The sequence below is a fragment of the Actinomycetes bacterium genome, assembly GCA_035506535.1.
In the GTDB taxonomy this organism is placed as follows: Bacteria; Actinomycetota; Actinomycetes; order DATJPE01; family DATJPE01; genus DATJPE01.
This window is the reverse complement of record DATJPE010000082.1, coordinates 1-48,942: the sequence shown is the minus strand read 5'-3', so window position 1 is coordinate 48,942 and position 48,942 is coordinate 1. Positions and strand designations below refer to the sequence as shown.

Genomic DNA, 48,942 nt, shown 5'->3' with positions numbered 1-48,942 from the left:
GATGCCGGGTCCAGCAGGCTGCCGGAGCCGCCGGCCACGACGGTGATCACGCGCGCGTGCGCGACGACCTGGGCGTGGGGCAGCGAGGACGCCGTCCCGGCCGCGAGCACGACGTCGACCGTGTCGCCGGTGCGCAGCAGGTTCGCCACGTCGGCGTCCGCGAGACGTACGGGCGCTGCTACGTGGCCCTGCCGAGCGAGCGCGGTGGCCAGCCCGGGCCCGACCAGACGCTGGGCCGTCAGCGCCTCGCCCGCGCCGACCGGCGCGGCGAGCACCCGGCCGAGCGCCTCGGCGGCGGAGCGCAGGGCTGCGGGCGAGGTGGACGCCGGACGGTGGGCGACGCGTACGTCGGACGCGGCGAGCACCGAGCCCGCCGGCAGCGAGCGTGCCGCCACGAGCACGGCGACCGTCGGCTGCCGGGGCGGGGCCAGGACGTCGAGAGCGCAGACGACGGCGCCCGCGAGCAGGGCGGATGCGAGCAGGCGCCGATGCCGCAACGCGCGCCGGAGCAGCCCGTGGACCAAGGGTGCGGTCGGCCGGGACAGCCCCAGGCTGCTCACGGCAGGACGAAGGGCAGCCGCAACCCGTCCAGCGAGCCGCGGCACGGGCAGGTGAGCTCGCCCTCGGCGGGCAGGGCGGCGACCACGTCGAGGAGCAGGGCACGCAGGCGTACGACCTCCCGGGCGAACACCTCGAACACCTCGGCGTGGGTCACGCCGGAGCCCTCCTCGACGCCGGCGTCGAGGTCGGTGACGAGGGCCACCGTGGTGTAGCAGAGGGCGAGCTCCCGGGCCAGGACCGCCTCGGGCAGGCCGGTCATGCCGACGATCGTCCAGCCGTTGGCGGCGTACGAGCGGGACTCCGCCCGCGAGGAGAAGCGCGGCCCTGGGATCACCACGAGGGTCCCGCCGTCGATGGCGTCCCAGCCGCTGCGAAGGGCGGTGTCCACGACCGCCTGCCGCCCGGTGGGGCAGTACGGGTCGGCGAAGGAGACGTGGACCGCGGCGTCGTCGTAGTAGGTCGATTTCCGGCCGACGGTGCGGTCGACCACCTGGTCGGGCACGACGAGGCTGCCGGGGCCGAGGTCCGGCCACAGGCCGCCGACCGCGCTCGGGGCGAGGACCTGGCGTACACCGAGCGCGCGCAGCGCCCACAGGTTGGCGCGGTAGGGGACCCGGTGCGGCGGGAAGCGGTGGTCCTTCCCGTGGCGGGGGATGAACGCGACCCGGCGGCCGGCCACGGTGCCCACGAGGGGTGGCTCGGACGGGTCGCCGTACGGCGTGTCGACGACGACCTCTTCGACGTCGTCGAGGAGGTGGTAGAGGCCGGAGCCGCCGAGGATCCCGACGTCCGCCGTCGCAGTCATGCCCGCGAGGCTAGCGACCAGGCCGGCCCCCGCCTCCGCGTCGTCCACAAGGTCCCGAGCCTCGCGACCGTGTTAGGCGTCCACCGGTCGATAGCCCCACGAACGCCTAACAGAGCGCCGGCCCGGGCCGGCTCAGGTGGCGGACCCGGAGGAGCCGCCGGCGGGGGAGCTGCCGGAGGAGGAGCCGCCGGAGGAGGAGCCGCCGGCGGAGGAGCCGCCGGACGTCGAGCCGCCTGAGGACGAGGCAGCGGAGGAGGCGCCGGCGGCGGAGCTCGAGCTCGACGTCGCGCCGCCGTCGGCCGATGCCGCGGCCTTGTCCTTGCCTGAGGCGGGCTTGCCGGAGCCCGACGTACGGCTGTCCGTGCGGTAGAAGCCCGAGCCCTTGAAGACGACGCCGACCGCCGAGTAGACCTTGCGCAGCCGTCCCTCGCAGACCGGGCACGTGGTCAGCGCGGGGTCGCTGAAGGACTGGACGGCCTCGAGGGGCTGGCCGCACTCGGTGCACACGTACTGGTAGGTCGGCACCGTCCACTCTCCGCAGGTCTGGGGTTGGCATCACGTTCGAGTGCCGCTGGCACTCTCGGGTGTCGAGTGCCGGCTGGCACTCTCGGGTGTCGAGTGCCAATCGTAGCGAACGCCGCGGCCCTAGGCTGTGCCTCTCGGGCCAGGCCCCGTCCGAGGGTCCCGGCGCCGGTGGAGGCCCAGATGGCGGCTGCGATCGGTTATCTCGTCATCGACTCGAGGGACCCTGCCCGGCTGGCCCCGTTCTGGTGCGCGCTGCTCGGCGTTGCGGTCGACACCGAGATCGGCGCGGGGGAGTTCCTCGTGCTCTCACCCACCGAGAGCGGGCTGACGGTCGGCTTCCAACGCGTGCCCGAGGCCAAGACCGGCAAGAACCGGCTCCACCTCGACCTGGTCGTCGACGACCTGGATGCGGCGACCGCCGAGATCGAGTCGCTCGGTGGCCGCTGGCTCGAGCCGGGCCGGACCCGAGAGCTCGAGGGCTTCCGATGGCGGGTGATGGCCGACCCGGACGGCAACGAGTTCGACATCGACGTGCTGCCGCCGGGCTGACCCGGCCTGGGCTCGCGACCTGTTAGGCGTCCACAGGCGGATAGCCCGACGAACGCCTAACAGGTGCGCTGGGCAGCGCGGGTCACCAAGTGCGAAGCTCGGCCGGGCTGCCCCAGGTCTCCGCGAACGCGATCTCCTCCAGCGGCAGCCGCTGCCTCGGTGCCCGCTCGCGCTCCCGCAGGAAGTCAGGGAGGTGGTCGTCGGAGCCGCGACGTCCGACGGCCAGCACGACGACGGCGGAGAAGTCAGACGGTACGTCGAGCCCGAGGCTCAGCGCCTCGGAGTCGAACCCGCCCATCTGGTGGACCGACAGGCCGTCGGCGTGGGCCTGCATGCTCAGCTGGGCGACCGCGAGGCCGAGCTCGTAGGGCGCGACCGGGCGCGGCCGCCCGTCCGGGTCGGTCGTACGGGCGAGCGCCGCGATGAGCAGCGGGGCACGGTCGGCCCACAGCCGGTTGCCCTCGGCGAGGCTGTCATGCAGTAGCTGCCACGTGCGGTCGGGGCCGAGCTCGTCGCGCCGGCCCACCAGGAAGCGCCACGGCTGCGCATTCATCGCGCTCGGCGCCCACCGGGCCGCCTCGAGCAGCGCGACGACCTGGTCGTCGTCGACCGAGGAGGCGTCGAACGCGCGGGTGCTCCACCGCTCCGCCAGCACCGGGTGGAGCGGGACGGTGGTGAGGGCGGTTCGCTCGTCGAGGACGGTCATCGCGGTCCTTTCGTGGTCCGTAGTGTTGACACTTCAACTATATAGCTCTCAAACCTCGACCGCCTCCGGGGCATTCCCCTGCCGGGCTCTGTTGGGCCGGGTCCCTACGCTGGGCCCGTGCCGCGGGCCCGTGACCTCGACGTGGTGGCGGTCGTCGCCCTCGGGGGCGCGCTGGGCTCGCTGGCCCGGTACGCGCTCGCGCTCGGGCTACCCCACCGGGATCCCGCCGCGTTCGCCTGGGCGACGTTCCTGACCAACGTCAGCGGTTGCCTGCTCATCGGCGTGCTCATGTGGTTCGTGCTCGAGGTCTGGGGACCGCGCCGCTACGCCCGCCCGTTTCTGGGCATCGGCGTGCTGGGCGGGTTCACGACGTTCTCGACGTACGCCGTGGAGACCCAGGGGATGGCGCGCGCGGGCGCCTGGGGGACGGCGACGGCGTACGTCGCCGCGAGCGTCGTCCTGGGACTGCTGGCGGTCCGTGTCGGCTACGCCCTGGGCCGGCAGGTCACCCGAGGGAGGCTGTGAACATGCTCGACGCCGGAACCAACGCCCTGCGGCTGACCGTGATCATGGGCGACAGCGACCAGCACCACCACCACCCCGCCTATCACGAGATCGTCCAGCGCGCCCACGCCCAGGGCCTGGCCGGGGTCTCGGTCTTCCGCGGCATCGAGGGGTTCGGCGCGTCGCGGCACGTCCACACCACGCGGGTGCTCAGCCTCAGCGAGGACCTGCCGGTGGCCGTCGTGATCGTCGACCGCGAGGACCGGATCCGGGCCTTCCTGCCGGAGATCGAGGAGCTCGTCGCGGGCGGGCTGGTGCTCGTCGACCCGGTGGAGGTGGTCGTCTACACGGCGCATCCCGAGCGCGAGGAGGGATGAACTGGCTGCTCGTCCTCGTCGGTGGTGCGGTGGGGGCCCCGGTGCGCTACCTGGTCGACCGGGCGGTCTCGGCGCGCAGCCGCACGCTGGTCCCGCTCGGTACGTTGGTGGTCAACGTCGCGGGCTGCTTCGTGCTCGGCTGCCTGGCCGGGGCGGCCTCCGCCGACGTTCGGCTGCTGCTCGGGACGGGCTTCTGCGGCGCCCTCACGACGTTCTCGACCTTCGGCTACGAGACCTCGCGGCTGGTCAGCGAGGGTTCGGAGCGCGCGGCCCTGCTCAACGTGCTGGTCTCGGTCGCCCTCGGCGTCGGGGTCGCGGCGCTCGGCGTCAGCCTCACGGCCTGACGTCGCCGGCTCGAGACCGCGCGACGATCCAGGCGGTGACGGCGACGTCGTGCTCGTCCGACGGCAGGGACTGCAACACCTCGCCCTCGTGGAGGAGGGCCAGGGTCGGTACGCCCTCCGGAACTCGCGGCAGCGCCCGGTCGTAGGACCCGCCACCGCGCCCGAGCCGCACGCCCGTCGCGGAGACGGCGAGCGCCGGGACCAGCACCACGTCGGCGTGGGCCACGGCCCCGCGGCCGAGCCACGGGCCGGCGGGCTGCAGGATGCCGAAGCGTCCGGCGACCAGGGACGCGTCGCCCTGGTCCTGGGCCCAGTCCAGGTCGCCGTCGGGGAGCAGGACCGGCAGCAGCACGTTGACGCCGCGGCTGCGCAACGCCGCGCGCAGCCGCCCGGTCGGGGGCTCGTTGCCGGCGGAGACGTACGCGGCGACCGTCCGCGCGCCGGCGACGTCCGGGCGCGCGAGGACCTGCTCGGCGAGGGAGCTCCCGGCGGCGGCGAGGCGCTCGGGGGTCAGCTCGGCGCGGGCGGCCAGCAGCCGCTGGCGCAGCTCCCGCTTCGTGACGGCGCGGTCCACGGCGGACGTGTGCACGCGCACATGGTGGCAGCCCCGAGCCGGCTCCGCGCGACGCTCCGGCGAATTTCGCTGAGCGCGCAACAAACCCCCTCGACGGCGCCTGGGCGCGGACGCCACGTCGCCCCGAGGCGGGGCCATAGGGTTCGGCCATGACCGTGACCAAGGCCGTGATCCCCGCGGCCGGGTTGGGGACCCGGTTCCTGCCCGCGACCAAGGCGACGCCCAAGGAGATGCTGCCCGTCGTCGACAAGCCCGCGATCCAGTACGTCGTCGAGGAGGCGGTCTCCGCGGGCCTCGACGACGTCCTGCTGGTGACCGGGCGGAACAAGCGGGCGCTGGAGGACCACTTCGACCGGGCGTATGAGCTCGAGGAGGCGCTGACGGCCAAGGGGGACCTGGCCCGGCTGGCGGCCGTACGCCGCTCCGCGGAGCTCGCGACCGTCCACTACGTGCGCCAGGGCGACCCGCTCGGCCTCGGCCACGCCGTGCTGTGCGCGGCCCAGCACGTCGGGCAGGAGCCGTTCGCGGTGCTGCTCGGCGACGACCTCATCGACCCGCGGGACCCGCTGCTGTCGGTGATGACGGCCATCCGGGGCCGCTTCGGCGGCTCGGTGCTCGCGCTCATGGAGGTGCCGCCGGAGCAGATCCACCTCTACGGCTGCGCCGCCGTGGAGCCCACCGGCGAGGACGACCTGGTGCGCGTCACCGACCTCGTCGAGAAGCCCTCCCCCGGCGAGGCGCCGAGCTCGCTCGCGGTGATCGGGCGCTACGTGCTCGACGCCTCGATCTTCGAGGCGATCCGGCGGACACCCCCGGGGCGTGGTGGGGAGATCCAGCTGACCGACGCGCTGCGCGAGCTGACCGTGGCGCCGCCGGAGGCGGGCGGTGGCGTGCACGGCGTGGTCTTCCGGGGCCGGCGCTACGACACCGGTGACCGCCTCGACTACCTCAAGGCGGTGGTGCGGCTGGCGCTGGAGCGCGACGACCTCGGCCCGCCGCTGCGGGCCTGGCTCGGGGAGCACCTCGCGAGCAGCCGGTGAAGAGCGTCGACGCCCACCTCGCGGACTGCCTGGAACCGGTCAGCCCGCTGTCCCCGCTGTCCCTGCAGCTGCTCGACGCCCTGGGGTGCTCGCTGGCCGAGGACGTCGTGGCGCCGTACCCGCTGCCGCCCTTCGACAACTCCGCGATGGACGGGTACGCCGTCCGCGCCGAGGACGTGACCGGCGCCACGGAGGACTCGCCTGTCGTGCTGCCGGTGACGGGGGACCTGCCCGCCGGTGTCGTCTCGGCCTACGCGCTCACCCCCGGGTCCGCCGTCCGCATCATGACCGGCGCTCCTGTCCCCGCGGGCGCGGACGCGATCGTGCCGGTGGAGCTGACCGACCAGGGGATCGCGCGCGTGTCGGTGAAGGCGCCGGTCGAGGTGGGACGGCACATCCGCCGGTCCGGGGACGATGTGAGCGCGGGGGACGTCGTCCTCGCGGCGGGGACGCGGCTAGGCCCGCGCCACCTGGGGCTGCTCGCGGCGGTGGGCCGCGACCGGGTCCTTGCCCGGCCGAGGCCGAGGGTCGTCGTGCTGTCGACCGGCAGCGAGCTGGTCGAGCCCGGCCAGCACCTCGGCAGCGGGCAGATCAACGAGTCCAACTCGTTCATGCTCACCGCGGCGGCCCAGGAGGCGGGGGCGACCGCGTTCCGGGTCGGCATCGTCGCCGACGAGCCACAGGCCCTGATGAACGCGATCGAGGACCAGCTCATCCGCGCCGACCTCGTCATCACGACGGGCGGGGTGAGCAAGGGTGCCTACGACGTCGTCAAGGAGGTCCTCGGCCGGCTCGGCACGGTGAGCTTCGACGCGGTGGCGATGCAGCCCGGGCTGCCGCAGGGCCGAGGGACGATCGGACCCGACGAGACGCCGATCCTCACCTTCCCGGGCAACCCGGTGAGCGCGTACGTGTCCTTCGAGGTCTTCGGTCGGCCGGTCCTGCGCAAGATGCTCGGGTCGGAGACGCTGACCCGCCCGGAGGTCCGCGCGGTGTGCCTCGGGTCGTTCTCCTCCCCGGAGGGCAAGCGGCAGTTCGCGCGCGGCGTGCTCTCGGTCGAGGAGGGGCGCTACGTCGTGCGCCCGGTCACGGGGCAGGCGAGCCACCACGTGCGCGCCCTCGGCGACGCCAACGCGTTCATCGTGGTGCCGGAGGCGGTGACCCGCGTGGTCGAGGGCTCCCCCGTCACCGTCATGGTCCTCGAGCGGCGCGGCATATGACGCGGGGCCCTGACGACGTGTCAGGCGTTGTGACAAGGCCCCTTGTCGAAACGTCTGACACGTCGGTGGATCCGGCCCCTGGTGGTTCCGGGGCCGCGCCGTCGGGGCTGACGCACGTCGACGAGCGGGGCGCGGCCCGCATGGTCGACGTCACGGCGAAGCCGGTCACCGCGCGCACGGCCACCGCCTCGGGCCGGGTCCGGGTCTCGGCCACCGTGGTCGAGCTGCTGCGCGGCGACGGCGTACCGAAGGGCGACGCGCTCGCGGTCGCGCGGATCGCCGGGATCCAGGCCGCCAAGCGCACGCCGGACCTGGTCCCGCTGTGCCACCCCATCGCCATCCACGGGGTCGAGGTCGAGCTGTCCGTCGAGGACGACGCGGTCGCGATCCGCGCGACGGTGCGGACGGCGGACCGTACCGGCGTCGAGATGGAGGCGCTGACGTCGGTGGCGGTCGCGGGCCTGGCCCTCATCGACATGGTCAAGGCGGTCGACCCGGCGGCGCAGATCACCGACGTGCGCGTGGAGTCCAAGACGGGCGGTACGTCGGGCGACTGGAGCCGGCCATGAGCGTCCGCCGCCGCTGGGGCGGCGCACGCGTTCGGGCGGGGGGTCGGCGATGAGCCTGCGCGCCCTCGCGGTGACCGTCTCCTCCGGGGTGGCCGCCGGCCGCAAGCCGGACGTCAGCGGGCCGTTGCTCGTCGAGGGTCTGCGCGAGCTCGGGCTCGCCGTCGACGGCCCGTCGGTGGTCGCGGACGGCGTACCGGTCGAACAGGTGCTTCGGGCGGCCGTCCTCGCCGGCTACGACGTCATCGTCACCACCGGCGGTACGGGCCTCACGCCGGACGACCTCACCCCCGAGGCGACGCGCGCCGTCATCGACCGCGAGGTGCCGGGGATCGCGGAGGCCGTGCGGGCGTACGGCGTCGCGCACGGTGTCCCGGGCGCCGTGCTGTCGCGTGGCCTCGCCGGCCTCGCGGAGGGCACGCTGGTCGTGAACCTCGCCGGGTCCCCGGGCGCGGTCCGCGACGGGCTCGCCGTCATCGGTCCGGTGCTGCACCACCTGCTCGAGCAGGCCCGGGGACGGCACGGGCACCCGGGTGACAGCACGGCCGAGGCGCCGTGAGCCGCGGCTGGCCGGTCCGGTTGAGCGACGGGCGGGTGGCCCTGCGACCCCTGCGGCAGCGCGACCGGGCGGCCTGGCGCGAAGTGCGTTCGCGCAACGCGACGTGGCTGCGGCCGTGGGACGCGACCAGCCCGGACCCGGTCCACGAACCGGTGCCGACCTTCAGCGCGATGGTGCGCCACCTCAGCGGCGAGGCCCGCGCCGGGCGGGTGCTGCCGTTCGTGGTGACCTACGACGACCGGCTGGTCGGCCAGCTCACGGTCGGTGGCATCTCCTGGGGATCCCTGCGCGCGGCGCACATCGGCTACTGGGTTGACCAGGCCGTCGCGGGCCGAGGGGTGATCCCGACCGCGGTCGCGCTGGCGTGCGACCACTGCTGGTACGGCCTCGGCCTGCACCGCATCGAGGTCAACATCCGTCCCGAGAACGTCGCCTCCCGCCGGGTCGTCGAGAAGCTGGGCTTCCGCGAGGAGGGCCTGCGCACGCGCTACCTGCACATCGACGGCGACTGGCGCGACCACCTCGTGTACGTGCTCAACGCGGAGGACGTACCGCAGGGCCTCCACCACCGCTGGGTGGCCACCCGCCCCGCGCCACCCTGACGCCGCTGCCCTTCGCTGCGTCATCCGTACGGCATCGGTGGCGCCAAGGCTCGCAGTGGCGTTGGTCACGACACACCGGGCAGATGCGCGGTACGTCGGCCCGTCGGACGTAGCGTCGGAGCCCGTGACGGATCCGGCGCACCGCGTGAGGGGGATCACGTGCTCTATGCGGTGATCATCGCCCTCTGGGCCTGCGTCCTTCTCCCCATGTGGCTGTGGCGGCACGACCGGATCGTGGAGGAACGACGCTCTGTGGACAGATTCGCCAACGCCATGCACCACCTGTCGAACCGCAGAGCCGGCGACCGCCGCGAGGTGGTGATGCCCGCCCGGCACGACGAGCCGGTCACCGTCGACGGTCGTCCCCTGACCGTCGCCGCTGCGCGCTCCCGCCTCGCGGCCCGCCGGCGACGGACGATGGCGGTCCTCGCGGGTCTGCTGTTCGTGATCGCCGGCGCCTCTCTCATGGGCTTCGCGCCCGTGTGGGCAGTCGCCGTGCCCGCCCTGCTGATGCTGGGCTTCCTCGTCCACCTGCGCCGGCAGGTGTCGCAGCAGCGCGCGGTGGACCGCCGGCGTCGCCAGCACGCGACGACCCAGGCCCGACGCGTGGCTCGCCCGGCCGCGCCGCGGGAGTACGAGGTCGAGACCGTCCTGCCGGTGACTCGCCCGGTCGCCGCACGCACGCTGGACCCGGCCCATGGTGAGGCGTCCGCGACGACCGCGGGCGTCGGCGCGGAGCCGGCCGTCGCCGCTGCCGACGGGTTCTACGACGCCCAGGCCGACGACGGCACCTGGGAACCGGTCCCGGTGCCGCTGCCGACGTACGTGCTCGCGCCGAAGGCACCGCGTTCCGTGCGTGTCATCGACCTGACCGCCCCCGGGGCATGGACCTCGGGCCACCTCGACGAGGACGAGTTGGCGGCCCTGGAGGAGGAACGCCGCGAGCAGGCGCGGCTGGAGGCCGAGGAGGCCAGCCAGGTACGCCTGGAGCGGGCCTCCGGCGACAGCATCGTGACCGGTCAGGTGGTCATCGAGCGCCGGCGAGCGGTCGGGGACTGAGCCCCCGCTGGGCACCTCGCCCCGGCCTCGGCACCGCGCGCTCCTGGTAACCTCGTGTCTCCCGATTCAGGGGGCTGTGGCGCAGTCCGGTAGCGCACCTCGTTCGCATCGAGGGGGTCAGGGGTTCAAATCCCCTCAGCTCCACCATGTATGGCCTGGTCAGAGGCCATTCGCACACCAGCCGGCGGCTGCACTTCAAGGCCTTGACCCTCGTTTGACCCTTGAACTGGGCGGCACTTCGCGGGTCTGACCACGCTCACTCGGTGGCGCGCATCAGTCAGCGCTTCGTTGGGCTGTCGATCCCCGGCGTCTCCTAGGCGGACTCTCGCTGGTGGTCCGCTCCTCCGTCGTCGATCAGCTTCAGGAGCGGTGCGCTGGGGATCTTGATCAGCTTGCCGACACGGAGGACCGGGGTGGGCCAGCGGTTGGTGCGGACGAGTTCGTAGGCGAGGGTTCGCCCGATGCAGAGGACGCGGGCGGCGGCTGGGACGTCGAGCATCGGGGGGAGGTGGTCGAGCTCGTCGCGGGTCATGGTCTGCTCCTCTCGGACGGGGCGGGTCGCCGGCTGACGTCCCGTACCTAGAGGTGTGCAAAGAGACCCCTGAACATCGAGGGTCACTGCCCGCCAGTCCTCGAGTCTTGCGGCCGCAGGGTCGCCCTGCTCGTGCCGGCGCATCGCGGGTGGTGTCAGGAGGTGTGCGCCTAGCGGGTCAACATGCGCGTGTCGTCGCCTGGCGGCGCCACAACGGGGTCGCGGCGCCTCGCCTGGTCTGCGGCCAGCCTCAAACTTCGCTGGCGCGACGTCTGGGTACGGCCGATGACGGCGTGCGCCGCCTGGCCGCTGCCTGAGGTGGCCAACGCGCGCGCCAGGAGGCTCACGGCGGCCTGTTGTTCGTCGACCGGCACGGGTCCGGCCGTGATGGCCGAGGTTCGCGTGCGGTGGGGTCCGGCGTCGCCGGTGTCGGTTTCGGGGGTGGTGTGGACGTGGTTCTCGTTGCGTCCGCGGGTCATCGCGACGTAGAGGTGTTCCCGGTCGAGTCCGGTGCGGGCGAGCAGGACAGCGATGTCGGTGGTGGCGCCTTGCCCGGCGTCGATGGTGGTAGCCCACCCGTACTCGGCGTGCCGGGCGAGGTAGTCGACCGGCAGGTCGGTGATCGCGTCGTCGTGGAGGGCTTGGACCCGCAGCCCGCCGCCGGGTGCGCCGTCGAGGACGCGGAGCCGGTCCCCGTTCCGGAGCTGCCGGCGCCCGAGCCGGATGCTCGTCGTGTTGCGTTTCGCGAGGAGCAGGTCCCCGGCCCGCCAGCTGCGGGGTTCCGGGTGCCCGCGGGTGCTCGCGCTGCGGGAGACGACGGTCAGGAGATCGGGGCCGTGCACGTGGCCTTGGGCGATGGCGGCGGCTCGGGCGCGGGTGTTCAAGGCCGTGACGTCGGCCCAGGACTGGGCGAGCATCAACGCGTCCCGCCCGGCGTCCACTACTTCCTGCCAGCGGTCGAAGACAGCGTCGGCGGCGTCCTGGATGTCGCTGGCGGGGTGGATCCGGTCGTGGTCGAGGTACGCGCGCAGCGCGGCCGGGTCGCCGGCGCGTAGCCGCAGCGACGCGTCGGCCTCCCAAGGGTGGGTGAAGCGGTGCAGCTCATTCAGGTCCACCCGATCGCGGGCGAGAAGCTCGGTGAGGTGGGCAAACATGCCGCCGGGTGCGTTGACGGCGCCGATCTGCGCGGGGTCGCCGACCAGGACCACCTGGGAGCCGCTCACAACGGCGTGGGTGAAGACGCGGTCCAGGTCGAGGGTGGACAGCATCGACGCCTCATCGACCAGGATCACCGACCGCCCGCCCCCTGGCGCGCGGCGACGGGATTGGTTGTCATGGGTGAGCAGCCACCGGGCGACCGTGGTCCCAGCCTCCCCTGTGCCCCCGGCGCCCGCTGCAGCCGTGGTGAGTTCGGCGGCGGCGCGGGCGGACGGAGCGAGCAGGCTGACCTGGACACCGGTGGCGCGCCAGGCGCGGACCGCGGCGCCGATCGTGGTGGTCTTCCCTGCCCCGGCGGGGGCGGTCATCACGCTGATCCGGTCCTGGGCGGCGAGCAGCATGACCGCCGCCTCGCGCTGCTCCGCGGACAGGCCCGACCCTGAGTCTGCGATGCCCGCGGTGGCGGCGTCGAGGTCGAGGGCGGCCTGCGCGAGCCGGGCGGCGGTGAGCGGGATGCGCAGCATGGCGTGGCCGATGATGCGTGCCTCCATGGCGACCAGCTCGGCGGAGGCGTACCGGGGGTCGGAGGCGCGGGCGGTGTCGCCGGCCTGGTCCAGGCCCAGGGGCACCACACCGCTCCGGCCGAGGGGGCCGACACCACGGTTCGCCCGCCATCTCCGGCCACCCGGGCCGACCTCGAGAGCGGTGTCGGTGAGGTCGCTGACCAGTGCGACAGTGTCGGCTGCGGTCGCTGGCTTCGGCTCATCCAGGCGGTCGATCCGGGCGGCGATGGCGATGGTCAGGTCCGCGCGGGACCACACCGCCTTCGACCGGCCGACCACGGACACCGCGTCGGCGAGCAGCGCGTCCCGCGCTAACACTTCGGGCCGTGTCGCCACGGGTGGGGTTGCGCCGGGGCTTGCCTTAGGGCTTGCCGCCGACGCTCCTGCCACGGCGTCGAGCAGACTCCCCGGCGTGATGCCGTGCGCCGCGGCCTGCGCGGCCCAGGTGGTCCGGCGGTCCGGGCCGCCGGCGTGGTGCTCCTTGCGCGGTCGGGTGGCGAGGACCGCGGCCTTGATGATCCGGGCCCGCTCATCCGCGGTGACCGATCGACCGAGGGCCTCCTCGGCGTCGGCGATCGTCGGGACCGCGTCCGACATGACGGCGCTGGTCCGACTCGACCACGCCTGCAGGAGCTGCTCGGGCACGGCGGTGATGTCGGCCTGCCCGTGCTCGGAGACGTCCCCGAACAGGACGGGGAGCCGGTGGGTGAGCTCGGCGCGCAGTGCCGCCTGGTACAGCGCCCCGGCGGCCTTCTTGTGGTGGTACACCTCGTGCCCGTCCAGGGTGCGCCACGCCCCGTCGGCGCAGCGCGCCTTGTTCACGACCAGGGCGTGGGTGTGCAGCTGCGGGTCTCCGGTGCGGGAGGTTCCGTGGTCGAACAACGCGGCCGTGTACCCGGCGGTCGGGACCTGGTGGATGCCGTTGCGGCCGCGCCGGGAGTACCCCGCGACCTGCTGCAGGTAGTCCAGACCCGCCTTCACGGCGGCGGCGTGCGCGGTCTCGATCTCCGTCACCCAGTGCCCGTCACCGAGCGCCCAGAGGGCGCTGACGGACTTCGGGGCGGAGAACGTCAGGTCGTACCCGGTGACCGACCGATCGCCCCACGCCGCACCCAGCTGCTCGCCCGTGGACGGGGAGAGGGCGCGCCCGAACAGCGCCTCCAGCTCCCGCTCCTCGACCACCCCGCCCGCCAGCAGACCAAGCTGAGGGAGGCCGCTGCCGTGCCAGCGGCCGGGCGCCTCCCCGTTCTCGCTGTAGTACTCGCACGCACCGCCAGCGACCGTGGCCTGGTAGTACCGCCACGACGATCGGCCGATCTTCGCACTGGACAACACGAACCGACACCAACCAGAATCACGTTACGGGACAACGGTTTCCGGCTTCGACGGTAGCACCCACGATGCACATGTCTGACGCCAGAGGTCCATTCCCCGTTGAGGCCCGCGCACACCGAGGATGCGGCGATGCGGTGCGGCTCCTACCGTCGGCAGTACCGCAGCTTGACGATCCGCCATTTCAGCCGTCGCGGGCAGCGAGACGGGCTGCGCCGCGGACGCGTCGGTCATCGGCAGCCCATCGCGGTAGCGCGCCGCCCACTTCGACGCCGTCGCCGACGACACCTGGAACCGTTCGGCGGCCCGACGCACCGGCCACTCGTGCACCACGATCGACTCGGCGAGGCGCTGACGACCGATCGGGGTCAGCGGGGCGTTGGCGTGGATCAACGAAGACCTCCGGGCGAGGGTTGGTGTGGTAACCCCCTCCGTACCGGAGGTCTTCGTCTATCCGCTCACGCCACGCTGATCACAACGTCCTCGGGACTACGAACCAGGCAAGTCGGTGCAGCGATCGCCCCGGGGTGCCGTTGACGGCCTGGCTTAGCAATAGCCTCCTCAGATTCGACGAATATTGGTGGGTTGTTAGAACTATCAACTATGCGCGTTGGTGGCTCCAGATATCTGCCAGTTGTGACCATTCCAGGAAACGTAAGAGTGCGCATCACCGCTTGGTTTTGTGTTGTCAAAGTAAACGACGCCAAGGGTATGCCCGCTGTACCAGCCACCGCTGTAGAAGGAAAATGGAGAGACTCGTGAGCCCGAAGTAGTCGTGCAGATGGTCTCCTCGCGCCCTGAGGTGTCTGTGATGACAGTGCCGTCTTGCTCGTCAAAGAGCCGGATACCGCCCACTATAAAGAAGACGCCCTCTCCGGTTCCGGAGGAATTGTCGAACGATGCCTCTTGTGCGGAACTCGGCACTCCATAAACCGTCTGATCTCCGTACGAGGTTGCCTGCGCGCTAACGGCCGGTACGAGGACGGCCAGCATTGCCGTCACGACGACACCGGTAAGCGCCGACAATGACTTGTGAGTTCTCCGGCTTCGTTCGCGAATTCCAGGGTCCATTGGACTTTCTACGCTGATCGAATTTGGTGTCACATTCGCCTCCGGTATCGAATGGTTTTCTGAAGAAACTTGTTGCGTGGCTATGCTGCACAAGCAGAATTCGAGTTATGCGCAGTACTTGTTTTGGATCGGCTGCTTCTTCGTGAAGCGGCGCCCCTTCGAGCGCCACGGCCAGGAGGCTACGCCGAACGGGTGAAACTTGTCACTCAGGCCAAGTGACGAAGGTGGTCGCGTCGGCCAGGCGCAGCGATGATCCTCGGGTGAGGGGGAACTACTCTCGCGGCGGCTCGCCCCGCTCGTGCAGACCGGTACAGATAGACCGGTACAGACAGACCGCACATGTACCGATGACCAGTATGTGACGGTTGGTTCGGGGGCCCTGTCGGCGTCGACCTGGCGGTTGGGCAAGGACTGGCGCCGGATTTGGGCCAGCGGTGTAATCCTGCCTGCGTCAATGTTGGGGTGGGTGCTCTTGCAGTGCCTTCTCTACACGCACACGGCATCCCTGCCACCTGCGAGCTACCGCTATCAGACGCCTGCTTGGGACTGGCTCCGACATGGATTCCGCTACGACCTAGCATCGATTGCATTCTGGACTTGCGTCGCGACGGCAATCGCCATTAGCGCAGCTCAAATTCCCATACGTGGACACCTGCCTTCCCCTAGGTTGGCTTCCGCGATCGCGCTCGCTATCACTGTCGCGCTGGTTCACCGGGACCGGACATCGCCGAGTGGGCGGCTTCCTGGCTGGCCAGCTGGAATCTCTCACGGATGGGAGCACTACCAAGGTTGGCACGAGCGGTCCAACGCGGCGGTGGTGGTGTCAGGTCTGCTGGCGCCGATTGTTGACTTCGGACTGGTCTGGCTCTTGGCATTCACGGCATGCAAGGCGATCACCGGGTCACGAGCGATCGTCCCCGCCCAGGGGGCACCTCCATCTAAGCCTCCGTCTCGGGAGGTTCGCCTCGCCGCTGTCGCCACCACGGCCTTCCTACTTTGGTTGGTGTCAATGGTTGCCACCAACGCAGTGCTCGGGCGTGCCGGTGACGTGCCAGGCTGGCTTGGATGCATGCTTCCCACCTTGGCCATCGGAGCTGCCGGGGCCGGGGCCGCCCTGTATATGCCTGGCGACGGGTTTCGGTGCAGATTGCGAATAGTCGCGGCCGCCGTCGCAACGATTGCGGTGTTGACGTTGTGGCAGTGGCTGTCGTGGCGCGGTCTCGTGCCAACGGGCGCGGACACAGTCCTTGATGGGCATCCGTTCAGCGCACCGCAGTCGGTAGCGGGAACCAGCGGAGCCGCGTTCACCTGGGCGGCGGTTACAACATCAATCCCGGCAGTCGTTGCGTTTCCTTGCTTGGTGTTCTGTGAGTCCCTCAGCGCGAGAATCATGCTGGCGCTCGCGATCCTGCTTGCTGCCAACGGAGTTGATGCAGCTGCCACTTGGGTCGGCATCGCATCGCATCGCGTCGCTGAGGCGAACCCCGTTGTTCGTCTTGTGGGCTTCGGTGCCAAGCTAGCGGTGGTTACTGTCGGGGCCCTCCTCATATGGCGCCATCGTCCGCGGCTGCTGTGGCCCCTAGCGCTCGTCCTACTTTGCGTTGTCGCGTATCACGCGGCCGGCCTCGTCATCGGACGCTGACAGCGCGCCGGTCAGACAGCGCCCCTGCGCATCGCGTCCAACACGGTGACGGCCGCTTGGTCGGCGTTAGGGAGCGTGTGCAGGTATTTCTGAGTCGTGGTGATGCTTGAGTGCCCCATGCGTTCTTTGACGATCTGGATGTCGGCTCCGCCGGCGAGCAGCCAGGAGGCGTGGGCGTGTCGGAGGTCGTGAAAGCGGACGTGGAACCCGACACCGGCGGCTCGAAGTGCGGGAGTCCAGACTTGTTGACGGAACCAGGCGCGGGGGATGTGGCCGTCGGTGTCCAAAGTTCGGGGTCGCCTCGGCTGGTCCTTGCCGTCGGCGCGGCGTTGGGCTCGGTAGGCGGCGACTGCGTCTTTGCAGTACTGGCAGCGGCATCTCCCGGCGCTGTAGGCGGAGAGGGTGCCGTGCAGGTAGCAGCGACCCAACTCGTTCGGAGCGGTCACGCCCAAAGTGACGGGGTCGGGCAGAGTCTCGGGTCGGCGCCGGCGAGCGGCTCCGACGGGATGGGGCGCGCGGAACAGCAGGTCGTCGTCTCCGAGGGGCGCCGCGTGAGCTTCGAGCTGTCGCGCGATGTGAGTGGAGAGGGTGAGGGCCCGCCATTCGGTGTCCTTGGGGTAGGCCTTGACGAAGAAACGCTGGCCGTCAGGGGTGAACCGGGACGCGAGTTCCCCTGCGACCCGTGAGACCGTGAGCACTCGTGTGTCCCAGTCGATGTCACCTTTGCGCAACTCGATGAGCTCGCCCCAGCGCAGCCCCGTCTCGATGTCGGTCTCCACCAGCAGCTGCAACTCACGTGACGGCAGCGCGGCGAGCAGGTCGGCGAACTGCTCCGGGGTGATGATCCGCCGGCGTTTCGTGGCAACCGCTGGGGTCTTCACGCCCATGCACGGGTGCAGGAAAGTGATCTGGTCGTTGAGGGCGGTGGTGAAGACCGCGGAGAGCACGGTCATCGCGTAGCGGATCGTGGGCGGCTTCACCCCAGCGGCTTGCAAGCCAGTTACCCACTCGCGGACATCGCCCGGCATGACGTCGACCATCCGGAACTCACCGAAGAACGGCAGCACGTTCCGCTCAAGGCAGTAGGTGTAGTTCTGGCGGGTGCTCAGCTCGATCACATGGTTCGGAAACCACTCCTCGCGCACGTATCGCTCGAAGGTGAGCCGGCCGCGCTGGCTCTGGCCACCACGGCCCTCGGCGACCCGGGCTTCGGCCTGCTGCCACGCCTTGTCCGCGGCCTTCTGACTGGGGAAGGTCCCAGCGGAGCGGCGGCGACCCCGGCCATCGTCGTAGTAGGCAGTGAAGCGGGGCTGACCGTCTCGGCCGCGCCGTCTGCGTGAGTGGCCCAGGGCGGCTCACCTCCAGTCCCGCGCGCCTTGCTCCGGGTCGAGTGTAGGCGTCCTTGACCCTCATTTGACCCTCGCCGGGTGAGATGGTGCGAGGCGACACGAAGCAACACTGGACATCTCTGAGCGGCCATTTATGAAGTCATTACAAGGGTTCTGACCTTAGCGACATCGGGGCTCGCGACGGCGGGAGGTGTCCGTTTTACCGTTCGCATCGAGGGGGTCAGGGGTTCAAATCCCCTCAGCTCCACAAGTGTGATGTCTCGCGACATCGGTGCCACCTGTGTCGCGTCATAGTGCACACCTTGAGGTCTTGGGGCTGGCAGCCGCGCGCCCGACATCCGCAGGTGCGGTCCAGCAGCCGCAACGGCCGATCTGGCGTCTCCATGACAGATGTCATGACGTGATCAGGACGCCTCGCACTTAGCAGATCGCGGCTCGCCGACCAGTCTCGTGGGCATGACAGCCATGCATGCGCCCGTGATCGCCCTTCGTGACGTACGGAAGGCGTACGGCGGCTCGAAAGCCGTCGACGGCATCGACCTGACGATCGCGCCCGGAGAGGTCGTAGCCCTTCTCGGCCCGAACGGCGCCGGCAAGTCGACGACCCTGGACATCGTGCTCGGCCTGGGTAGAGCCGACTCCGGTGCGGTGGAGCTGTTCGGCGGGTCCCCAGCCGAGGCGATCGCGGCCGGCAAGGTCGGAGCCATGCTCCAGACCGGTGGTCTCATCATGAACACGACGGTCCGTGAGCTGATCGGGGTCATGGCGTCGCTGTACTCGCGGCCGCGCGAGGTGGACCGAGTCCTCGAGCTCACCGGCCTGGCAGAGGTCGCGGACAAGCAGGCGAACAAGCTGTCGGGCGGCCAGACCCAACGGGTCAGGTTCGCGATCGCGATGGTCAGTGACCCGGACCTGCTCATCCTGGACGAGCCCACCGCCGCACTCGACGTACAGGCCCGTCACGCCTTCTGGGATGCAATCAGGGGATATGCCGCCGAGGGGCGGACGGTTGTCTTCGCCACTCACTACCTCGAAGAAGCCGACGAGTTCGCGGATCGCATCGTGCTGATGGCACAGGGGAGGATCGTCGCAGATGGGTCGGCGACCGAGGTGAAATCGATCGTCGACGTCCGGACGATCCGCGCCACCCTTCCCGACATCGAACCGTCCGAGCTGCTGAAGCTCCCGGGCGTCACGGGTGCTGACCGACGCGGCGACTCGATCGTTCTCGCGTGCAGCAACTCCGACGAAGCCCTGCGCGCGCTGCTCCCGAGATATCAGCAGCTGCGCGACATCGAGGTTCGAGGCGGCGGCCTCGACGAGGCCTTCCGGCAGCTGGTTGGCGACGGTGCCGAATCGGTACGGCCCACCGGGTCTTCGGCCCCTGACAGCGAGGTGTCGGCGTGATCACGGCGACGTATGTTCGCTTCGAGGTGCTACGGAGCTACCGCAACTGGCGATTCTTCGCGTTCTCCTTGGCGTTTCCGTTGATCCTGTACGTCATCACGGTGAGTGCCAACCGGGACGCCAAGGACTTCGCCGGAACCGGGATTCCCCTCGTGTTGTACTCCATGGTGGGAATGGTGGCCTGGGGCTCGATGACAGCGACCATCGCCGGCGGCGCGCGGATAGCCGCTGAGCGGGCCGTCGGCTGGGTGCGCCAGCTGCGCTTGACGCCGCTGAGCGTGCGGACGTACTTCGGGGCGAAGGTGCTCAGCGGCTACGCGGTGGCGGTGACCAGCATCGTCCTCCTCTACACGGCTGGCATCGCCTTCGGCGTAACGCTCTCACTCGGGTCATGGGTACGAATGACCCTGCTGATCCTCCTCGGCCTCGTCCCCTTCGCTGCCATGGGCATCTGGTTCGGGCACGTGCTCACGATCGATTCGATGGGGCCGGCCCTCGGCGGAACCTCGGCACTGTTCGCGTTGCTCGGCGGTGCGTGGGGACCGGTCGGCGGTGACACCGGATGGCTGCATGACGCGGTTCAGCTGTTGCCGTCGTACTGGCTGGTACAGGCGGGGCAGTCGGCGTACACGCAGGAGTGGTGGCCGTTGAAGGCTTGGCTCGTGCTGGCCGTATGGACGGTTGTCCTGGCCAGGCTCGCCCGGCGGGCCTACGTTCGCGACACCCTTCGGATCTGACATGTCCCCGACGTACCCTGCCACCGTGGCTCGTGCTTGGTATCAGCTGCCGTCCGGGACCGTTGATCGGGGCGCTTCCCGCCGCCCCGGCTGGCGCGTCGGGATCGTCTTCGCGGCGGTGTGGCTGGTGTTCCTCGTGCAGCCGCTGCAGGACATCGTCGACAGCGGACAGTCGATCTGGTTGAGGGGTCTGGGCGTCGCGCTCCTCGGCGCCTTCGCCCTGATCTACCTGATCGGGGTCTCCGGACCGTTCCGGCTCAATCGTCATCCGCGTGCCTGGGTGTTCCCGCTGGCCATGTTCGTCATCGCGCTGGCGATCCTGCCGTTGGCTGGACAGTCGGGTCTCAACACGCTGGTGTTCGTCGGAGTCGCTGCACAGGCGGCGCTCCCCGTGGACCGAGCTATCCCGGCATCGCTCCTCCTCGTCGTGATCGCGGTCGCGCTGACGCTGGTCGTGCCAGGGTGGACCGACCCCGCCAACCAAGCGTTCTCGATCCTGGCCGCCTCGATGGCCATGTTCGGAGTCGTCCGGATGGCTGAGCGCAACCGCGCCCTGGTGGCCGCGCAGGAGGAGGATGCGCGACTGGTCGTCCTCGAGGAACGCGAGCGGATGGCTCGCGACCTGCACGACATCCTTGGCCACAGCCTCACCGTCATCACCAAGAAGGCTGAGCTCGCCCGACGTCTCACCTCCATCGACCCTCAGCGGGCGGCAACCGAGATCGCGGATGTCGAGCGCCTCGCGCGGGAAGCGTTGCGAGACATTCGGGCGACGGTGACCGGGTCACGCGAGGTCTCGCTGGCCAGTGAGCTCGCGTCGGCGCGCAGCGCTCTGGACAGCGCGGGCATCGCCGCGCGCCTGCCCGACCCCGACACGACGGTGGCGGTGCCTCCCGAGTCGCAGCGTCTCTTCGGGTTCGCCGTCCGCGAGGGGGTCACGAACGTGCTCCGGCACAGCGGCGCCCGTTCCTGCACCGTGGTCATCACACCGGAGACCCTGGAGGTGTCTGACGACGGGCGCGGGTCGGTCGGTGCCGGCACCGACGGGACCGGCCTTCGCGGTCTGCGGGAACGGGTCGCCCAGGCCGGGGGGCGGCTGTTGACCGACTCGCCACCCGCCGGTGGATTCCGACTCCTGGTCGACCTCGGTCGGCGGGCCCCGGACCCTGCGTGATCAGGCTCCTGCTCGCCGACGACCAGCATCTCGTGCGCGGTGCTCTTTCCGCACTGCTCTCCCTCGAGGCCGATCTCGAGGTCGTGGCCGAGGTCGGTCGCGGCGATGAGGTCGTGTCGGCAGCTCTCGAGACTCACCCGGACGTGGCCCTTCTCGATGTCGAGATGCCTGGCTTGGACGGCATCTCCGCGACCGCTCGACTCCGTCAGTCGCTCCCGAGCACTCGTGTCCTGGTCGTGACAACGTTCGGTCGGCCCGGCTACCTGCGTCGGGCGATGGAGGCTGGGGCCACTGGCTTCATGGTCAAGGACACACCTGCAGACCAGTTGGCCGACGCGATCCGACGGGTGCACGCAGGACTGCGAGTCGTCGACCCCGCGCTCGCCGCCGAAACCCTCGCGACCGGCGACAACCCGTTGACGGCTAGGGAACGCGAGGTGCTGCAGGTGGCCCGGGATGGCGGCACCGTGGCAGACATCGCCAGCGCGCTCGTGCTGTCCGAGGGAACGGTGCGAAACCACCTGTCCTCGGCGATCGGCAAGACAGGCGCGCGCACGCGGGCGGAGGCCGTCCGGGTGGCGGAGGACCGTGGCTGGCTCTAGCCCTTGCGTCGCCAGACGCGCAGGCCGCGTAACCAATTGTCACGGAAGTGTTCAGCAGGCTCTTTCGCTGATACCTGCCCGACGTCAGGTGGTTAGGTGACTCACGTGGATGACCTCGAGCTGCCCTTCGGGTACGCGTTCGGTCTCGATGAGAGCTTCACCGGGAAGAGGTGGCTGGAATCAACTAGCTATCGGCCGAACACTCGGTTGATCGAGTACGCGGTTCTTCGTCACGAGGACGGCACCGGCTGGGTCCAGATCGCGACCGCGTTTCATCGCGAGAGGTTCCCCACGGGGCCGCACGGGGGACTGGGAGAGATTACGAGCCTCCATAGCTTCACGATGGGCGCGGGCGCAGCCATGGACTTCTTGGGGCTGCCTCACGATGAGTTGGACAAGATGAGAGAGCAGGAGCGACGCGTACGGTCCGGGGAGGAGCCGGAGTCGGCATCGGGGTGGCACACGAGGAGTTTCGTGATCGATGGGTGCCGACGTGAGTTCCTGTACATGGATCTGGCGCCTGACGTCTGGGCGTCGACGGTCGAGTTCGGGTCGATGTACGTCGGGCTCAGCGGGGGTGGCATCAAGGCGTCCGACCACGAGATCCAACGAGTCGAGCTATCCGGGTACCGAACGTATGGTTCTCGGCGCATTGGCATCAGAGTGAGTTCGTTGACTCGGCTTTGGAAGAGGGGCACTAGCACGGGCTAGCGGATGGGGGGCAAAGTGCCGCATCGTCCACCAGAGCCCTCGCCGGTCGATACTCTGTTTCACGCTGGCGCGATGACCCGTGAAGCTCCGACACTGGGCTGGCTGTAGGCAGGGGACATGCCGAGGACGTGCCGACGCCCACTCCAAGCTCATGCGCGGACTGGCTCCCGAGTGGCCGGCTCCTTGATGGCGGAGCAGGTTCGATGACGGCTCACTCCGGCAGCTTGAGGGACCTCGTCGGAACCGTCCCTCGATGGCTCGGCGCTCTGATCGCCTACCTGGTGCTCGTCATGGGCCTGACCGCATGGGAATACATCGTCTACCTGACACCGTCGGCCGACGCGAGCTTCGCCGGGATCTGGCTGTTCATCGCGGCCCCGCAGGCCGCGGTCCCCGTTGCGGTCCTGATGCCGAGTCTGGTGGGCGGAGCCTTCCTTCTGGCTTTCTTGATCGTCCTTCTTCTTGAATTCGCGGCTGTTGTTGGTATCGGTCTCAGATTCGCGCGTCGAGGTACGCCGCGAGAGGTCGTCCCGGAGGACGGCCAAGGCCGGACGTCGTCCCCAGTCGATCATCTGCCCGGCATAGCACTGCTGCTGGGCGGTCTCTCTCTGGCTTGCGTGCTGCTGTTCCTGTCTCCGTGGCTGTGCGTGGCAGCGGGTGTGGTGGTCGCGGCCCTTGGCCTGCTCGGAGCGGTTCCTCGAAGGTTCCGGACGTGGACGCTGACGTGCGGGGTGGTCATGCTGGCGGCAGGCATCTACTTCTCTGTGGGGTAGCGCGTCCTTCCGGCCCGACGCAAGGATCTTCCGCGATGGGTGACCCCACGTCCTGCCGGTCACTGGGGAGCGGGGCTGTCACAGACGCCCGAGGTCGTCGCGGAGCTGGCCGATCCGCAGGTTGTTTCCGGACGGGTCGCGGAAGCCGGTGTCGATCCCGTAGGGCTGCTCCTCGGGCTCGCCGAAGAACTCGACGCCGCGCGACTTCATGTCCTCGTAGGCCTTCCAGCAGTCGTCGGTCGTGAGGAACACGGTGCCGGCGAAGCCCTTGCCCATGAGGGTTCGCACGTCCTCCCTCGTCGCCTCGTCCATGACGGGCGGACTCGGGATCGCCATCAGCACGATGGCCACGTCGTCCTGGCCGACCGGGCCCACGGTCAGCCATCGGAAGTTCCCGAGCTCTGGGAACGTCACGTCCATGCGCACCTCGAAGCCGACCTTGCGCGTGTAGAAGTCGAGCGCGACGTCCTGGTCGTGCACCCACAGCTGCGCCGTCGAGATCCTGATCACCCTGTGCCTCCTTGGTGGCGTCACTTGCCGGAAGGCTAGGCGGGCGTGAGGACCCTGGTCTTCTCCTGGTGTGCTGTCTCCTCCGGCGAAAGGGCGCGGGTCGTGCCGACCGGCGCCGGACGGCCGTACGCCCGCAGGACGCACGTCGGCAGCCTCGCGTGGGTCACCGCCGGCGGGTACGTCGCGCGGTAGGCCGTCGGCGGCATCCCGTATGTCCGCGTGAACGACGACGTGAACGAGCCCACGCTCGCGAGTCCCACCGCCATGCAGATCTCGGCCACGGAGCGGTCGGTGTTGCGCAGCAGGGCGGCGGCGCGTTCCAGCCGTCGAGTCAGCAGGTAGGTATGCGGCGACTCGCCGAACCAGCGCCGGAACTCCCGACTGAAGTGCGCGCGCGACAGCCCGGCCGCCCGGGCCAGGTCGTCGACGCCCAGCGGCTCGAAGAAGCGCGCGTCGGCGAGATCCTTGGCCCGCATCAGATGACGGACGGGCGGGACCGCTGCCATGGGATGGAGTGTCGCAGACTAGGGGCATGGCGACGTGGCCGGCGACCGACCCCGACCCCGGGCTGGTCGACGTACCCGCCGACTCGAGGTGGGAACCGGCGGACTGGGCGGACGGGGTCCGGGTCGACGACGACGTCGAGGTGCTGGCCGGCAGCCCCCGCACCGGCATGAGCCGACGGCTTCGTGTGGTCACCTCGCTGGTCGCGGTGCTGGCACTGGTCCTGTCCTCAGGGGCGCTCTGGGCACAGCGCCACGAGCGCTCCCGCGAGTACGCGGCGCTGATCTCGTGCATCGGCTCGGCGCAGGGCGCGGTGTCCACGGCAGCCCTGGCGACGATCGGGGCACGTTCGGACCCGACGGCCCCGGTCAGCACGGACCGGGTGCTCTCCTCGTCGCTGGTCCGGCGAGCCGCCGCGTCCGGCGCGGCCGACGTGCGCAAGGCGCAGCGGGCGTGCTCGCGCCTGCGGGTGATGCCGTGGAACCGCGGCCTCGTACGAGCCAAGCAGGCCTATGTCGCCTATGTCGCGCGCGACCTGGCCTGGCTCGAGGCGGTGCGGCGAGAAGGCGCCCTGGTCACCGACCCCGGACTCATCACGTACTTCGAGCGGGCGATCCGGCTCGTACGCGCCGCCGCCCCGGACGCGCAGTGGCGGACGAAGGCCTCGCAGGACCTGCCTCTCGGCTAGACCCGCGCGGGCGTTCTCCGCCGGCGCGCGGCGTCCGGCCAGACCGGCCGAATCTGTTTCCACAGCCTGGGATCTGGGGCTTGGGTCTGTCGGTGGGCTCCCCTACTGTTCATACAGACGTTCGAATACCGGGGGAGTCGTGATGCAGGTCCTCAACGAGCTGGCGGCTATCACCGACCGGCTCGCCGCCCTGGATGTGGCGGCGATGTCGGGCAGTGAGGCGCAGGAGCTCGCCGCGGGGATCGGGGGTGTGATGAGCCGCCTGGCCGGGGTACGTGCGGCCGCCCTGGCCAACGTGTCCTCCTCGGGGTCGTGGGCGCTGGACGGCTCCCGCTCGATGCCGGCCGCGCTGGCGCGCAGCGAGGACACCACGCTCGGCACCCAGCGCGGCGACCTGGCCTTCGCCGAGACCCTGCGCGAGCACCTGCCGCTGACCGCCGCCGCGCTGTGCGCGGGTCGGCTCTCCCTGGACAAGGCCAAGCTGCTCGCCCGGCACGCCCCGACCTCCCCCGCGCGCATCGCCGCTCTCGAGGACCCCGAGACCGGGGAGGCGTTCCTGCTCGACAAGGCCGCCGAGCTGGACTGCTGGGCATTCTCGCGCGCGCTGCGGTACTGGGGCTACCGCGTCGATCCCGACGCCGACGACCGCAGCTACGCCGCGCGTGAGCGCAGCCGGGACGGGTACTGGCTGGAGCTCGCGGACACCACCGACGGCACCGACATCAGTGGCTTCGTCTCGCACGAGAGCGGTGAGCTGCTGCGCACCGCCCTGCGTGCCATCACCGGCGTTCCGGACGCCGGCGACACCCGCACCCCGCGTCGTCGTGCCGCCGACGCGCTGACCGCGATGGCCCGCTTCGCCCTCGACAGCGGGCAGCACGCCCGCGACGCGGTCGTGCGCCCCCACCTGAACGTCACCGTCGACTACCCCACCCTGGTCGCCGCTGCGCACGCCGCCGGCGTCGACCCCGCCACCCTCACCAACACCCAGACCCCGATCCCCAGAGTGGTGCTGGACCGCATCGCCTGCGACGCCGAGGTCACGCGCATCGTCTTCGGCCCCGCCAGCGAGCCGCTCGACGTCGGGCGCGCCCGTCGCACCGTCACCCCGCAGCAGCGGCGCGCTGTGATCGCCCGGGACGAGCACTGCACCTACCCCGGCTGCCACGCCCCGCCAAGGATGTGCGAGGTGCACCACGTCATCCCCTGGGCGCTGGGCGGACCGACCTCGGTCGCGAACTCGATCCTGCTCTGCTGGGCCCACCACGACCACGCCCACGCCCAGGACCTGACCATCACTCGATCCGGTGACCAGTGGCGCTTCAGGCGCCCCGAACGATCACCGCTGCGACGGTGACCCGCCCGCAGCGGTCCAGCGGCCGGTCAGCCGCGCGCGACGACCTCGACGAAGGGGGTCGCCGGGCGGCCGAGCACGCGCGGGATCGCATCGGTGACCTCCGCCATCTCGCCGGCGGCGATGGCGACGTACATGCTCACCCACGCGTCCACCTGCCACGCCGGGGCGGCGTACCTGGCACGCGAGGCGTACGCCTCCTCCAGGGTCTCGTCCTGATAGCTGATCGGGCGACCCACGGCGCCGGAGAGCAGGTGCCCGATCTCGTCGAAGGACAGCGCTTCCGGTCCGGTGAGGCCGTACGTCGTCCCGTCGTGACGGCCGACGTCGAGCAGGACCCGCGCCGCGACGGCGCCCACGTCATCGCGCGCGACCACCGAGACCCGACCATCCCCGCCGGGACCGCGGATGACGCCGTCCTCGCCGACCATGAGAGGCAAGAAGTCCGCGTAGAGGTTGTTCCGCAGGAACGTCCAGCCCAGTCTGCTCGCCCTGATGTGCTCCTCGGTGGCCCAGTGGTCGCGGGCCAGGGTGAAGGTGGCATTAGGTGCCGCCCCGAAGTACGACGTGTAGACGATGCGCCGGACGCCCGCGGCCACCGCGGCGTCGACGCAGCGCAGGTGCTGCGCGAGGCGGTCGGGGTTCTCCTCGCCCGAGACCATGAAGAGCGTCTCGACGCCGCCGAACGCCGACCGCATGGCCTCGGCGTCGTCGTAGGACGCGACGGCCACTTCGGCACCCGGGAGCCTCGGCGCCCGGGAGGAGTCCCGGACCACCAGCCGCTGGGCAGCCCCGGCCGCTGCGAGGGCTCTCGCGACCCGTCCGCCGATCTGGCCGGTGGCTCCGGTGACGGCGTACGGCGGTGCCGGCATGAGTGCCCCCTAGATCCAGCTGCGGAACCACATGAGGTGGTTCCAGTGGACCCGCGTGATCAGCTCTCCCGTCCACACCGGGAAGAGGATGTGGGAGACCACGAGGACGACCAGAACCCAGCTGCCGGCGACGGCCGCTCCGATCGTGCGCCGCATCGGCGAGGCACGGGCGGGACCGATGACCGACGCGAGCGCGATGACGCAGGCGAGCACGACGTAGGGCACGAAGATGACGGCGTACGTCGTGAACGTCGTGCGCTTGAGGTTCCAGAACCACGGCAGCCACCCGGCCGCGAGGCCCATGAGGGTGGCGCCGGCCCGCCAGTCCCACCGGCTCAGCAGCAGCCACACGCACCAGAGGAAGGCCACGCAGCCGGTCCACCAGATGATCGGGTTGCCGAGGGAGACGATGTCGGCGGCGCAGTCGATCGAGGGGTTCCACGGGCACTTCGGGTAGACCGCGTACATCTGCGTCGGCCGCGCCATGATGATCCACTTGCCGGGGCCGGCCTCGTAGGCGTGCGGGGTGTAGAGGTGGTCGTGGAAGTTCAGCGTCACCGCGTGCCAGTGCCACCAGCTACGGATCACGTCCGGAATCCACGGGTACTTCGTCTGCGCCCCGGCCGTCGCCGCCCAGTCGCGCAGGTAGGCACCCTTGTTGACGAACCACCCGGTGTAGCTGACGGTGTAGACGACGAAGGCGAGGGGGAAGAACGACCCGACGTTGGCCAGCAGGTCCTTGCTCCCGCTCGCGAGCGTCGGGTGCGCGATCCCCGCGGCGCGACGCGCCGACCGGTCCCAGAGCCACGACATCGCGGCGAAACCGACCAGGTAATAGACGCCGCTCCACTTGGTGGCGCAGGCGCAGCCGAGGAAGAACGCCGCCAGCAGCCGCCAGGGACGTACGCCGAGCCCGGGGCCGAGCGCGTCGCGTGGCGGCGGCCCCGGCTCCGACGTACTGGCCATCGTCGCCAGCGACCAGTCGAGCAGCCGGGCGCGTACCCGGTCCCGGTCGAGGACCAGGCAGGCGAAGGCGAAGAGGACGAACGCCATGAGGAAGATGTCGAGCATCGACACCCGGCTCATCACGATGGCCAGCCCGTCCAGCGCCAGCAGCAGCCCGGCGGCGGTCCCGAGCAGGTCCGAGCGGAACATGCGGCGGGCCGTCCGCGAGAGGACGAGCACGCTGACCGTGCCGAAGACGACCGACATGATCCGGTAGCCGAACGGGGTGATCCCCCAGAACAGCTCCCCGACGGCGATCACCCACTTGCCGAGCGGGGGGTGGACCGCCCACTCGGGCGAGGTGCCGAAGATGTGGCCGTTGCCGGACAAGAAGATGTTGTCGGCGTTGGCGACCGGCTGCCGCTCGTAGCCGAAGTGCAGCAGGGACCAGGCGTCCTTGGCGTAGTACGTCTCGTCGAAGGCGAACGCGCGCGGCGAGGAGATGTGCCAGATCCGCAGGAAGAACGCCAGCGCGGTCACCGCGAGCGGCCCGATCCAGCCCCGGATGCCCCGCGAGGGGAAGGGCGGGCTCAGCCGGTCGCGCAGGTCCTCGGCATGCGCGGTGACCTCGGCCGAGGGCGGTACCGGGGGCGGCGACCCCGTGGGTCGCTCGAGCGTCGCCGTCACGCCGAGCATCGTAAGCCGCCGCCGCCACCGGCCCCGCGTCGCGACCCGGCCACAGCGCCACGACTCGGCCCGGCATCGCGGCGCTGCCCGGGTCCGGGGCGCTGCCGGGGTCCGGGGCGTGGTAGGCACGGGGGATGGCTGGACTGCTGGTGCTGGCCGCGACACCACTCGGTGACCCGGCCGACGCCTCCCCGCGGCTGCGCGAGGAGCTCGCGCGGGCCGACGTCGTCGCGGCCGAGGACACCCGACGGCTACGGCGCCTCGCCCGGGACCTCGGGGTCACGATCGGGGGCCGGGTCGTGTCCTTCTTCGAGGGCAACGAGCAGGCGCGTACGCCCTCCCTCGTCCAGGCGCTCCTGGACGGGGAACGGGTGCTGGTCGTCACCGACTCCGGCATGCCCTCGGTCTCCGACCCCGGCTACCGGCTGGTCGCCGCCGCGGTCGCGCACGACGTACGGGTCACCGCCGTCCCGGGGCCGTCGGCGGCGCTCACCGCCCTAGCGGTCTCCGGGCTGCCGGTGGACCGTTTCTGCTTCGAGGGTTTCCTGCCGCGCAGGGCCGGCGAACGCGACCGCGCCCTCCACTCGCTGGCCACCGAGTCCAGGACGCTGGTCTTCTTCGAGGCACCGCACCGGCTCGCGGAGTCCCTGGACGCGATGGCGCGAGCCTTCGGCGAGCAGCGCCCGGCGGCGGTCTGCCGGGAACTGACCAAGACCTACGAGGAGATCCGCCGCGGACCGCTTGCCGAGCTGGCAGCGTGGGCGGCGGCGGGCGTTCGTGGTGAGGTCACCGTCGTGGTCGGCGGCGCCGCCGCCGCGACGACGTACGACGACGCGGCGCTGGCGCAGATGGTGGCCGAGCAGGTGCGGGAGGGCAGGTCCCGCAAGGACGCGGTCGCCGAGGTGGCCGCGGACACCGGGGTGCCGCGCAACCGCGTCTACGCCGCGTCCGTCGCGACGAAACCGGCTGGCGGGGCTGGATAACCTGACCTAGTGAAGGCCTTCTACCTGACGACGCCGATCTACTACGTCAACGACGCCCCGCACATCGGGCACGCGTACACGACGGTGGCCGGCGACGTCCTGACCCGATGGCATCGCCAGCGCGGCGAGGACGTGTGGTTCCTCACCGGGACCGACGAGCACGGGGAGAAGGTGCTGCGCACGGCGGAGGCCAACGGCGAGACCCCGCAGGCGTGGGCCGACCGGCTGGTGGACACCGCGTGGCGGCCGCTGTGGCGCGACCTTGGGATCGCCAACGACGACTTCATCCGTACCACCGAGCCCCGCCACGTCGAGCGCGTCCAGACCTTCCTGCAGGGGCTGTACGACGAGGGCGAGATCTACCAGGGCGACTACGAGGGGCCGTACTGCATCCACTGCGAGGAGTTCAAGCTCCCGGGCGACCTCGTGGAGGGCGAAGGCGAGTTCGCCGGCCAGCTCGTGTGCGCGATCCATCGCCGTCCCGTCGAGCAGCTGTCCGAGACGAACTGGTTCTTCCGGCTCTCGCGCTACGCCGACGCGCTGCTCGACCACTACGCGGCTCACCCGGAAGCGGTCGAGCCGGCGAGTGCGCGCAACGAGGTGCTGTCGTTCATCCGTCAGGGCCTCGAGGACCTGTCCATCTCGCGATCGAGCTTCGACTGGGGCATCCCGGTTCCGTGGGACCCGACGCAGGTCGTCTACGTGTGGTTCGACGCGCTGCTCAACTACGCCACGGCAGTGGGACTCGACGACCCCGAGGGCAGCCCCGGCGCGGAGAAGTTCGCCTCCACGTTCCCCGCCGACGTCCATCTCGTCGGCAAGGACATCCTCCGCTTTCATGCCGTCATCTGGCCCGCGATGCTGCTCGCCGCCGGACTTCCCTTGCCCCGCAAGGTGTTCGCCCACGGTTGGCTGCTCGTCGGCGGCGAGAAGATGAGCAAGTCCAAGCTCACCGGGATCGCACCGTCGCAGATCACCGACCACTTCGGGGTCGATGCGTTCCGGTGGTACTTCCTGCGCGCGATCCAGTTCGGGCAGGACGGGTCCTTCTCGTGGGAGGACATGAGCGCGCGCTACACCGCCGAACTGGCGAACGGGCTCGGCAACCTCGCGTCGCGGGTCACCGCCATGACCGACCGCTACTTCGACGGCGTGCTCCCCGAGGCTGTCGATCCCACGCCAGCCGAGGTCGATGTCTCCGACGCCGCGGCCCGTGCGGCGTCGGAAGCCGATGCGCGCTTCCTCGTGCTCGACTTCGCGGGCGGGATCGCCGCCGTCGGAGACCTGGTGACCACGTTGAACGGCTATCTCACGGCGCAGGAACCCTGGAAGCTGGCGAAGGAGATCGCCGACCCCGTCGTACGTGCTCGCGTCGGCACCATCCTCGCCACCGCCGCCGAGGGTCTGCGTGTCGTCGCCGTCCTGCACCACGCGACGATGCCGACCGCGTCGCAGCGGTTGTGGTCGATGCTCGGGGCGCAGGAGGTGCTCGGGGACCTCGCGGACCAGCGGGTCCAGGACGCCGGTCGCTGGGGGCAGCTGAGTGCGGGAGCACGGCTCGCCAAGGGCGCCGCGCTGTTCCCGCGGCTCGACGAGGAGTCCGCACCATGAACGACCGAGAGGACCTGCTCGCTCGCTACGCCGACGGTGTCGCGCAGGTTCGTGCTGCTCTGGCGGGCGCGTCGGCCGAGGACATGGATCGGGCAGCGGCCGGGGAGTGGTCGGCGCGCCAGGTGGTGCACCACCTCGCCGACAGCGAGACGAACAGCTACCTGCGGCTGCGCCGACTGATCGCCGACGAGGGCACGCCGCAGATCCAGGGATACGACGAGGCCGGATGGGCGGTCCGGCTGCACTACGCCGATCGTCCCGTCGACGCGGCGCTCGGCGTGTTCTCGGCGGTGCGGGCCGCGTCTCTCGAGATCCTGCGTTCGCTGGCTGACGACATCGACTGGGAGCGGGCCGGCCTGCACTCGGAGTCCGGCGCCTACACCATCGACGACTGGTTGCGCATCTACGCCGACCACGCACACGACCACGCCGACCAGATCCGTCGTGCTCGGCAGGGTCTCGCATGACGGCTGAGCCCGTTCGGCAGCGGCGGGACGGCTCTCGCGACCAGACCTATCCCGAGCTGCCGGAACCGTTGCCTCGCGAGGTCGTCGACTCGCACTGCCATCTCGACATCGGGGACGGCGAGACATGGCTCGACGTCGAGGAGGCGTTGCGCCGCGCGAGGTCCGTCGGTGTGCGCGGCATCGTGCAGGTCGGCTGCGACCTGCCCAGCTCGCGATGGTCGGTGCGCGCGGCGACGACGTACGAGCACATCGTGGCGACCGTCGCGCTGCATCCGAACGAAGCGCCGCAGATGTACGCCGAGCACGGTCGTAGCGCCCTCGAGCAGGCATGGGAGGAGATCGACCATCTCGCGTCCGACCCGTGCGTGCGCGCCATCGGCGAGACCGGGCTGGACCACTTCCGCACTCCGCCGGACGGGCGCCCGATCCAGGAGGAGTCGTTTCGCCGGCACATCGAGATGGCCAAACGCCACGGCAAGCCGGTGATGATTCACGACCGCGACGCGCATGACGACGTGGTGCGTGTTCTGGACTCCGAGGGCGCGCCGGACCGCGTCGTCTTCCACTGCTTCTCGGGCGGTCCGGAGCTGGCCCGCATCTGCGCCGACCGCGGGTGGGTGATGTCGTTCGCGGGGACGGTGACCTTCCGCAACGCGCAGCAGGTACGTGACGCACTCGTCGTCGCGCCGCTGGACCTGGTCGTCGTGGAGACCGATGCGCCCTTCCTCGCGCCCACGCCCTATCGAGGTCGGCCCAACGCCTCGTACCTGATCCCGCACACGTTGCGCGCCATGGCGGAGGTCAAGGGCGTCTCCGTCGAGGATCTCGCCGGCGCTGTCGACGCGACCACCACGCGCACCTTCGGTCACATCTGAACCATCCGTCCCGTGGTGGCACACAGAATCGCGTGACGAAGTCCACAGAATCCTCTGATCGGGTGGTACGCCCATCGGCCGGTGGACTAGGTTCGGCCGGAGTCGTCGGCCGGGGTCGGGAACCACCCCGGTGACCGTGCGGACCCGATCCACCACTGCGTGGCGCCCGATCGTGGCAGTCACCACCGCGCGTCGTGAACGGGTCCTCGGTCACCTCCCGTGCCCGGACCCTGCGAGGTCTGGAGCCTGATGCACGCGCATGTACGTCCGCACGAGACGCGGGGCAGAGCCGGCGGTGTCGCCGGGCTCGCGACTCGCGCTCTCGTCGTCACCGCCCTCGTGGGCGGGACGGCGGCGTACCTGCACGCGGGCACCGACTCCGCGTCGCACCGACGCGCGGCCGGGCCGTACTCCGCGGCAGCGCTGCACGAGGCGGCGCCGTATTCGGGCTCGGCCACCGTGACGGCGTACTCGGCCTCGAGCGACCTGGCCACCTCGCAGCCCAGCCTGGCCGGCGAGCATCTGGTGGCCCGCACGCTCGCCCTCGCCTCGACCTCGACCCGCCCGGCGAACCTCGTCCACGTCTTCCACGACGGGCAGGCCACGTCACTGATGACCACTGCGAACACCGTCAGCGGTGCACTGGCACAGGCGGACGTCACCGTCGGGGCCCACGACCTCGTCCGCCCGGGAGAGTCCGCGACGACGCGGTCGGGCATGAACATCCACGTCGTCCGCGTGACCTATGTGGTCCAGCACGCACGAGTCACCGTCGCCCACCAGGTCATCCGGCGGGCCGACCCGAAGATGGCCAAGGGCAAGACAAAGCTCGTGCGATCCGGTCGCAACGGCATCGTCGCGTACACCTATCGGGTCGTGCTCCATGACGGCAAGGTGTACCGCAAGACGGTGCTGCACCGGACCACCGTCCGCGGCGCTCTCGCCAGCATCGTGCGATACGGCACCAAGCGCACCGTGCGCCATCGTTCCGTCGACTCCCTGAACTGGCACGCGCTCGCGGTGTGCGAGTCCGGTGACAACCCGCGCGCCGTCGGCGGCGGCGGCGACTACTTCGGCCTCTATCAGTTCTCGGTCGGCACCTGGCACTCCGTCGGCGGGACGGGCAACCCGCGCGATGCGTCGCGTGCCGAGCAGACCAAGCGGGCCAAGCTGCTCTACCAGCGCCGGGGAACCTCCCCCTGGCCGGTCTGCGGTTCCCAGCTCTACACGTGAGCGAGGTCTCACCGGCGGCGGGTTCCCCGCTGCTCGGTGCCTCCGACGTCCGCGCGATCGCAGCACGACTCGGTCTTCGCCCGGCCAAGCAGCTCGGGCAGAACTTCGTCATCGACGCCAACACCGTGCGGCGCATCGTGCGTACCGCCGAGCTCGGTCCGGACGACGTCGTCCTCGAAGTGGGGCCCGGTCTGGGCTCGCTGACCCTCGGCCTGCTCGAGGTCGCCCGCCGAGTGGTCGCCGTCGAGGTGGACCCCGTGCTCGCGTCGGCCCTGCCCGACACCGTCGGGTCTCGCGCGCCGGCGCTGCTGCCCCGCCTCACGGTGCTGACCGAGGACGCGTTGCGCCTGCAGGGCGTACCGGATGACCAGCCGAGCGCGCTCGTCGCGAACCTGCCGTACAACGTCGCCGTGCCGGTCCTGCTCCACCTGTGGGAGCTGCTGCCGAGCCTTCGGCGGACCCTGGTCATGGTCCAGGCCGAGGTCGCCGCGCGACTGGCGGCGGAACCCGGCAGCCGCACGTACGGCGTCCCGTCCGTCAAGGCGCGCTGGTACGGCGAGGTCCGCCGGTCCGGCGCCGTCGGCCGCAGCGTCTTCTGGCCGGCGCCGCGCGTCGACTCGGGGCTGGTCGCCGTCCACCACCGTCCGCCGCCGGCGACGAGAGCAAGCCGGGAGGAGGTCTTCGCGGTCGTGGACGCCGCCTTCGCGCAGCGGCGCAAGAGCCTGCGCGCCGCCCTGGCCGGCTGGGCCGGCTCGGCGGAGGCCGCGGAGCGGCTGCTGCGCCAGGCGGGCATCGACCCCGGCCTGCGCGGCGAACGGCTGAGCCTCGAGCAGTTCACGTCGCTCGCCGAGGCTCGGCTGACCTAGGGTCTCGATCAGTGTCCAGCAACCTCGGGTCGATCCACGCCGCCCACCGTCGTGCGGTGACGGCGCGCAGCCCGGCCAAGGTCAACCTGCAGCTGTCGGTCGGCGCCAGACGTCCCGACGGCTACCACAACCTCGTGACCGTCTTCCACGCCGTCGGCCTCTACGACGAGGTGGTGGCCAGCCCGGGATCGGGCCGGGTGAGCGTCTCGCTGTCCGGGATCAGCGACGGCGACGTCCCGCTCGGCGACGACAACCTCGCGGTGCGAGCCGCGCTCGCCCTCGCTGAGGCCACCGGCGTCGACGCCGACGTGCACCTCGAGCTGCGCAAGACGATCCCGGTGGCCGGGGGGATGGCCGGCGGCTCGGCCGACGCCGCCGCCGCGCTGCTCGCGTGCGACGCGCTGTGGGGGACCCACCTCGAGCGCCACGAGCTGATGGCCCTGGCGGCGGGGCTCGGTGCCGACGTACCGTTCGCGCTCCTCGGCGGGACCGCGGTCGGGCTCGGCACGGGCACCCGGCTCACCTCCGCCCTCGCGCGGGGACGGTTCCACTGGGTGCTCGCCTTCGCCGAGCACGGGCTGTCCACGGCGGAGGTGTACGCCGAGTACGACCGGCTGGCCGCCATCGGGCTGGAGCCGGAGGTCTCTGACGCGCTCATGTCGGCGTTGCGCGCGGGCGACGCCGTGGCCCTCGGGCGCTCCCTGTCCAACGACCTGCAGCGGGCCGCGGTCTCCCTGCGGCCGCGGCTGCGGCTGACCCTCGACGTGGGCGAGGAGTACGGCGCGCTGGGCGCCATCGTGTCCGGCTCCGGCCCCACGTGCGCCTTCCTGGCCCGTGACGAGGAGCACGCCCTGGATCTCGCGGTCGCCCTGACGGCGGCCGACGTCTGCCGCGCAGTCGCCCGCGCCGACGGGCCGGTGGCCGGCGCCCGCGTCGTGGAGGACACCGGCTGACGCCGTGCCGAGGTCGGGCCGAGGCCACGCTCGACGCCGTGCTGATGCCGGCTGGCGTTGGTTGATGTCCGGCTCGGCGTGGGTTCAGCTGCCCGCTGAGTCCACCGGGGCGCGGGTGGCCTCGAAGGGGTGCACCAGGTCGCGCAGGAGGTCGGCCAGCCGGTCCCGGTCGGCCGGCTCGAGGACCTCCAGGATGCTGCGCTCGTGCGTCAGCAGGTCGGCCAGGGCGGCGTCGACCCGCGCCTTTCCGGCGGGGGTGAGCCGGACCCGGACGCCGCGGCCGTCGCTCGGGTCGGGGAGGCGCTCGACCAGCCCACCGGCCTGCAGCCGGTCGATGCGGTTGGTCATGGTGCCCGAGGTCACGAGGGTCCGGTCGACGAGCTGGCCGGGCGAGAGCACGTACGGCGGCCCGGCGCGCCGTAGCGCGGCCAGGACGTCGAACTCCCAGGCCTCGAGGTCGTGCGCGCCGAAGGCCGCGCGCCGGGCACGGTCGAGGTGCTTGGCCAGGCGGCTGATCCGGCTCAGCACCCGCAGCGGCGAGACGTCCAGGTCGGGGCGCTCCCGTTGCCACGCCTCGACGAGGCGGTCGACCTCGTCCCGCGCGTCCCGCCCGGACTGCTCCTGCACGCCGGTGAGCCTAGTCACGAGCGGTCTCTCGACGTCGAGATAGTTCCCGTCACCCGGGGGATCGTTGCAATGAACGCGGCGTTCTTGCAGACCTATTGGAAGAACGCCGCGTTCATTCGGAAGAGTCGGTGGAGTAGGGCGCGGCGGGGGGCGGGCGCGGCAGGCGGCAGGCGGCAGGGGGCGGGCGCGGCAGGCGGCGGGGGAGCGGAGGGAAACGGAGGCGGAGGCCATGCGGTGGGACCCGGAGCACTACCTGCGGTACGGCGCGGAGCGGGCGCGGCCCTTCCGCGACCTGCTCGCGCGGGTGGGCGCCGATGACCCGCAGTGGGTCGTCGACCTCGGGTGCGGGCCAGGCAACCTCACCGCCGAGCTCGCGCAGCGCTGGCCGGGGGCCATGGTGACCGGCGTCGACAGCTCGCCCGACATGGTGGCCGCAGCGCAGGAGCACGCGATCGACGCCCGCCTTGAGTTCGTGCTCGCCGACGTCCGCAGCTGGGCGTCGGAACGAGCGGTCGACGTCGCGGTGGCCAACGCGCTGCTGCAGTGGGTGCCCGGGCACCTCGAGCTGCTCGGCCGGCTGGTGGACGCCCTCTCCCCGCGCGGCTGGCTGGCGATCCAGGTGCCGGCGAACTTCGCCTCGCCGTCGCACACGGCGATCGCCGAGGTACGAGCGCAGCCACGCTGGCGCGAGCGCCTGGGGCAGGAGGCGGCCCGTGAACCGGCGGTCGCGACACCGGAGGACTACCTCGAGCGGCTGGCCGGCCTCGGCTGCGACGTGGACGCCTGGGAGACCACGTACCTGCACGTGCTGCAGGGACGGGACGCGGTCCTCGAGTGGGTCCGCGGCACCGCGCTGCGGCCGGTCCTGTCGGTGCTCGACGCGCAGGAGGCCGCCGAGTTCGAGGCGGACCTGGCGCCACGTCTGCGGACCGCGTACCCGCAGCGCGCGTACGGGACCGTGCTGCCCTTCCGGCGCCTCTTCGCCGTCGCCCGCCGACGGGCCGACGGCACGGGCTGACGGGTCAGGAACGCGGGATCTGGGGCTTGGCCTCGAGGTGCGACAGACCGTTCCACGCGAGGTTGACCAGATGCGCGGCCACCTCGGCCTTCTTCGGCTTGCGGGTGTCCAGCCACCACTGGCCGGTGAGCGCGACCATGCCGACGAGGGCCTGCGAGTACAGCGGCGCCAGCTTCTGGTCGAAGTTCCGGGTCTTGAACTCGGTCGCCAGCAGGTGCTCGACCTGGGAGGCGATGTCGCTGATCAGGCTGGCGAAGGTTCCGGTCGAGGAGCCGACCCCGCTGTCGCGGACCAGGATGCGAAAGCCGTCCGGGTCCGCGTCGATGTAGTCGAGCAGCGCCATCGCCGCCTGCTCGAGCAGCTCTCGCGGATGCCCCCCCGTGAGGGCACCAGTGACGCCGTCGAGCAGGCGCTGCATCTCGCGGTCCACGACCACGGCGTACAGGCCTTCCTTGCCTCCGAAGTGCTCGTAGACGACCGGCTTGGAGACGCCGGCCTTGCTGGCGATCTCCTCGACCGAGGTGCCTTCGAGCCCCTTCTGCGCGAACAGCTTGCGCCCGACCTCGACCAACTGCGCCCGACGCTCGTTCCCGGACATCCGCCCGCGCGGGATCGGCACCGGCTCACGGCGTGGTTCGACCGGCGCGTCGTGCGGGCCCTCGTCGAGCGGTTCGGTCACGTGGTCGCGCGGCGTGCCTCGAGGCGCTCCGGCTTGGGCCAGCGGACGTCATAGGCCCAGCCGAACTTCTCGCAGGCCTGGATCATGCGCGCGCTGATGTCGATCTCGCCCCGCTGGACGCCGTGGCGGGCCGCGGTGGGGTCCGCGTGGTGCATGTTGTGCCACGACTCCCCGAAGGACGGGAGGGCCAGCCACTTGACGTTGCCGGAACGGTCGCGGGAGTTGAACGGGTGCGTGCCGTAGACGTGGCAGATGGAGTTGACCGACCACGTCACGTGGTGCAGCAGCGCGATCCGTACCAGCCCGGCCCAGAAGAACGCGGTGAGCGCGCCGACCCACGACCAGGTCACCAGGCCGCCGATGACGGCCGGGGCGAGGGTCGAGAAGGCCACGATCCACGGGAAGTTGCGGGAGATCCGGACGATGTCCTTGTCCTTGAGCAGGTCAGGGGCGTACTTCGCGCGGCTGGTCTGCTCGACGTCGAAGAGCCACCCGACGTGCGCGTAGTAGAGGCCCTTGGTGAGCGCCCAGAACGACTCGCCGTAGCGCCAGGGGGAGTGCGGGTCGCCCTCTCGGTCGCTGTGCGCGTGGTGCTTGCGGTGGTCGGCGACCCAGCGGATGACCGGACCCTCGATCGCCATCGAGCCGGCGATCGCCAGCGCGATGCGCAGCGGACGCTTGGCCTTGAACGCCCCGTGGGTGAAGTGGCGGTGGAACCCGACGGTGATGCCCGCGCCGGACACGACGTAGAACACGAACGCGAGGATGAGGTCGGTCCACCCGATTCCCCATCCCCAGGCGACCGGGATCGCGGCGAGCAGGGCGAGGAAGGGCACGACGACGAAGCCGACCAGCGCGACCTGCTCCCAGGCGTGCTTTCGCTCGGTGGTCGGGACGCCGCTGGAGGCGTTGTTCTCGCGCAGGCGTTCGACGTCGCTGGGGGTGTCGACGTCGGCGGTTGCGACATCGAGCTCGACGGGCGTCGGAGGCGTCACGGTGGACCTTCCGGTCGGGGCGCTCACAGCGCCGGGATGGCTACGCAACCGTAACCTACGCAACCGTAGGTCCGCAAGGTGCGCGAGGGTTCCTGTCGGTGGTCCGCGCCACGGTCCTGGCTGAGCCACCGCTCAGCACGGGGGAGGCCCCCATGACCGTACGCCGCCCAGCGCAGGAGCGTGAGCAGGCGCTGCGCCTGCGCCGCTCCGGCTACTCGATCCCGGAGATCGCCGCTGAGCTCGGCATCGCCCGCTCGACGGCCTGGACCTGGGTCCACGACCTGCCGCTCGCCCGACCTCGACGTACCGGCGGCCCTGGCGCGCCGTCCTCTCGTGTCATGTCCCGGCGCGAGTGGCTGCGTCAACAGACGACGTTGACGGCCGCCCGAGAGTTGGCCTGGATGACCGACCCAGGGCGCTGCTTGCCCTCGGAGCCATGGCGTACTGGTGCGAGGGTGGCAAGGACAAGCCGTACGACCGCCGCGAGCAGGTGCAGTTCACCAACTCGGATGTGCTCGTCCTGGCTGCCTTTCTCGCCTGGCTCGACCTGCTCGAGGTTCCGCGAAGCCGGCGCCGTTACCACACCTGACGATTCACGAGACCGCCGACGCCGAGGCCGCGTTGGCGTTCTGGGTGCGGCAGCTCGACCTCGACCCCGCCGCCTGCTACCGCACCACGATCAAGCGGCACAACGCCAAGACGAACCGCCGTCGGGTCGATGAGTCTTCCCGGGGTGTGCTGTCGGTGTCCGTGCTGGACGCGCGTGAGCTGTGCCAGAAGATCGAGCGCTGGGCGTTCGCTGCGCTCGAGAGCCTGCGTCGCGCGCCGGGGATGCCAGATGGCGCACCGATAGCCTTGGGTCCGCCGGAACTGTCCGGCCAATCCGCCGTGGGGTAAGCAGGTAGCCCACCAGCCTTTGAAGCTCGGAGGTCCTGGATCGAGGCCAGGCGGCGGAGCGGACCCCCCGCGGGGATGACTCCGGCCCTCGGCAGGGGGGTGAACGGCAGGTAGCCTGACGGCCAACGTCCGCGACCGACCCCGCCCGACCCTCGACGCCGAGGAGCCGCGTGAGCCCCAGCCGACCGGCCGCCGTCATCGTCCTCGCTGCCGGCGAGGGCACGCGGATGCGCTCGCGTACGCCGAAGGTGCTGCACGAGGTCGGTGGGCGTTCCCTGCTCGGTCACGTCCTCGCGGCGGCCGCCGCCTTGGCCCCGGAGCACCTCGTCGTCGTGGTCGGCCACGAGCGCGAGCTCGTCGCGGAGCACGTACGCGCCGTCGCGCCCGCGGCGCGCACCGTCGTCCAGCACGAGCAGCTGGGGACCGGCCACGCCGTGGCGGTGGCCCTGGCGGCCCTGCCCCCGTTGGAGGGCACGGTCGTCGTCACCACGGGCGACACGCCGCTGCTGACCGGGGAGACGCTGGTGGGTCTCGTCGAGCAGCACGTCGAGGCGGGCGCGTCCGCCACCGTCCTGACCGCCGAGCTCGCCGACCCGGCGGACCTCGGGCGGATCCTGCGCGACAAGGAGGGCCGCGTGCGCGGGATCGTCGAAGTCGCCGACGCGACCCCGGAGCAGCTGTCGATCCCCGAGGTCAACAGCGGGATCTACGCCTTCGACTGCACGGCGCTGGCCGGCGCGCTGCAGCGGCTGACGACCGACAACGTCCAGGGCGAGGAGTACCTCACCGACGTCATCGACGTCCTCGAGGCCGACGGCCGGGTCGTGGGCGCCTGCGTTGCCGACGACCCAGTGGAGGTGATCGGCGTCAACGACCGGGTCCAGCTCGCCACCGCGGGCGCGGTCCTGCGCGAGCGCACGGTCGAGTCGTGGCAGCGGGAGGGCGTGACCGTCGTCGACCCGGCGAGCACCTGGATCGACCCGGACGTGGTCCTGGAGCCCGACGTCGTCCTGCACCCGAACGTCCAGCTGCACGGTCGCACGGTCATCCGGTCCGGGGCGCAGGTGGGGCCGGACGTGACGCTCGTCGACACCGTCGTGGGGGAGGACGCCACCGTCGTGCGAGCCGAGTGCCATCAGAGCGAGATCGGCCCGCGGGCCAACGTCGGCCCCTTCACCTACCTGCGTCCGGGCAGCCGTCTCGAGGCCGGTGCGAAGGCGGGGGCCTACGTGGAGATCAAGAACTCGATCGTCGGCGAGGGCTCGAAGGTGCCCCACCTGTCCTACGTCGGCGACGCGGTCATCGGCGAGGGCACGAACATCGGCGCCGCCACCGTGTTCGTCAACTTCGACGGCCTGGCCAAGCACGCGAGCGTGGTCGGGGACCACGTACGTATCGGCAGCGACACCATGCTCATCGCGCCCGTGACGGTGGGGGACGGCGCCTACACCGCGGCGGGCTCCGTGATCGACAAGGACGTGCCGCCGGGGGCGATGGCGGTCGCCAGGGGCCGTCAGCGCAACGTCGAGGGGTGGGTCGGGCGCAAGCGACCGGGTACGGCGTCGGCGGAGGCCGCCGCCCGCGCGGAGGCCCGCGCGGCTGGCGAGGCCGCACACACCGAGGCGGCACAATCGACGTCCCAGAGGCCGACCATCGAGCGCGAGGGGCAGGGGGCGTGACCGGCATCAAGAACCCCACGGAGAAGACGCTCAAGCTCTTCAGTGGCCGCGCTCACCCTGAGCTCGCCCACGAGGTGGCCGAGCATCTCGGCGTGGACATCGTGCCGACGGCGGCGTACGACTTCGCCAACGGCGAGATCTTCGTCCGCTTCGAGGAGTCGGTCCGCGGCAGCGACGCCTTCGTGATCCAGTCGCACACGGCGGACATCAACAAGTGGATCATGGAGCACCTGATCATGGTCGACGCGCTGAAGCGCGCCTCGGCCAAGCGGATCACCGTGGTGATCCCCTTCTATGGGTACGCCCGCCAGGACAAGAAGCACCGCGGGCGGGAGCCGATCTCCGCCCGGCTGCTCGCGGACCTGTTCCAGGCGGCCGGCGCCCACCGGCTGATGACGGTGGACCTGCACACCAGCCAGATCCAGGGCTTCTTCGACGGGCCGGTGGACCACCTGTTCGCCCTGCCCCTGCTGGCCCAGCATGTCGGCTCGCGCGTCGACCGGGCCCGGCTGACCATCGTCTCGCCGGACGCCGGGCGGGTGCGCGTCGCGGAGCGCTGGACCGACACCCTCAACGCCCCGCTGGCGATCATCCACAAGCGGCGTGACCCCACCATCGCCAACGAGGTGAAGGTCCACGAGGTCGTCGGGGCCGTGGCCGGACGGACCTGCGTCCTGGTCGACGACATGATCGACACGGCCGGGACCATCATCAAGGCGGCGGACGCGTTGTTCGACAACGGCGCCGCCGAGGTCATGGTCGCCGCCACCCACGCCGTGCTGTCCGGGCCCGCGGTGGACCGGCTCAAGAACTCCCGCATCGGCGAGGTCGTGGTCACCAACACGCTGCCGATCCCCGAGGAGCGCCGCTTCGACAAGCTGACGGTGCTCTCGATCGCCCCGCTGATCGCCCGTGCCATCCGTGAGGTCTTCGACGACGGCTCGGTCACCAGCCTCTTCGACGGCAACGCCTGACCAGCTCACCCCTCGTCCTCTGCCCCCCTTTTCTTTGAATGAACGCGGCGTTGTTGCATACCTAGCGCCACAACGCCGCGTTCATTCCAAAGACAGGGGCGGGCGGCGGGAGGTGGGCGGTTTGGGGGCGCGGCAGGGGTCCCGTATCCTCAGGGGCGCCCCGGCGAGGGAGGGCGGCGCCGCAGCGTCGCGACTTCGTGATCGACGCGGTCGTCAGTGGACGCTGTCGCCGTACGCCGCGCGGCGCACGTACCGCCTGACGACAGGAGCGACCCCGATGCCCGAGTTCCGTATCGCCGCCGAGTCCCGCACCGAGTTCGGCAAGGGCGCGGCCCGACGGCTGCGGCGCGGCTCGAAGGTGCCCGCCGTGCTGTACGGCCACGGGAACGCCACCACCCACGTCTCCCTCCCCGAGCACGACCTCATGCTGGCCCTCAAGCACCCCAACGTCCTCCTCGAGCTCGACCTCGAGTCGGGCAAGCAGCTCGCGCTGCCCAAGGCGGTCCAGCGCGACCCGGTCCGGCTCACCCTCGAGCACGTCGACCTCGTCATCGTCACGCGCGGTGAGCGGGTCAGCGTCGAGGTGCCGCTGCGCGTCACCGGGACCCCCGGGTCGGGCGGCATCCTCGACCTCGCCCACACGACGATCAACGTCGAGGCGTCGGCCACCGCGATCCCGAGCGAGATCGTCGTCGACCTCGACCGCGCCGAGCCCGGCACCGCGGTCCACGCGGGCGACCTGGCGCTGTCGGACGGCGTCACGCTCCTCCTGGACCCGGAGACCCTCGTCGTCCACGTCCTCGCGCCGCAGGCGGAGGTCGTCGAGGCTGAGGTGAGCGAGGGCGCCGAGGGCGAGGCGGAGACCCCGGCCGAGGCGGCGACGGCCGAGGAGGCCTGACCCTGGACCCCTGGCTGGTCGTCGGTCTCGGCAACCCCGGGCCGGAGTACGTCGCCAACCGGCACAACGTCGGGCATCTCGTGCTGGATGTCCTCGCCGAACGCCTCGGCGGGTGCTTCAAGGCGCACAAGGGCCGGGCCGAGGTGCTCGAGGGTCGCATCGCGGGCCAGCGGGTCGTCCTCGCGAAGCCGCGCTCGTACATGAACGAGTCCGGCGGGCCCGTCGTCGCCGTACGCGACTTCTTCAAGGTCCCCGCCGAGCAGATCATCGTCGTCCACGACGAGCTCGACCTCGACTACGGCGTGCTGCGGCTCAAGCGGGGCGGCGGGGACAACGGCCACAACGGGCTGCGCTCGCTCACCCGCGCGCTCGGGCCCGACTACCTGCGGGTGCGGTTCGGGATCGGTCGTCCGCCGGGCCGGCAGGACCCCGCGGTGTACGTGCTGCGCGACTTCAGCGCCGCCGAGGCCAAGGACCTCGACGTGCACCTCGAGCGAGCCGCGGACGCGGTCGAGGCATTGATCGAGCAGGGCCTCGAGGCCGCCCAGAACGCCTTCAACGGCTGACCCGCCGTCGCTGCCCCGTGTCAGGCGCTTCGCAAAGGCGCCTTGTCAGAACGCATGACAAGGGCACCGGGCGGCTCCCGTTATCCGGCACCTCGCCAAGGCCGCGTGCGTGAACGGCTGACACGGGGCGCCGCCTAGGCTGGGAACGCGAGCCCTTCGGACGTACGGGGTTCCTCGGACGTCCCAGGTCCTCGGACGTACGGGGTCTCCTCGGACGTGTCCGGCTCCCCGGACGTGCGGGTGCGTCGGACGTACGGGGTCTCCTCGGACGACGTGATCCCCGGCCGCGACCGCGGGTGGCTCGTGATCGCTGGACGCAACCATGGTGGAAGGACCTCCTCTCATGCCGCTGGCCGGACTGCTGGACCTCGTCCGGCGCGACGCCGCCGTGGCGGAGATGCTGCGCGGGGCGGGGCGGCTGCCATCGCTGGAGGTCGTGGCCCCACCTGCCCTTCGCCCCGCCCTGGCCGCGCTGCTCGCCGCCGACCCGCCCAGCGGCGCCGGGCGGCCGGTGCTGCTCGTGACGGCAACCGGTCGAGAGGCGGAGGACACCGCCGCCGCGCTGCGCTGCTTCCTCGCGCCGGATGAGGTGGCGGACTTCCCGGCCTGGGAGACCTTGCCCCACGAGCGCCTCTCGCCCCGGGCCGACACCGTCGGCCGCCGGCTCGCCGTGCTGCGCCGGCTCGCGCACCCCGACCCGAGCGACCCGACGACAGGTCCGCTGCGCGTCGTCGTCGCCCCGGTGCGCTCGGTCCTCCAGCCGCTCGTCCCCGGCCTCGGCGACCTCCGTCCGGTCGGCCTGCGGCCCGGCGACGAGGCGCCGTTGGGCGAGGTGGTCGAGGCACTCGCGGCGGCGGCGTACACCCGGGTCGACCTCGTCGAGCGGCGCGGTGAGTTCGCGGTCCGCGGCGGGATCCTCGACGTGTTCCCGCCGACCGAGGAGCACCCGGTCCGGGTCGAGTTCTGGGGCGACGTGGTCGAGGAGGTCCGCTGGTTCAAGGTCGCCGACCAGCGCAGCCTCGAGGTCGCCCCGCACGGTCTCTGGGCGCCGCCGTGCCGGGAGCTGCTGCTGACCCCCGAGGTACGTGCTCGCGCCAAGGCGCTCGCTGCCGAGCACCCAAGCGTGGCCGACGTCCTCGAGCAGCTCGCCGAGGGCATCGCGGTGGAAGGCATGGAGAGCCTCGCCCCGGTGCTCGTCGACGGCCTCGAGCTGCTCGTCGACCGCCTGCCCGCGGGCGCCCACGTCGTGGTCGCCGACCCGGAGCGGGTCCGGACCCGCGCCCACGACCTCGTGGCCACGAGCGAGGAGTTCCTCGCCGCCTCCTGGGCGGCGGCCGCGGTCGGGGGCGAGACGCCGCTGGACCTCGGGGCGGCCGCGTTCCGCACCCTCACCGACGTCCGCGCCCACGCCCTCGCCGTCGGGGTTCCCTGGTGGACGGTCACTCCGTTCGGCCTCGACGAGGAGACGGCGCCCACCGACGCGCTCGTCGCGGCTTTCCGGGCCGCCGAGGCCTACCGCGGAGACACCTCGCGCGCGCTGGCCGACGTACGCGCCGCCCTGCGCGAGGGCTGGACCGTGGCCCTGGTCACCGAGGGCCACGGTCCCGCCCAGCGGCTGGCCGAACGCCTCGCCGACGCCGACGTCCCCGCCCGGCTCGAGGTCGACGTGCCCTCCGACGTCGAGCCCGGCGTCGCGATCGTGACGACGGGCGAGCTCGACCACGGCTTCTCCCACGACGGGCTCAGGCTGCTCGTCCTCACCGAGGCCGACCTCGTCGGGCAGACCACGTCCACCAAGGACATGCGGCGCATGCCCTCGCGGCGGCGCAACGTCGTCGACCCCCTCCAGCTGCGCGCCGGTGACTACGTCGTCCACGAGCAGCACGGCGTCGGCCGCTACGTCGAGATGGTCCAGCGCACGGTGCAGGGCGCCACCAGGGAGTACCTCGTCATCGAGTACGCCCCCTCGAAGCGCGGCCAGCCCGGAGATCGGCTGTACGTCCCGAGCGACTCCCTCGACCAGGTCACGCGTTACGTCGGCGGCGAGGCCCCGGCCCTGCACCGCCTCGGCGGCGGGGACTGGGCCAAGGCGAAGGGGCGCGCGCGCAAGGCGGTCAAGGAGATCGCCGGCGAGCTGATCCGGCTCTACAGCGCGCGCATGGCCGCCCCCGGCTACGCCTTCGGCCCCGACACCCCCTGGCAGCGAGAGCTGGAGGACGCCTTCCCGTACGTCGAGACGCCGGACCAGCTCTCCACCATCGAGGAGGTCAAGGCGGACATGGAGCGGCCGGCCCCGATGGACCGGATCGTCTGCGGCGACGTGGGCTACGGCAAGACCGAGATCGCCGTACGGGCCGCCTTCAAGGCCGTGCAGGACGGCAAGCAGGTCGCCGTCCTCGTCCCGACCACGCTGCTCGTGCAGCAGCACGTGGAGACCTTCGGGGAGCGGTATGCGAACTTCCCGGTGACGGTCGCGGCGCTGTCCCGCTTCCAGACCGACAAGGAGGCCGAGGAGGTCCTCACCGGCCTGGCGTCAGGGGCCGTCGACGTCGTGATCGGCACCCATCGCCTGCTCGGGACCGGCGTGACGTTCAAGGACCTCGGCCTGGTCGTCGTCGACGAGGAGCAACGGTTCGGGGTCGAGCACAAGGAGCACCTCAAGGCGCTGCGCACCCACGTGGACGTCCTGACCATGTCGGCCACGCCGATCCCGCGGACGCTGGAGATGGCGGTGACCGGCATCCGGGAGATGTCGACGATCACGACGCCGCCGGAGGAACGGCATCCCGTCCTCACCTACGTCGGCGCCTACGACGACCGGCAGATCACGGCGGCCATCCGGCGCGAGCTGCTGCGCGAGGGTCAGGTCTTCTACATCCACAACCGGGTCGAGTCCATCGAGCGGGCTGCGGCGAGGCTGCGCGACCTCGTGCCCGAGGCGCGCATCCAGGTGGCCCACGGCCAGATGAACGAGGACCTCCTGGAACGCGTGATCGTCGGCTTCTGGGAGAAGGAGTTCGACGTCCTCGTCTGCACCACGATCATCGAGTCCGGCATCGACATCGCCAACGCCAACACCCTCGTCGTCGAGCGTGCCGACACCTTCGGCCTGTCCCAGCTGCACCAGCTGCGCGGACGGGTGGGGCGCGGGCGCGAACGCGCGTACGCGTACTTCCTCTACCCGCCCGAGAAGCCGATGACGGAGACCGCCCACGAGCGGCTGGCCACCATCGCGCAGAACACCGAGCTCGGGGCGGGCATGCGCGTGGCGATGAAGGACCTGGAGATCCGGGGCGCGGGGAACCTCCTGGGCGGCGAGCAGTCCGGCCACATCGCCGACGTCGGCTTCGACCTGTACGTCCGCCTGGTCGGCGAGGCGGTCGCGGAGTACCGCGGCGAGAAGGTCGAGGAGGTCGCGGACGTGCGGGTCGAGCTGCCCGTCGACGCCCACGTGCCGCACGACTACGTCCCCGGCGAGCGGCTGCGGCTCGAGGCCTACCAGCGCATCGCGGGCATCACCAAGGACGAGGACGTCGTGGCGGTCCGCGAGGAGCTGCTGGACCGCTACGGCCCGCTGCCGCGTCCGGTCGAGAACCTCCTCGAGGTCGCCCGCTTCCGGGCACGCGCTCGCCAGGCGGGGCTGGCCGAGGTCACGGTGCAGGGCACCAGCGTGCGCTTCGCCCCGGTCGAGCTGCCCGACTCGGCCCGGGTCCGGCTGACGCGGCTCTACCCGGGGAGCGTGGTCAAGCCGGCGGTCCGTACGATCCTCCTGCCGCGACCGGCGACCGCCCGCGTCGCGGGTACGCCGCTGCGCGACACCGAACTGCTGGACTGGGCAAGGGAGGTCATCGACACCGTGATCTCCCCCGCATCGACCGCCGCCGCCGATCCGCCGCCCGCCCAGGACAGGAAGGGAACCGAGTGAACAAGCGCCTCACGGTCGCCGTCGCCGCGCTGACCCTGCCGCTCCTGCTCTCCGCCTGCAAGCCCGGCCAGGCCGGCGCCGCCGCCTTCGTCGGCCAGGCCCGCCTGTCCGAGTCGCAGGTGCAGGCCGACACCAAGGAGACCCTGCAGGCGATGGGCGGCGCCGCCCCCGAGAACACCGACTCCGGGACGATCATGGATCGCAACGTCGAGCGGTTCATCCACCACGAGCTGCTCGTCGCCGCGGCGGCTCGGGAGGGCATCACGGTCTCCCAGGGCGAGATCGCCACGCTCATCTCCCAGACCGTGGGCACCAGCGGGCTGGCCGAGCTCCAGCAGGAGGCCGCCCAGCAGGCGTCCATCCCGCCGAGCGCGTTGAACCAGTACGCCGGTGACGTCCTGCTCGAGCGCAAGCTGACCGCCAAGCTCGCCCCCGGCCAGTCCCAGGCCCAGCAGGAGCAGGTGCTGCAGGCCTACTTCGTCAAGCTGGGCAAGGAGCTCGGAGTCACCGTCAGCCCCCGCTACGGCGTGTGGGACCCGGCCAACCTCCAGCTGTTGCCGGTGGTCAACGACCTGAGCCTGCCCGCCGGCTCGGCCGTGCCCGGGGCGTCACCGGAGTCGTCGAGCTCGAGCAGCCCGGGTACGTCGAACCCGGCGCCGTCCACCCCGGCCGCCTCGCCCGCGGCGTCGTGACGCCCGAGCCGGCCCCCCGGGGGGCTCGGTTGCTCGACCTCGTCGCGGTCATGGACCGCCTGCGCTCGCCGGGCGGCTGTCCCTGGGACGCCGCCCAGACACACGCCTCGCTGGTGACCTACCTGCTCGAGGAGGCGTACGAGACCGTCGAGGCGATCGAGGGCGGTGACGACGCCGCACTCCGCGAGGAGCTCGGCGACCTGCTGCTGCAGGTCGTCTTCCACGCGCGGCTCGCCGAGGAGCACGACCCGTCGTGGGACATCGACGACGTCGCCGGCGGGATCGTCGACAAGCTGATCGCCCGGCACCCCCACGTCTTCGGTGACGCCACCGCCGACTCCGCCGCCCACGTCGAGGCGCGCTGGGACGAGCTGAAGCGGGTCGAGAAGGGCCGTACGTCCG

Annotated in this window: 50 protein-coding genes, 2 tRNA genes and 2 pseudogenes; 37 read left to right on the top strand and 17 right to left on the bottom strand. The window is 71.3% G+C overall.

Features of this window, described 5'->3' with window-relative positions; translation table 11 throughout:
* The 3 genes from VMI11_13580 to VMI11_13570 all read right to left on the bottom strand — a co-directional run.
* A partial coding sequence (locus tag VMI11_13580) for an SAF domain-containing protein (GenBank protein ID HTY73434.1) occupies nt 1-560 on the bottom strand: 560 nt, incomplete at its 3' end.
* A complete protein-coding gene (locus VMI11_13575; protein HTY73433.1) occupies nt 557-1,366 on the bottom strand; it encodes an S-methyl-5'-thioadenosine phosphorylase in 810 nt (269 codons plus the stop codon). The genes VMI11_13575 and VMI11_13580, both read right to left, overlap by 4 nt.
* 132 nt (nt 1,367-1,498) lie before the next feature.
* Nucleotides 1,499-1,891 (bottom strand): FmdB family zinc ribbon protein, encoded by a 393-nt coding sequence (locus tag VMI11_13570; protein ID HTY73432.1) that lies wholly within the window; start codon nt 1,889-1,891, stop codon nt 1,499-1,501.
* A 180-nt stretch (nt 1,892-2,071) separates the two neighbouring features.
* On the opposite strand from VMI11_13570, the gene VMI11_13565 reads away from it, so the two are divergent.
* Nucleotides 2,072-2,440, top strand: a complete 369-nt coding sequence (locus VMI11_13565; GenBank protein ID HTY73431.1) for a VOC family protein — start codon at nt 2,072-2,074, stop codon at nt 2,438-2,440.
* An 82-nt stretch (nt 2,441-2,522) separates the two neighbouring features.
* On the opposite strand, the gene VMI11_13560 is transcribed toward VMI11_13565, so the two are convergent.
* The gene (locus VMI11_13560; GenBank protein HTY73430.1) at nt 2,523-3,146 is read right to left on the bottom strand and encodes a nitroreductase family protein; all 624 of its coding nucleotides are present in this window, start codon (nt 3,144-3,146) and stop codon (nt 2,523-2,525) included.
* 117 nt (nt 3,147-3,263) lie between these two features.
* Between VMI11_13560 and VMI11_13555 the strand changes: the two genes are divergently transcribed.
* From VMI11_13555 to crcB, 3 genes are read left to right on the top strand one after another with little or no spacing between them, the layout of a single operon-like run.
* Nucleotides 3,264-3,671, top strand: a complete 408-nt coding sequence (locus VMI11_13555) for a CrcB family protein (protein HTY73429.1) — start codon at nt 3,264-3,266, stop codon at nt 3,669-3,671.
* 2 nt (nt 3,672-3,673) lie between these two features.
* Complete coding sequence (locus tag VMI11_13550) at nt 3,674-4,027, top strand: DUF190 domain-containing protein (GenBank protein HTY73428.1); 354 nt, start codon at nt 3,674-3,676, stop codon at nt 4,025-4,027.
* Entirely contained in the window at nt 4,024-4,371 is a 348-nt protein-coding gene (gene crcB, locus VMI11_13545; protein ID HTY73427.1) for a fluoride efflux transporter CrcB, read from the top strand. The genes VMI11_13550 and crcB overlap by 4 nt, the downstream gene beginning before the upstream one ends.
* On the opposite strand, the gene VMI11_13540 is transcribed toward crcB, so the two are convergent.
* A complete protein-coding gene (locus VMI11_13540) occupies nt 4,361-4,960 on the bottom strand; it encodes a 5-formyltetrahydrofolate cyclo-ligase (protein ID HTY73426.1) in 600 nt (199 codons plus the stop codon). The genes crcB and VMI11_13540 overlap by 11 nt on opposite strands.
* 134 nt (nt 4,961-5,094) lie before the next feature.
* On the opposite strand from VMI11_13540, the gene galU reads away from it, so the two are divergent.
* From galU to VMI11_13505, 7 genes are all read left to right on the top strand, one after another.
* Nucleotides 5,095-5,985: a UTP--glucose-1-phosphate uridylyltransferase GalU gene (gene galU, locus VMI11_13535; GenBank protein ID HTY73425.1), complete on the top strand. Its 891-nt coding sequence runs from the start codon at nt 5,095-5,097 to the stop codon at nt 5,983-5,985.
* Complete coding sequence (gene glp / locus VMI11_13530) at nt 5,982-7,205, top strand: gephyrin-like molybdotransferase Glp (protein HTY73424.1); 1,224 nt, start codon at nt 5,982-5,984, stop codon at nt 7,203-7,205. The genes galU and glp overlap by 4 nt, the downstream gene beginning before the upstream one ends.
* Before the next feature lie 65 nt (nt 7,206-7,270).
* Nucleotides 7,271-7,774 (top strand): cyclic pyranopterin monophosphate synthase MoaC, encoded by a 504-nt coding sequence (moaC, locus tag VMI11_13525; GenBank protein ID HTY73423.1) that lies wholly within the window; start codon nt 7,271-7,273, stop codon nt 7,772-7,774.
* A gap of 49 nt (nt 7,775-7,823) precedes the next feature.
* Complete coding sequence (locus tag VMI11_13520) at nt 7,824-8,330, top strand: MogA/MoaB family molybdenum cofactor biosynthesis protein (GenBank protein HTY73422.1); 507 nt, start codon at nt 7,824-7,826, stop codon at nt 8,328-8,330.
* The gene (locus VMI11_13515) at nt 8,327-8,932 is read left to right on the top strand and encodes a GNAT family protein (GenBank protein HTY73421.1); all 606 of its coding nucleotides are present in this window, start codon (nt 8,327-8,329) and stop codon (nt 8,930-8,932) included. The genes VMI11_13520 and VMI11_13515 overlap by 4 nt, the downstream gene beginning before the upstream one ends.
* A gap of 159 nt (nt 8,933-9,091) precedes the next feature.
* The gene (locus VMI11_13510) at nt 9,092-9,991 is read left to right on the top strand and encodes a hypothetical protein (GenBank protein HTY73420.1); all 900 of its coding nucleotides are present in this window, start codon (nt 9,092-9,094) and stop codon (nt 9,989-9,991) included.
* Nucleotides 9,992-10,061: 70 nt separating this feature from the next.
* A tRNA-Ala gene (locus VMI11_13505) sits at nt 10,062-10,138 on the top strand.
* Between the two features lie 166 nt (nt 10,139-10,304).
* Here VMI11_13505 and VMI11_13500 read toward each other — a convergent pair.
* From VMI11_13500 to VMI11_13480, 5 genes and pseudogenes are all read right to left on the bottom strand, one after another.
* Nucleotides 10,305-10,523, bottom strand: coding sequence for a DNA-binding protein (locus VMI11_13500; GenBank protein HTY73419.1), 219 nt, complete (start codon nt 10,521-10,523; stop codon nt 10,305-10,307).
* 170 nt (nt 10,524-10,693) lie between these two features.
* A complete protein-coding gene (gene mobF, locus VMI11_13495; protein ID HTY73418.1) occupies nt 10,694-13,579 on the bottom strand; it encodes a MobF family relaxase in 2,886 nt (961 codons plus the stop codon).
* A gap of 146 nt (nt 13,580-13,725) precedes the next feature.
* Nucleotides 13,726-13,969 (bottom strand): annotated as a pseudogene (locus tag VMI11_13490) (leucine zipper domain-containing protein).
* Between the two features lie 204 nt (nt 13,970-14,173).
* The gene (locus tag VMI11_13485; protein HTY73417.1) at nt 14,174-14,578 is read right to left on the bottom strand and encodes a hypothetical protein; all 405 of its coding nucleotides are present in this window, start codon (nt 14,576-14,578) and stop codon (nt 14,174-14,176) included.
* 1,722 nt (nt 14,579-16,300) lie between these two features.
* Nucleotides 16,301-17,434 (bottom strand): site-specific integrase, encoded by a 1,134-nt coding sequence (locus VMI11_13480; GenBank protein HTY73416.1) that lies wholly within the window; start codon nt 17,432-17,434, stop codon nt 16,301-16,303.
* Nucleotides 17,435-18,094: 660 nt separating this feature from the next.
* Here VMI11_13480 and VMI11_13475 point away from each other — a divergent pair.
* The 6 genes from VMI11_13475 to VMI11_13450 all read left to right on the top strand — a co-directional run bounded on the left by VMI11_13475 (nt 18,095) and on the right by VMI11_13450 (nt 23,042).
* Nucleotides 18,095-19,045, top strand: a complete 951-nt coding sequence (locus VMI11_13475; GenBank protein ID HTY73415.1) for an ABC transporter ATP-binding protein — start codon at nt 18,095-18,097, stop codon at nt 19,043-19,045.
* The gene (locus VMI11_13470; protein ID HTY73414.1) at nt 19,042-19,782 is read left to right on the top strand and encodes an ABC transporter permease; all 741 of its coding nucleotides are present in this window, start codon (nt 19,042-19,044) and stop codon (nt 19,780-19,782) included. The genes VMI11_13475 and VMI11_13470 overlap by 4 nt, the downstream gene beginning before the upstream one ends.
* Before the next feature lie 25 nt (nt 19,783-19,807).
* A complete protein-coding gene (locus VMI11_13465; protein ID HTY73413.1) occupies nt 19,808-20,956 on the top strand; it encodes a histidine kinase in 1,149 nt (382 codons plus the stop codon).
* On the top strand, nt 20,953-21,558 hold the full coding sequence (locus VMI11_13460) for a response regulator transcription factor (protein HTY73412.1): 606 nt from the start codon (nt 20,953-20,955) through the stop codon (nt 21,556-21,558). The genes VMI11_13465 and VMI11_13460 overlap by 4 nt, the downstream gene beginning before the upstream one ends.
* Nucleotides 21,559-21,663: 105 nt before the next feature.
* Nucleotides 21,664-22,269 (top strand): hypothetical protein, encoded by a 606-nt coding sequence (locus VMI11_13455; protein HTY73411.1) that lies wholly within the window; start codon nt 21,664-21,666, stop codon nt 22,267-22,269.
* A 203-nt stretch (nt 22,270-22,472) separates the two neighbouring features.
* Complete coding sequence (locus VMI11_13450; GenBank protein HTY73410.1) at nt 22,473-23,042, top strand: hypothetical protein; 570 nt, start codon at nt 22,473-22,475, stop codon at nt 23,040-23,042.
* A 78-nt stretch (nt 23,043-23,120) separates the two neighbouring features.
* Here VMI11_13450 and VMI11_13445 read toward each other — a convergent pair whose 3' ends face one another.
* On the bottom strand, nt 23,121-23,552 hold the full coding sequence (locus tag VMI11_13445; GenBank protein HTY73409.1) for a VOC family protein: 432 nt from the start codon (nt 23,550-23,552) through the stop codon (nt 23,121-23,123).
* A 35-nt stretch (nt 23,553-23,587) separates the two neighbouring features.
* Entirely contained in the window at nt 23,588-24,058 is a 471-nt protein-coding gene (locus VMI11_13440) for a helix-turn-helix transcriptional regulator (protein ID HTY73408.1), read from the bottom strand.
* A gap of 26 nt (nt 24,059-24,084) precedes the next feature.
* Between VMI11_13440 and VMI11_13435 the strand changes: the two genes are divergently transcribed.
* Entirely contained in the window at nt 24,085-24,744 is a 660-nt protein-coding gene (locus tag VMI11_13435; protein HTY73407.1) for a hypothetical protein, read from the top strand.
* Nucleotides 24,745-24,886: 142 nt separating this feature from the next.
* Entirely contained in the window at nt 24,887-26,101 is a 1,215-nt protein-coding gene (locus tag VMI11_13430) for a DUF222 domain-containing protein (GenBank protein ID HTY73406.1), read from the top strand.
* 26 nt (nt 26,102-26,127) lie between these two features.
* Here the strand turns inward: VMI11_13430 and VMI11_13425 are convergent, their stop codons facing one another.
* Complete coding sequence (locus VMI11_13425; GenBank protein HTY73405.1) at nt 26,128-26,970, bottom strand: SDR family oxidoreductase; 843 nt, start codon at nt 26,968-26,970, stop codon at nt 26,128-26,130.
* Nucleotides 26,971-26,979: 9 nt separating this feature from the next.
* Entirely contained in the window at nt 26,980-28,602 is a 1,623-nt protein-coding gene (locus VMI11_13420) for a phospholipid carrier-dependent glycosyltransferase (GenBank protein HTY73404.1), read from the bottom strand.
* A 134-nt stretch (nt 28,603-28,736) separates the two neighbouring features.
* Between VMI11_13420 and rsmI the strand changes: the two genes are divergently transcribed.
* The 7 genes from rsmI (at nt 28,737) to VMI11_13385 (ending at nt 35,590) form a co-directional block, all read left to right on the top strand.
* Nucleotides 28,737-29,585: a 16S rRNA (cytidine(1402)-2'-O)-methyltransferase gene (gene rsmI, locus VMI11_13415; GenBank protein ID HTY73403.1), complete on the top strand. Its 849-nt coding sequence runs from the start codon at nt 28,737-28,739 to the stop codon at nt 29,583-29,585.
* A gap of 9 nt (nt 29,586-29,594) precedes the next feature.
* Complete coding sequence (gene metG, locus VMI11_13410) at nt 29,595-31,196, top strand: methionine--tRNA ligase (GenBank protein ID HTY73402.1); 1,602 nt, start codon at nt 29,595-29,597, stop codon at nt 31,194-31,196.
* The gene (locus VMI11_13405; protein ID HTY73401.1) at nt 31,193-31,663 is read left to right on the top strand and encodes a DinB family protein; all 471 of its coding nucleotides are present in this window, start codon (nt 31,193-31,195) and stop codon (nt 31,661-31,663) included. Before metG ends, VMI11_13405 begins: the two co-directional genes overlap by 4 nt.
* The gene (locus VMI11_13400) at nt 31,660-32,538 is read left to right on the top strand and encodes a TatD family hydrolase (protein HTY73400.1); all 879 of its coding nucleotides are present in this window, start codon (nt 31,660-31,662) and stop codon (nt 32,536-32,538) included. Before VMI11_13405 ends, VMI11_13400 begins: the two co-directional genes overlap by 4 nt.
* A gap of 219 nt (nt 32,539-32,757) precedes the next feature.
* On the top strand, nt 32,758-33,771 hold the full coding sequence (locus VMI11_13395; protein HTY73399.1) for a transglycosylase family protein: 1,014 nt from the start codon (nt 32,758-32,760) through the stop codon (nt 33,769-33,771).
* Complete coding sequence (gene rsmA / locus VMI11_13390) at nt 33,768-34,637, top strand: 16S rRNA (adenine(1518)-N(6)/adenine(1519)-N(6))-dimethyltransferase RsmA (protein ID HTY73398.1); 870 nt, start codon at nt 33,768-33,770, stop codon at nt 34,635-34,637. The genes VMI11_13395 and rsmA overlap by 4 nt, the downstream gene beginning before the upstream one ends.
* 11 nt (nt 34,638-34,648) lie before the next feature.
* Complete coding sequence (locus VMI11_13385) at nt 34,649-35,590, top strand: 4-(cytidine 5'-diphospho)-2-C-methyl-D-erythritol kinase (protein HTY73397.1); 942 nt, start codon at nt 34,649-34,651, stop codon at nt 35,588-35,590.
* A gap of 84 nt (nt 35,591-35,674) precedes the next feature.
* Here the strand turns inward: VMI11_13385 and VMI11_13380 are convergent, their stop codons facing one another.
* Nucleotides 35,675-36,217, bottom strand: coding sequence for a MarR family transcriptional regulator (locus VMI11_13380; protein ID HTY73396.1), 543 nt, complete (start codon nt 36,215-36,217; stop codon nt 35,675-35,677).
* Between the two features lie 229 nt (nt 36,218-36,446).
* Here VMI11_13380 and VMI11_13375 point away from each other — a divergent pair, with 229 nt between their 5' ends.
* Nucleotides 36,447-37,235, top strand: coding sequence for a trans-aconitate 2-methyltransferase (locus VMI11_13375; protein HTY73395.1), 789 nt, complete (start codon nt 36,447-36,449; stop codon nt 37,233-37,235).
* Between the two features lie 4 nt (nt 37,236-37,239).
* Here the strand turns inward: VMI11_13375 and VMI11_13370 are convergent, their stop codons facing one another.
* Both VMI11_13370 and VMI11_13365 read right to left on the bottom strand, forming a co-directional pair.
* On the bottom strand, nt 37,240-37,833 hold the full coding sequence (locus VMI11_13370; GenBank protein ID HTY73394.1) for a TetR/AcrR family transcriptional regulator: 594 nt from the start codon (nt 37,831-37,833) through the stop codon (nt 37,240-37,242).
* A 77-nt stretch (nt 37,834-37,910) separates the two neighbouring features.
* Nucleotides 37,911-38,837 (bottom strand): acyl-CoA desaturase, encoded by a 927-nt coding sequence (locus VMI11_13365; protein ID HTY73393.1) that lies wholly within the window; start codon nt 38,835-38,837, stop codon nt 37,911-37,913.
* Between the two features lie 508 nt (nt 38,838-39,345).
* On the opposite strand from VMI11_13365, the gene VMI11_13360 reads away from it, so the two are divergent.
* From VMI11_13360 to VMI11_13315, 10 genes and pseudogenes are all read left to right on the top strand, one after another.
* A complete protein-coding gene (locus VMI11_13360) occupies nt 39,346-39,498 on the top strand; it encodes a hypothetical protein (GenBank protein ID HTY73392.1) in 153 nt (50 codons plus the stop codon).
* A gap of 44 nt (nt 39,499-39,542) precedes the next feature.
* Nucleotides 39,543-39,806: a hypothetical protein gene (locus VMI11_13355; GenBank protein ID HTY73391.1), complete on the top strand. Its 264-nt coding sequence runs from the start codon at nt 39,543-39,545 to the stop codon at nt 39,804-39,806.
* A tRNA-Gln gene (locus VMI11_13350) sits at nt 39,792-39,865 on the top strand. The genes VMI11_13355 and VMI11_13350 overlap by 15 nt, the downstream gene beginning before the upstream one ends.
* Before the next feature lie 111 nt (nt 39,866-39,976).
* Entirely contained in the window at nt 39,977-41,485 is a 1,509-nt protein-coding gene (gene glmU / locus VMI11_13345) for a bifunctional UDP-N-acetylglucosamine diphosphorylase/glucosamine-1-phosphate N-acetyltransferase GlmU (GenBank protein ID HTY73390.1), read from the top strand.
* Nucleotides 41,482-42,459 (top strand): ribose-phosphate diphosphokinase, encoded by a 978-nt coding sequence (locus VMI11_13340; protein ID HTY73389.1) that lies wholly within the window; start codon nt 41,482-41,484, stop codon nt 42,457-42,459. Before glmU ends, VMI11_13340 begins: the two co-directional genes overlap by 4 nt.
* A gap of 277 nt (nt 42,460-42,736) precedes the next feature.
* Nucleotides 42,737-43,357 carry a 50S ribosomal protein L25/general stress protein Ctc gene (locus VMI11_13335; protein ID HTY73388.1) on the top strand — a complete coding sequence of 207 codons (621 nt, stop codon included), beginning with the start codon at nt 42,737-42,739 and terminating at the stop codon, nt 43,355-43,357.
* Complete coding sequence (pth, locus tag VMI11_13330) at nt 43,354-43,923, top strand: aminoacyl-tRNA hydrolase (GenBank protein ID HTY73387.1); 570 nt, start codon at nt 43,354-43,356, stop codon at nt 43,921-43,923. Before VMI11_13335 ends, pth begins: the two co-directional genes overlap by 4 nt.
* A gap of 343 nt (nt 43,924-44,266) precedes the next feature.
* Nucleotides 44,267-47,848 (top strand): transcription-repair coupling factor, encoded by a 3,582-nt coding sequence (gene mfd, locus VMI11_13325; GenBank protein ID HTY73386.1) that lies wholly within the window; start codon nt 44,267-44,269, stop codon nt 47,846-47,848.
* The gene (locus VMI11_13320; protein ID HTY73385.1) at nt 47,845-48,540 is read left to right on the top strand and encodes a hypothetical protein; all 696 of its coding nucleotides are present in this window, start codon (nt 47,845-47,847) and stop codon (nt 48,538-48,540) included. Before mfd ends, VMI11_13320 begins: the two co-directional genes overlap by 4 nt.
* A gap of 20 nt (nt 48,541-48,560) precedes the next feature.
* Nucleotides 48,561-48,942, top strand: a pseudogene (locus VMI11_13315) (MazG family protein).

Excerpts from the sequence above, each read along its gene's own strand:
- VMI11_13475 (HTY73415.1), top strand. The coding sequence starts at position 18,095 with ATGACAGCCATGCATGCGCCCGTGATCGCCCTTCGTGACGTACGGAAG.
- VMI11_13450 (HTY73410.1), top strand. The coding sequence starts at position 22,473 with ATGACGGCTCACTCCGGCAGCTTGAGGGACCTCGTCGGAACCGTCCCT.
- VMI11_13370 (HTY73394.1), bottom strand. The coding sequence starts at position 37,833 with ATGTCCGGGAACGAGCGTCGGGCGCAGTTGGTCGAGGTCGGGCGCAAG.
- crcB (HTY73427.1), top strand. The coding sequence starts at position 4,024 with ATGAACTGGCTGCTCGTCCTCGTCGGTGGTGCGGTGGGGGCCCCGGTG.
- VMI11_13400 (HTY73400.1), top strand. The coding sequence starts at position 31,660 with ATGACGGCTGAGCCCGTTCGGCAGCGGCGGGACGGCTCTCGCGACCAG.
- rsmI (HTY73403.1), top strand. The coding sequence starts at position 28,737 with ATGGCTGGACTGCTGGTGCTGGCCGCGACACCACTCGGTGACCCGGCC.
- VMI11_13565 (HTY73431.1), top strand. The coding sequence starts at position 2,072 with ATGGCGGCTGCGATCGGTTATCTCGTCATCGACTCGAGGGACCCTGCC.
- VMI11_13375 (HTY73395.1), top strand. The coding sequence starts at position 36,447 with ATGCGGTGGGACCCGGAGCACTACCTGCGGTACGGCGCGGAGCGGGCG.
- VMI11_13440 (HTY73408.1), bottom strand. The coding sequence starts at position 24,058 with ATGGCAGCGGTCCCGCCCGTCCGTCATCTGATGCGGGCCAAGGATCTC.
- VMI11_13550 (HTY73428.1), top strand. The coding sequence starts at position 3,674 with ATGCTCGACGCCGGAACCAACGCCCTGCGGCTGACCGTGATCATGGGC.
- VMI11_13500 (HTY73419.1), bottom strand. The coding sequence starts at position 10,523 with ATGACCCGCGACGAGCTCGACCACCTCCCCCCGATGCTCGACGTCCCA.
- VMI11_13560 (HTY73430.1), bottom strand. The coding sequence starts at position 3,146 with ATGACCGTCCTCGACGAGCGAACCGCCCTCACCACCGTCCCGCTCCAC.
- galU (HTY73425.1), top strand. The coding sequence starts at position 5,095 with ATGACCGTGACCAAGGCCGTGATCCCCGCGGCCGGGTTGGGGACCCGG.
- VMI11_13335 (HTY73388.1), top strand. The coding sequence starts at position 42,737 with ATGCCCGAGTTCCGTATCGCCGCCGAGTCCCGCACCGAGTTCGGCAAG.
- VMI11_13575 (HTY73433.1), bottom strand. The coding sequence starts at position 1,366 with ATGACTGCGACGGCGGACGTCGGGATCCTCGGCGGCTCCGGCCTCTAC.
- VMI11_13430 (HTY73406.1), top strand. The coding sequence starts at position 24,887 with ATGCAGGTCCTCAACGAGCTGGCGGCTATCACCGACCGGCTCGCCGCC.
- VMI11_13435 (HTY73407.1), top strand. The coding sequence starts at position 24,085 with ATGGCGACGTGGCCGGCGACCGACCCCGACCCCGGGCTGGTCGACGTA.
- mfd (HTY73386.1), top strand. The coding sequence starts at position 44,267 with ATGCCGCTGGCCGGACTGCTGGACCTCGTCCGGCGCGACGCCGCCGTG.
- VMI11_13360 (HTY73392.1), top strand. The coding sequence starts at position 39,346 with ATGGCGTACTGGTGCGAGGGTGGCAAGGACAAGCCGTACGACCGCCGC.
- VMI11_13405 (HTY73401.1), top strand. The coding sequence starts at position 31,193 with ATGAACGACCGAGAGGACCTGCTCGCTCGCTACGCCGACGGTGTCGCG.
- VMI11_13520 (HTY73422.1), top strand. The coding sequence starts at position 7,824 with ATGAGCCTGCGCGCCCTCGCGGTGACCGTCTCCTCCGGGGTGGCCGCC.
- VMI11_13425 (HTY73405.1), bottom strand. The coding sequence starts at position 26,970 with ATGCCGGCACCGCCGTACGCCGTCACCGGAGCCACCGGCCAGATCGGC.